This is a genomic window from Brevibacterium paucivorans (genome assembly GCF_016907735.1).
GTDB classification, from domain to species: domain Bacteria; phylum Actinomycetota; class Actinomycetes; order Actinomycetales; family Brevibacteriaceae; genus Brevibacterium; species Brevibacterium paucivorans.
Map to the genome: position 1 here is coordinate 1 of NZ_JAFBCP010000001.1, position 57,671 is coordinate 57,671.

At 58.0% G+C, this 57,671-nt stretch carries 50 protein-coding genes, 3 tRNA genes and 1 other RNA gene (1 of these 54 running past the window's edge); 27 read left to right on the top strand and 27 right to left on the bottom strand.

The genetic code is table 11. The features are described 5' to 3' along the window. From JOE56_RS00005 to metX, 3 genes are all read left to right on the top strand, one after another. The coding region (locus tag JOE56_RS00005; RefSeq protein WP_239530293.1) for a helix-hairpin-helix domain-containing protein at nucleotides 1–1,634 on the top strand (1,634 nt) is incomplete at its 5' end. Between the two features lie 105 nt (nucleotides 1,635–1,739). After that, nucleotides 1,740–3,044 (top strand): O-acetylhomoserine aminocarboxypropyltransferase/cysteine synthase family protein, encoded by a 1,305-nt coding sequence (locus JOE56_RS00010; protein WP_204514286.1) that lies wholly within the window; start codon nucleotides 1,740–1,742, stop codon nucleotides 3,042–3,044. Next, nucleotides 3,025–4,092, top strand: coding sequence for a homoserine O-acetyltransferase MetX (gene metX / locus JOE56_RS00015; RefSeq protein ID WP_204514287.1), 1,068 nt, complete (start codon nucleotides 3,025–3,027; stop codon nucleotides 4,090–4,092). The genes JOE56_RS00010 and metX overlap by 20 nt, the downstream gene beginning before the upstream one ends. Before the next feature lie 22 nt (nucleotides 4,093–4,114). On the opposite strand, the gene JOE56_RS00020 is transcribed toward metX, so the two are convergent. Both JOE56_RS00020 and JOE56_RS00025 read right to left on the bottom strand, forming a co-directional pair. Next, entirely contained in the window at nucleotides 4,115–6,151 is a 2,037-nt protein-coding gene (locus JOE56_RS00020) for an acyl-CoA dehydrogenase family protein (RefSeq protein ID WP_204514288.1), read from the bottom strand. After that, entirely contained in the window at nucleotides 6,148–6,747 is a 600-nt protein-coding gene (locus tag JOE56_RS00025; RefSeq protein ID WP_239530295.1) for a TetR/AcrR family transcriptional regulator, read from the bottom strand. The genes JOE56_RS00020 and JOE56_RS00025 overlap by 4 nt, the downstream gene beginning before the upstream one ends. Nucleotides 6,748–6,807: 60 nt before the next feature. On the opposite strand from JOE56_RS00025, the gene JOE56_RS00030 reads away from it, so the two are divergent. The 7 genes from JOE56_RS00030 (at nucleotide 6,808) to JOE56_RS00060 (ending at nucleotide 13,814) form a co-directional block, all read left to right on the top strand. Further along, nucleotides 6,808–8,088: an acetyl-CoA C-acetyltransferase gene (locus JOE56_RS00030; RefSeq protein WP_204514289.1), complete on the top strand. Its 1,281-nt coding sequence runs from the start codon at nucleotides 6,808–6,810 to the stop codon at nucleotides 8,086–8,088. A 9-nt stretch (nucleotides 8,089–8,097) separates the two neighbouring features. Further along, nucleotides 8,098–9,450 carry a 3-oxoacyl-ACP reductase gene (locus tag JOE56_RS00035; RefSeq protein WP_204514290.1) on the top strand — a complete coding sequence of 451 codons (1,353 nt, stop codon included), beginning with the start codon at nucleotides 8,098–8,100 and terminating at the stop codon, nucleotides 9,448–9,450. Further along, entirely contained in the window at nucleotides 9,450–10,277 is an 828-nt protein-coding gene (locus JOE56_RS00040; RefSeq protein WP_204514291.1) for a MaoC family dehydratase, read from the top strand. The genes JOE56_RS00035 and JOE56_RS00040 overlap by 1 nt, the downstream gene beginning before the upstream one ends. 88 nt (nucleotides 10,278–10,365) lie before the next feature. Beyond that, nucleotides 10,366–10,453, top strand: a tRNA-Leu gene (locus JOE56_RS00045). A 185-nt stretch (nucleotides 10,454–10,638) separates the two neighbouring features. Continuing rightward, complete coding sequence (ahpC, locus tag JOE56_RS00050; RefSeq protein WP_102237990.1) at nucleotides 10,639–11,202, top strand: alkyl hydroperoxide reductase subunit C; 564 nt, start codon at nucleotides 10,639–10,641, stop codon at nucleotides 11,200–11,202. Nucleotides 11,203–11,258: 56 nt separating this feature from the next. After that, nucleotides 11,259–12,833, top strand: a complete 1,575-nt coding sequence (gene ahpF / locus JOE56_RS00055; RefSeq protein ID WP_204514292.1) for an alkyl hydroperoxide reductase subunit F — start codon at nucleotides 11,259–11,261, stop codon at nucleotides 12,831–12,833. 72 nt (nucleotides 12,834–12,905) lie between these two features. Further along, entirely contained in the window at nucleotides 12,906–13,814 is a 909-nt protein-coding gene (locus tag JOE56_RS00060; protein WP_204514293.1) for a LysR substrate-binding domain-containing protein, read from the top strand. A 6-nt stretch (nucleotides 13,815–13,820) separates the two neighbouring features. Here the strand turns inward: JOE56_RS00060 and JOE56_RS00065 are convergent, their stop codons facing one another. From JOE56_RS00065 to aceE, 8 genes are all read right to left on the bottom strand, one after another. Next, on the bottom strand, nucleotides 13,821–14,291 hold the full coding sequence (locus JOE56_RS00065) for a hypothetical protein (protein WP_204514294.1): 471 nt from the start codon (nucleotides 14,289–14,291) through the stop codon (nucleotides 13,821–13,823). A 319-nt stretch (nucleotides 14,292–14,610) separates the two neighbouring features. Further along, nucleotides 14,611–15,225 carry a hypothetical protein gene (locus JOE56_RS00070; RefSeq protein ID WP_204514295.1) on the bottom strand — a complete coding sequence of 205 codons (615 nt, stop codon included), beginning with the start codon at nucleotides 15,223–15,225 and terminating at the stop codon, nucleotides 14,611–14,613. A gap of 256 nt (nucleotides 15,226–15,481) precedes the next feature. Beyond that, nucleotides 15,482–16,723 carry a beta-ketoacyl-[acyl-carrier-protein] synthase family protein gene (locus JOE56_RS00075; protein ID WP_204514296.1) on the bottom strand — a complete coding sequence of 414 codons (1,242 nt, stop codon included), beginning with the start codon at nucleotides 16,721–16,723 and terminating at the stop codon, nucleotides 15,482–15,484. Between the two features lie 70 nt (nucleotides 16,724–16,793). Beyond that, on the bottom strand, nucleotides 16,794–17,045 hold the full coding sequence (locus JOE56_RS00080) for an acyl carrier protein (protein WP_005884889.1): 252 nt from the start codon (nucleotides 17,043–17,045) through the stop codon (nucleotides 16,794–16,796). Between the two features lie 162 nt (nucleotides 17,046–17,207). After that, entirely contained in the window at nucleotides 17,208–18,209 is a 1,002-nt protein-coding gene (locus JOE56_RS00085) for a beta-ketoacyl-ACP synthase III (RefSeq protein ID WP_102237984.1), read from the bottom strand. A 20-nt stretch (nucleotides 18,210–18,229) separates the two neighbouring features. Then, nucleotides 18,230–19,144 (bottom strand): ACP S-malonyltransferase, encoded by a 915-nt coding sequence (locus tag JOE56_RS00090; RefSeq protein ID WP_204514297.1) that lies wholly within the window; start codon nucleotides 19,142–19,144, stop codon nucleotides 18,230–18,232. Between the two features lie 101 nt (nucleotides 19,145–19,245). Further along, nucleotides 19,246–20,439 (bottom strand): PucR family transcriptional regulator, encoded by a 1,194-nt coding sequence (locus JOE56_RS00095; RefSeq protein ID WP_204514298.1) that lies wholly within the window; start codon nucleotides 20,437–20,439, stop codon nucleotides 19,246–19,248. Nucleotides 20,440–20,572: 133 nt separating this feature from the next. Next, entirely contained in the window at nucleotides 20,573–23,332 is a 2,760-nt protein-coding gene (aceE, locus tag JOE56_RS00100) for a pyruvate dehydrogenase (acetyl-transferring), homodimeric type (protein ID WP_204514299.1), read from the bottom strand. A gap of 245 nt (nucleotides 23,333–23,577) precedes the next feature. On the opposite strand from aceE, the gene JOE56_RS00105 reads away from it, so the two are divergent. The 4 genes from JOE56_RS00105 to JOE56_RS00120 all read left to right on the top strand — a co-directional run bounded on the left by JOE56_RS00105 (nucleotide 23,578) and on the right by JOE56_RS00120 (nucleotide 25,098). Continuing rightward, nucleotides 23,578–24,006, top strand: coding sequence for a DUF3052 domain-containing protein (locus JOE56_RS00105; RefSeq protein ID WP_102237980.1), 429 nt, complete (start codon nucleotides 23,578–23,580; stop codon nucleotides 24,004–24,006). Next, a complete protein-coding gene (locus JOE56_RS00110) occupies nucleotides 24,006–24,497 on the top strand; it encodes a redoxin domain-containing protein (RefSeq protein ID WP_204514300.1) in 492 nt (163 codons plus the stop codon). Before JOE56_RS00105 ends, JOE56_RS00110 begins: the two co-directional genes overlap by 1 nt. A 71-nt stretch (nucleotides 24,498–24,568) precedes the next feature. Next, nucleotides 24,569–24,958, top strand: coding sequence for an HIT family protein (locus tag JOE56_RS00115; RefSeq protein ID WP_204514301.1), 390 nt, complete (start codon nucleotides 24,569–24,571; stop codon nucleotides 24,956–24,958). Between the two features lie 66 nt (nucleotides 24,959–25,024). Then, nucleotides 25,025–25,098, top strand: a tRNA-Val gene (locus JOE56_RS00120). A 110-nt stretch (nucleotides 25,099–25,208) separates the two neighbouring features. On the opposite strand, the gene JOE56_RS00125 is transcribed toward JOE56_RS00120, so the two are convergent. After that, nucleotides 25,209–25,415 carry a hypothetical protein gene (locus tag JOE56_RS00125; RefSeq protein ID WP_204514302.1) on the bottom strand — a complete coding sequence of 69 codons (207 nt, stop codon included), beginning with the start codon at nucleotides 25,413–25,415 and terminating at the stop codon, nucleotides 25,209–25,211. 437 nt (nucleotides 25,416–25,852) lie between these two features. Between JOE56_RS00125 and JOE56_RS00130 the strand changes: the two genes are divergently transcribed. Next, a complete protein-coding gene (locus tag JOE56_RS00130) occupies nucleotides 25,853–26,413 on the top strand; it encodes a hypothetical protein (protein WP_204514303.1) in 561 nt (186 codons plus the stop codon). Nucleotides 26,414–26,880: 467 nt separating this feature from the next. Here JOE56_RS00130 and JOE56_RS00135 read toward each other — a convergent pair whose 3' ends face one another. The 7 genes from JOE56_RS00135 to JOE56_RS00165 form a co-directional block, all read right to left on the bottom strand. Further along, on the bottom strand, nucleotides 26,881–27,039 hold the full coding sequence (locus JOE56_RS00135; RefSeq protein WP_204514304.1) for a hypothetical protein: 159 nt from the start codon (nucleotides 27,037–27,039) through the stop codon (nucleotides 26,881–26,883). A 189-nt stretch (nucleotides 27,040–27,228) separates the two neighbouring features. Further along, the gene (locus JOE56_RS00140; protein ID WP_204514305.1) at nucleotides 27,229–27,885 is read right to left on the bottom strand and encodes a biliverdin-producing heme oxygenase; all 657 of its coding nucleotides are present in this window, start codon (nucleotides 27,883–27,885) and stop codon (nucleotides 27,229–27,231) included. 57 nt (nucleotides 27,886–27,942) lie between these two features. Continuing rightward, nucleotides 27,943–30,129: an HtaA domain-containing protein gene (locus JOE56_RS00145; protein WP_204514306.1), complete on the bottom strand. Its 2,187-nt coding sequence runs from the start codon at nucleotides 30,127–30,129 to the stop codon at nucleotides 27,943–27,945. Next, the gene (locus tag JOE56_RS00150; RefSeq protein WP_204514307.1) at nucleotides 30,126–31,490 is read right to left on the bottom strand and encodes a hypothetical protein; all 1,365 of its coding nucleotides are present in this window, start codon (nucleotides 31,488–31,490) and stop codon (nucleotides 30,126–30,128) included. Before JOE56_RS00150 ends, JOE56_RS00145 begins: the two co-directional genes overlap by 4 nt. Next, the gene (locus JOE56_RS00155; protein WP_204514308.1) at nucleotides 31,487–32,338 is read right to left on the bottom strand and encodes a heme ABC transporter ATP-binding protein; all 852 of its coding nucleotides are present in this window, start codon (nucleotides 32,336–32,338) and stop codon (nucleotides 31,487–31,489) included. Before JOE56_RS00155 ends, JOE56_RS00150 begins: the two co-directional genes overlap by 4 nt. Continuing rightward, nucleotides 32,335–33,336: a FecCD family ABC transporter permease gene (locus tag JOE56_RS00160; RefSeq protein ID WP_204514309.1), complete on the bottom strand. Its 1,002-nt coding sequence runs from the start codon at nucleotides 33,334–33,336 to the stop codon at nucleotides 32,335–32,337. The genes JOE56_RS00155 and JOE56_RS00160 overlap by 4 nt, the downstream gene beginning before the upstream one ends. Nucleotides 33,337–33,548: 212 nt before the next feature. Next, nucleotides 33,549–34,718: a heme/hemin ABC transporter substrate-binding protein gene (locus JOE56_RS00165; protein ID WP_293877282.1), complete on the bottom strand. Its 1,170-nt coding sequence runs from the start codon at nucleotides 34,716–34,718 to the stop codon at nucleotides 33,549–33,551. A gap of 279 nt (nucleotides 34,719–34,997) precedes the next feature. On the opposite strand from JOE56_RS00165, the gene JOE56_RS00170 reads away from it, so the two are divergent. Together JOE56_RS00170 and JOE56_RS00175 are read left to right on the top strand one after the other, a co-directional pair. After that, entirely contained in the window at nucleotides 34,998–37,025 is a 2,028-nt protein-coding gene (locus tag JOE56_RS00170) for an HtaA domain-containing protein (RefSeq protein ID WP_204514311.1), read from the top strand. Nucleotides 37,026–37,283: 258 nt separating this feature from the next. After that, nucleotides 37,284–38,792, top strand: a complete 1,509-nt coding sequence (locus tag JOE56_RS00175) for an OFA family MFS transporter (protein WP_204514312.1) — start codon at nucleotides 37,284–37,286, stop codon at nucleotides 38,790–38,792. A 42-nt stretch (nucleotides 38,793–38,834) separates the two neighbouring features. On the opposite strand, the gene JOE56_RS00180 is transcribed toward JOE56_RS00175, so the two are convergent. Then, nucleotides 38,835–39,335, bottom strand: a complete 501-nt coding sequence (locus JOE56_RS00180) for a TetR family transcriptional regulator (RefSeq protein ID WP_204514313.1) — start codon at nucleotides 39,333–39,335, stop codon at nucleotides 38,835–38,837. Nucleotides 39,336–39,405: 70 nt separating this feature from the next. Here JOE56_RS00180 and JOE56_RS00185 point away from each other — a divergent pair, with 70 nt between their 5' ends. The 3 genes from JOE56_RS00185 to JOE56_RS00195 all read left to right on the top strand — a co-directional run bounded on the left by JOE56_RS00185 (nucleotide 39,406) and on the right by JOE56_RS00195 (nucleotide 42,135). Further along, entirely contained in the window at nucleotides 39,406–41,262 is a 1,857-nt protein-coding gene (locus JOE56_RS00185; RefSeq protein WP_204514314.1) for a heavy metal translocating P-type ATPase, read from the top strand. 48 nt (nucleotides 41,263–41,310) lie between these two features. Further along, a tRNA-Pro gene (locus tag JOE56_RS00190) sits at nucleotides 41,311–41,387 on the top strand. 67 nt (nucleotides 41,388–41,454) lie between these two features. Further along, nucleotides 41,455–42,135, top strand: coding sequence for an MOSC domain-containing protein (locus JOE56_RS00195; RefSeq protein ID WP_338028585.1), 681 nt, complete (start codon nucleotides 41,455–41,457; stop codon nucleotides 42,133–42,135). A gap of 38 nt (nucleotides 42,136–42,173) precedes the next feature. Here JOE56_RS00195 and JOE56_RS00200 read toward each other — a convergent pair whose 3' ends face one another. Beyond that, nucleotides 42,174–43,688, bottom strand: coding sequence for a fatty acyl-CoA synthetase (locus JOE56_RS00200; protein WP_204514315.1), 1,515 nt, complete (start codon nucleotides 43,686–43,688; stop codon nucleotides 42,174–42,176). A 122-nt stretch (nucleotides 43,689–43,810) separates the two neighbouring features. On the opposite strand from JOE56_RS00200, the gene JOE56_RS00205 reads away from it, so the two are divergent. Together JOE56_RS00205 and JOE56_RS00210 are read left to right on the top strand one after the other, a co-directional pair. After that, nucleotides 43,811–44,695 carry a Nif3-like dinuclear metal center hexameric protein gene (locus tag JOE56_RS00205; RefSeq protein WP_204514316.1) on the top strand — a complete coding sequence of 295 codons (885 nt, stop codon included), beginning with the start codon at nucleotides 43,811–43,813 and terminating at the stop codon, nucleotides 44,693–44,695. Then, nucleotides 44,679–45,401 (top strand): zinc ribbon domain-containing protein, encoded by a 723-nt coding sequence (locus JOE56_RS00210; protein ID WP_204514317.1) that lies wholly within the window; start codon nucleotides 44,679–44,681, stop codon nucleotides 45,399–45,401. Before JOE56_RS00205 ends, JOE56_RS00210 begins: the two co-directional genes overlap by 17 nt. Nucleotides 45,402–45,405: 4 nt before the next feature. Here JOE56_RS00210 and JOE56_RS00215 read toward each other — a convergent pair whose 3' ends face one another. Beyond that, nucleotides 45,406–46,113 (bottom strand): peroxide stress protein YaaA, encoded by a 708-nt coding sequence (locus JOE56_RS00215; protein ID WP_204514318.1) that lies wholly within the window; start codon nucleotides 46,111–46,113, stop codon nucleotides 45,406–45,408. 31 nt (nucleotides 46,114–46,144) lie between these two features. Here JOE56_RS00215 and rnpB point away from each other — a divergent pair. Beyond that, nucleotides 46,145–46,495: RNase P RNA component class A (gene rnpB / locus JOE56_RS00220), an RNA gene on the top strand. A gap of 15 nt (nucleotides 46,496–46,510) precedes the next feature. On the opposite strand, the gene ppgK is transcribed toward rnpB, so the two are convergent. The 3 genes from ppgK to ald form a co-directional block, all read right to left on the bottom strand. After that, nucleotides 46,511–47,293 (bottom strand): polyphosphate--glucose phosphotransferase, encoded by a 783-nt coding sequence (gene ppgK / locus JOE56_RS00225; RefSeq protein WP_204514319.1) that lies wholly within the window; start codon nucleotides 47,291–47,293, stop codon nucleotides 46,511–46,513. Nucleotides 47,294–47,308: 15 nt separating this feature from the next. After that, the gene (gene map / locus JOE56_RS00230; protein ID WP_204514320.1) at nucleotides 47,309–48,178 is read right to left on the bottom strand and encodes a type I methionyl aminopeptidase; all 870 of its coding nucleotides are present in this window, start codon (nucleotides 48,176–48,178) and stop codon (nucleotides 47,309–47,311) included. 64 nt (nucleotides 48,179–48,242) lie between these two features. Further along, a complete protein-coding gene (ald, locus tag JOE56_RS00235; RefSeq protein ID WP_204514321.1) occupies nucleotides 48,243–49,358 on the bottom strand; it encodes an alanine dehydrogenase in 1,116 nt (371 codons plus the stop codon). A gap of 173 nt (nucleotides 49,359–49,531) precedes the next feature. On the opposite strand from ald, the gene JOE56_RS00240 reads away from it, so the two are divergent. Genes JOE56_RS00240 through JOE56_RS00250 form a run of 3 tightly spaced genes read left to right on the top strand, consistent with a single transcriptional unit; the run spans nucleotide 49,532 to nucleotide 54,050 of the window. After that, nucleotides 49,532–49,726, top strand: a complete 195-nt coding sequence (locus tag JOE56_RS00240) for a hypothetical protein (protein ID WP_204514322.1) — start codon at nucleotides 49,532–49,534, stop codon at nucleotides 49,724–49,726. Next, entirely contained in the window at nucleotides 49,723–51,060 is a 1,338-nt protein-coding gene (gene glnA, locus JOE56_RS00245) for a type I glutamate--ammonia ligase (RefSeq protein ID WP_204514323.1), read from the top strand. The genes JOE56_RS00240 and glnA (JOE56_RS00245) overlap by 4 nt, the downstream gene beginning before the upstream one ends. Beyond that, complete coding sequence (locus JOE56_RS00250; RefSeq protein WP_204514324.1) at nucleotides 51,060–54,050, top strand: bifunctional [glutamine synthetase] adenylyltransferase/[glutamine synthetase]-adenylyl-L-tyrosine phosphorylase; 2,991 nt, start codon at nucleotides 51,060–51,062, stop codon at nucleotides 54,048–54,050. The genes glnA (JOE56_RS00245) and JOE56_RS00250 overlap by 1 nt, the downstream gene beginning before the upstream one ends. Here JOE56_RS00250 and JOE56_RS00255 read toward each other — a convergent pair. Then, complete coding sequence (locus JOE56_RS00255) at nucleotides 54,047–55,480, bottom strand: mycothione reductase (RefSeq protein WP_204514325.1); 1,434 nt, start codon at nucleotides 55,478–55,480, stop codon at nucleotides 54,047–54,049. The genes JOE56_RS00250 and JOE56_RS00255 overlap by 4 nt on opposite strands. Before the next feature lie 60 nt (nucleotides 55,481–55,540). After that, entirely contained in the window at nucleotides 55,541–56,965 is a 1,425-nt protein-coding gene (glnA, locus tag JOE56_RS00260) for a type I glutamate--ammonia ligase (RefSeq protein WP_102237959.1), read from the bottom strand. 139 nt (nucleotides 56,966–57,104) lie between these two features. Here glnA (JOE56_RS00260) and JOE56_RS11530 point away from each other — a divergent pair, with 139 nt between their 5' ends. Further along, complete coding sequence (locus tag JOE56_RS11530; RefSeq protein ID WP_204514326.1) at nucleotides 57,105–57,515, top strand: RDD family protein; 411 nt, start codon at nucleotides 57,105–57,107, stop codon at nucleotides 57,513–57,515. Nucleotides 57,516–57,536: 21 nt separating this feature from the next. On the opposite strand, the gene JOE56_RS00270 is transcribed toward JOE56_RS11530, so the two are convergent. After that, a protein-coding gene (locus JOE56_RS00270) for a DUF4191 domain-containing protein (RefSeq protein ID WP_102237957.1) crosses the window boundary here: on the bottom strand, nucleotides 57,537–57,671 show its final stretch. 600 nt of this gene lie beyond the right edge of the window; the window shows 135 of its 735 coding nt (coding positions 601–735); its start codon lies beyond the right edge, outside the window — the gene reads right to left on this strand; the stop codon is at nucleotides 57,537–57,539.

Below are 57,671 nucleotides of genomic sequence, written 5' to 3' on the forward strand. Positions count from 1 at the left end.
GGGGCATGATCCTTGCCGACCGACCCATCTACGACCTCGTGCCCATTGAGCCAGCCGCCATGGAAGGTCGCACCGTCATCCAGTGGGACAAAGACGACTCAGCTGCCATGAACCTGGTGAAGTTCGACCTTCTGGGGCTGGGCATGCTGGAAGCGCTCCGCCACATGAACGAACTGGTCGAAAAGCACACCGGGCACGCGGTCGACCGCGGGAACATCCCTCAAGAGGACGGCGTGTACGACATGCTGTGCCGAGCCGACGCCGTGGGCGTGTTCCAAGTCGAATCACGTGCCCAGCTGTCGACCTTGCCACGCATGCGACCACGCAACTTCTACGACCTCGTAGTCGAAATCGCCCTGATCCGCCCCGGGCCCATCCAAGGAGAATCTGTCCACCCGTACCTGCGACGCCGGCAAGGCGTCGAACCGGTCACCTACGCCCACCCGGCGTTGGAGAACTCCTTAGGCAAAACCCTGGGCGTGCCACTGTTTCAAGAACAGCTCATGCAGATCGCGATCGACGTCGCAGGGTTCTCCGGCGCAGACGCTGACGAACTCAGGCGTGCCATGGGTGCGCGCCGGTCTGCCCGCACCATGGCAGCACTTGAGGATCGCTTCCACCGAGGGTGTGCCGCCCGCGGAGTCGAACCCGCTGTGGCACGTGAAATTTTTGGCAAGATCGCCGCCTTCGCCGACTACGGATTCCCCGAGTCCCACGCCCTGAGCTTTGCGAACCTGGTGTACGAGTCCGCGTGGTTCAAATACCGGCACCACGCGGCGTTCACCGCGGCACTTCTGCGCAGCCAACCCATGGGGTTCTACTCGCCCCAATCGCTCATCACCGATGCGCGACGGCACGGCGTGAACATCCGCGGCGTCGACATCAACCTTTCCCACGCAGACGCGGACCTCGAACCCGACCCCCAGTCCGTGGGTGGGTTCGCCATCCGGTTGGGGCTCACCTCGGTCAAGGGGATCAGCGCCGAGGTGGCAACCCAGGTGGTTACGCACCGCACCCGTCCGTATGCCTCGATTGAAGAACTCGCATGCCGGACGGGAATTCCCTCCGACGCCCTGGAGTCCCTCGCCACGGCAGGTGCATATGAAAGTTTCGGCGTTGACCGCAGGCAAGCGCTCTGGATAGCCGGCTCGCTGGCAGGTGCCGGGCCAGACACACTGCCGGGCACCTCGGCGGTCATGGAAGCCCCCGCGCTTCCCCTCATGACCGAATTCGACACCACACTTGCCGAACTCTTTTCCACCGGAATCACCGTAGACGGGTACCCAACCGAACACTTGCGCGCGGCCCTGAACGCGCGTGGTCTAGCTTCGACGCGAGACGTCATGAACGCGCAGTCCGGAGCCCGGATCACGGTCGCCGGGATCGTGACGCACCGGCAACGCCCCAAAACCACAACCGGTGTGACGTTTTTTAACATCGAAGACGAATTCGGAATGCTCAACGTCGTGTGCTCACCGGGACTCATGAAACGTTTCGCACCCGTGTCCTACACCCGCTCCACCGTTACCGTGACAGGAACCGTGCAACGGGCAGGTGAAGTCGTGAGCCTCTACGCCCAAAAAATCACCGCACTCGACGTACAAATCCCAACGTCAGCGCGCAATTTCCGGTGATATGACCAAATAAGACACCACGTGACACGTCTTTGACACGCACAGGCGGAACAACCTCGGCGCCCGTTTAGCGTTGCATGCAACCAACAACGTTAGGAGCCAATCATGACCGCCTTTGAAACCCTCCAGATCCACGAAGGGCAGACTCCAGACAGCGACACCGGTTCACGTGCACTACCTATCTACCAGACCACGTCCTTCGTATTCGACGACGCCCAGCTGGCAGCCGACCGTTTCGCGCTCAAAGACCTAGGGCCCGTCTACACGCGTCTCGCCAACCCCACAGTGCAAGCAGTTGAAGAACGCATTGCGGCCCTTGAAGGGGGAGTGGGCGCTGTTTTGACCTCATCGGGGCAAGCAGCTGCGTTCCTCGCAATCGTCAACATCGCAGGTGCTGGCGACCACATCGTCGCAAGCCCTTCACTGTACGGAGGAACCTACAACCTCCTCGACATAACCCTGCGCAAACTGGGCGTCGAAACCACCTTTGTGGAAAACCCAGGCAACATCGACGAGTGGAAAGCCGCCGTGCAGCCCAACACCAAAGCGTTCTTTGGTGAAACCCTGACGAACCCACAGTCCTCCGTCCTCAACCTTCCTGAGCTCAGCAAAGCCGCCCACGACGCGGGCGTTCCGCTTATCGTCGACAACACGCTGGCAACGCCATACCTGCTGCGTCCCATCGAACACGGCGCGGACGTAGTCCTGCACTCAGCAACCAAGTTCCTGGGCGGCCACGGCACCTCGATCGCAGGTGTCATCGTCGACTCGGGAAACTTTGACTACAGCACAGACCCTGAGAAGTTCCCTGGCTTCAACGAACCAGACGCGTCCTATAACGGACTGGTCTACGCTCGCGACCTGGGACCAGACAGCGACTTCGGTGCCAACGTGTCCTACGGAATTAAGATCCGCGTGCAACTTCTTCGCGACTTGGGACCATCGGCATCGCCGTTCAATGCGTTTCTGATCGCACAGGGACTGGAAACCTTGAGCCTGCGAGTCGAACGCCACGTTGAAAACGCGCAGAAGGTAGCGACGTTCCTGGAAAACCACGACCAGGTTACACACGTCAACTACGCAGGACTGGAATCCAGCCCGTACAACGCACTGGTTAAGCAGCTTCTGCCCAAGGGAGCCGGAGCCGTGCTGTCTTTCGACATCGCAGGCGGTTACGACGCCGCTGTGAAATTTGTCGATGCACTGGAACTGCACTCGCACGTCGCAAACATTGGTGACGCCCGTTCCTTGGTCATCCACCCAGCATCCACCACGCACTCTCAGCTGAGTAAAGAAGCACAAGCGAAGTCGGGTGTGAACCCAGCACTGGTCCGCTTGAGTGTAGGACTTGAAGGTGTGGACGACATCATTGCGGACTTGGAGAAGGGCTTTGCGGCCGCACGCGGTTAAGAGCCCGCTCACACACGGGGTCGACGGTACCGTGCGGACGTGTCGCATCGGGGATTTCGAAACTGAAAACGGTGACGTGATCCCCGATGCCCACATCGCGTTCGAAACGTTCGGCACGCTCAACGCTGAAGCCACCAACGCGATCCTCATCGAGCATGCGCTCACCGGTGACTCACACGTCACCTCCGGGGCATCTGGCGTTCCTGGTTGGTGGGATGACGTTGTGGGACCGGGCAAGGCGATCGACACGCGAGAGTTCTTTGCCGTGTGTACCAATGTGCTCGGTGGATGCAATGGATCCACCGGGCCCAGCACATCTGTCGACGACAAGGAATTAGGCGCTTCGTTCCCGCAAGTGAGTATCCGCGACATGGTGCGAGCCGAAGCTCTGGTTGCCGATGCGTTGGGTATCGAACAGTTCAACGCAGTGGTGGGCGGATCCTTGGGAGGCGCCCGAGCCACCGAGTTCGCAGCCACCCAGCCCCATCGAGTCCAACAGACGGTGGTGTTGGCCGCCCCGGCGTATTCGTCTGCTGACAACATCGCGTGGGCACACACGCAGTTGCAGGCGATCCAACTGGATCCCGACTATCACGGTGGCAACTACGCCCACCACAGCGTGAAGCCACTGTACGGTCTGGGTTTGGCTCGCCAGATCGCACATCTGACATACCGTAGCGGCGATGAGCTCGACGGCCGGTTCGGGCGCGAACACCAACCCGCCATGCCCGGCTACTACCAGGTGCAAAGCTACTTGGATTACCAGGCCGGAAAGTTGGTTGGCAGGTTCGACGCCCAGTCGTACTGCGTGCTCACCCGCGCGTTAAGGGACCATGATGTGCGCCGAGGTCGTTCCCAGCTGAACGTGCCCGGTCTCCATGTGGTGTCACTGTCCTCTGACCGGCTCTATCCGCCCGCCCAGGTCAAAGAGCTCGCAGAGCTTGCCGGGGCGCGCTCGTACACAGAAGTTGAAACGGACGCCGGCCACGACGGATTCCTCACGGAATCCGCGAAGGTGAGCCAGATCCTCCGAACGGTTCTGCAATAGCGGGCGCGGCTCTATGACTGCTCTATGACCGCTTTGCCCGAATGATTTTTTCGTCAATCGGGTAATCGGTGCGGGAACGTGCTTGACGCACATACGCCCGGGCCTCATTCTGGCGGGCTTCTTCCTGCCCTTCAGAAATCTGGGTACGACGGTGTTCACCGGTGAAGCCGAACATCTCTGCCAGGTCAGGTGCATTCAGGGCTAGCTTGCGACACAGTCGCCCAATGGTGGGCTCAACCAGACGAGCGCGAGCCATGGGCAAGCGTCCATACATAACGTGCCAGCCAATGTGTTCGTGAATGATGGTGAGACCGTAGAGGTCACGAATGCGACGCAGCAGTTTCGCTTCGTCCGGGTGCGCCGAGATGTCGATGTCGCGCAGTCGAGCCGTGAGCGCCTGCCACTTGAGAAGATGAATATACGCTTCTGCCGTCTCGATAAGCTGATGCTGGTGGGTGTTGAAAAGATCCGCAGCAGCCTGGCGATCCATCTTGGTTGCAGGGCGTAGCTTCTGAGCAAGATCAGACAGCATCGAGTCGACTCGGCTGGAAAGCAACGCTTCCTGAAGGTGCCCGGACCTGATGCGTTTTGAAGTAAGGGCAGGCGTGAACAGGTCGCCAATCGTGCGCCCCACACTTGCAAGACCCGTTCTGTAGAGCGAGTGCTCAGCAGCTTGGTGAGACAGGTACCGGGCTGCGCCACCAAAGTCGATGTCTTTGAGTTCGCGCGAGTAGTCCTGCAACAGCCGCTTACCCACAAGCTGGAGAAGCACCGTGTTGTCACCCTCAAAGGTGACGTACACGTCTAAGTCGTGGCGCAGTCCCACTAGGCGGTTGTCCCACATGAAACCGGCCCCACCGCAGGCTTCCCGGCACTCCTGAATCGTGTCCAACGCGTCCCACGTGGACACGGCCTTGAAGCCCGCTGCCTGACTTTCTAGCAATTGCCGGGTGGCTTCCGGAGGATTTTCACTACGGAACACCTCGTCAAAAGTGTCCAGCAGACTTTCGTGAGCGACGGAGTTGGCCCATGCTTTTGCAACCAGAGGTATGAGCCGGCGCTGGTGTTCACCGTAGTCAATAAGGCGCACGCTTTGGCCGGGAACCCCGCCTTCGAACTGTGTGCGTTCCACCGCGTATCGCAAAGCGATGTCGAGGGCCAGTTTGGATGCCACTGTGGATGCCCCGTCAAGTGACACACGCCCCATGACGAGCGTTCCCAGCATGGTGAAAAAGCGCTTGCCGGGGGAGTGGATCGGCGAAGAATATTCGCCATCTTCGGCCACGTGACCGTAGCGGTCTAGCAGGTGGTCGAGGGGGATCCTCACGTGGTCGAAGCCGAACCGCCCGTTGTCGACACCTAAGAGCCCACCCTTGTGCCCATCGTCCTCAATCGTGACACCCGGCAGGGGCCGTCCCTCCTCAGAGCGCACGGGAACAAAGAACGCGTGAACCCCGTAGTCAATTCCACACGTGATGAGCCGGGCGAAAACAACAGCTGCCTGCGCGTGCGTGGCTGCATTCCCGATGTACTCTTTCACCGCCTGCCGGTGCGGCGTGTGAATGACGAACTCTTGTTGTTTGGGGTCGTAGGTGGCGGTCGTGTCCACGTTCGCAACGTCGGAACCGTGACCAATTTCGGTCATCGCAAAGCTGCCCAACAGTTTGCCTTCAAGGGCGTCTTTGAGCCACCGTTCGTGTTGGTCTTTGTTGCCGAGGTGGTGAATAGCTCCGCTGAAAAGCCCGTATTGCACGCCAGCCTTAATTTGTATGCTGGGTTCTGCCAGCACAAGCTCTTCGAACCCAGCGACGTATGCGGCGTAGTCCTCCGGTCCGCCCATGTGCTCCGGCATTGCCAACTTGGTGAAGCCGGCGTTAGCAAGCGCGACAGTACCTTCAAGCGTCGCCTGGCGTTTGCGTTCGAGATTCCATTCGGGTTTGAGCCGCAAGGCCGGGTGGGCGGCGAACTCGCGGCCCTTTTCGCGCACAGAGGCGCGATCGCCTTCGAGGAATCGGCGCAGAAACTCAACGTCGACGGTCAGTGGAGCTTTCGTGTTCATGAGTTTTTTCCTTCAACGTTGTCGGTGGCTGGGGCGCTTTCCCACAGCCACGTACTCAGGTGAGTTGCAAAGGTGTGAGGGTCGGTAGGTTTGGTGAGCCATTCGTCAGTACACGCGCGCACAAAGCCCAGCGCACCTCGTGCCCACATGTACTGCTCTGGCTGAGTGAAGTTCATTCGTGCGCACAGCAGTTGAGCGATTGCATCAAAAAACGTTTGTTGCCCCGTTTGGTGGGTGACTCCACGGTCGCAGAAGCGGTAGACATGGGGCCTGCTTGAAGCGAGATCAACAAATGCCGCGATCATGTGCGTGAGAGCTTCACGCGGACTCATGTCGGGCGTTGCGGCTCGGTCGAGCTGTTGAGTGATGACCTTCATGGCCCACTGTCCCATGTCGTCGACGAGACCAGCGCGGTCACCAAAGTACCTGTACAAGACGGTTTTTGACGTGCCCGTGGCTTCGCAGATCTGGTCCATCGAGGCGTCCGGTCCCAGATCGGCAACCGAGTGGCGAACCATACGAAGCAACTCACGGCGACGCTCTTTACGGTGTGCATCCCACCGCAGAGCACGTCCGTCTTGTGTGACTGATTTCATGTAACTGACAGTATCAAGTACTGTCAGTTACAGATAATTTAAGCGCTTCTAGGAGGTAACGTGAACCGTCGCGCAGCGATCCTCGGTGGAAACCGAATTCCCTTTGCCCGTTCCAACAAACAGTACGCTCACGCTTCGAATCAAGACATGCTCACCAGCGCTCTCGACGGGCTGGTCGCACGCTTCGGACTCGCAGGTAAACGCCTCGGTGAAGTCGCCGGCGGTGCGGTTTTGAAACACTCAAAAGACATCAACCTCACACGTGAATCTGTTTTGGGCTCGGCACTGAGCCCCACGACTCCGGCATTTGATTTAGGTCAAGCCTGTGCGACCGGTCTGGAAGCCTGCGTGAGCATTTCGCAGAAGATCCGCTTGGGACAGATCGAGTCGGGGATCGCAGGGGGAGCCGACACCACCTCGGACGCGCCCATTGTTGTCAGCGACGGACTGCGCGAAAACCTCCTTGCGCTGTCGCGCGCACGCACGATCCCGCAGAAGCTCCAGGCGATCGCCCGGATCCGGCCACAGGACCTGGCTCCAGTAGCCCCAAGCACGGCTGAAGCACGCACGGGCTTAAGCATGGGTGAACACCAAGCGCGCACAACAGCACACTGGGGGATTACACGCCAGGCACAAGACGAGTTGGCGCTGGCATCGCACACCAACATGGCTGCCGCGTGGGACCGCGGATTCTTCGACGACCTCGTGACCCCATACCTGGGCGTCACGCGCGACACCAACCTGCGCGCGGACTCCACCATGGAAAGCCTGGCAAAGCTCAACCCAGTGTTCGGTCGCAACCTGGAAGCCGAAGCCACGATGACCGCGGGAAACTCCACGCCACTCACCGACGGTGCGTCGACCGTGCTGTTGGGAAGCGAAGAGTTCGCGGCGGAACTGGGTATTGAGCCACTTGCGTACCTCGTGGATGCCGAGGCGGCGGCCGTGGACTTCGTTGAAGGCGAAGAAGGACTGCTCATGGCTCCGGCATACGCGGTGCCACGCCTGCTTGCACGCAACGGGCTGACGTTTGACGACATTGATGTGTTTGAAATTCACGAAGCTTTCGCCTCCACCGTGTTGTGCCACCTGGCGGCATGGGAAAGCGAGGAGTTCTGTACGCAGAAACTGGGGCTGGATGCACCTCTTGGTGCTGTTGACCGCGCCAAGCTCAACCCTAACGGTTCCTCTCTGGCAGCCGGTCACCCATTCGCCGCAACCGGCGGGCGCATCGTTGCCCAAACGGCGAAGCACCTGAAAGAAACTGGCCAGAAGCGTGCCCTCATCTCCATCTGTGCTGCAGGTGGTCAGGGTGTTGCTGCAATCGTGGAAGCTGACTAGGAGTTGCACATGGCTAAAGACACGTACCTCAATCTTGCAAACGGCGCATTGGCGCCAGTGGTAAAGAAGCTGGGACTGCCACAGCCGGTTCCGTTGCGCCGGTTCAACGTGGCCGGTGGATCCGGGTTCACCAAGGACCCTGTTTTGGTGCTCGGTGACTCCGGTGCCGACGCGCTTGCGGAACTGCTGGTCGAAAACGGATTCGCGGTGCACCGTTCACCGGACCCCAGCTTTAAGTACCAGGGCATCATCGCAAGCTTCATCGACGCGCAGAGCCCGGACGACCTCGGCGAGACGGTTCTGCAGATTTCCCCGGCACTTAAACAGACTGCCCGCTGTGCGCGCGTTGTGATTGTGTCGCGAGCGCCTGAAGGGGAGAAACCGTCGATTGATGCCGCACGTAATGGTGTGACCGGAATCGTGCGTTCAGTAGCCCACGAAATGCGCTACGGCGGCACAGCGAACGGAATTGTGCTGGACGCCGGCGTGGACGTGAACGCGGCCTCGGTGACCGGTGCGCTGTGGTTCTTCCTGTCTGCCAAGTCGGCGTATGTGTCCGGTCAGTTGCTTACCGTGAGCGATGACCGGGGCCAGGCTGTGACGGCGAGTGAATTCGATGGCGTGCGCGACAACGGACCGCTCGCAGGCAAGATCGCGGTAGTCACCGGTGCTGCGCGGGGAATCGGTGCAGCCATTGCGCGGACACTGCACCGCGACGGTGCCTATGTCTACGGCGTTGATGTGCCTCAGGCTGGTCAAGCGCTTGCTGCAACCATGAACGCGGTTGCCGGGAAGGCGATTCACCTCGACATCACAGCTGAGGATGCGGCCACCAAAATTGCGCAGGCAGTTGGGAAGCCCATTGACATCCTCATTCACAACGCGGGAATTACACGGGACAAGCTGCTCGCCAACATGGACGCAGGCCGGTGGAACTCAGTGATCGCGGTGAACATTGAATCGCAACTGCGGATGAACGAAAAACTTACTGAACTTGGGGCGTGGGGAAGCCAGCCGCACGTCGTTTCCCTGGCGTCCACCTCGGGCATTGCTGGAAACCGCGGACAGACCAACTACGCGGCGTCGAAAGCCGGCGTGATCGGAATGGTCGCGGCCTCCCAAGACAACTTTGCCAAGCTGGGCGGCTCGATTAACGCCGTGGCACCCGGGTTCATCGAGACCGACATGACCGCCAAGATGCCGGCCCTGACTCGGCAGGTAGCGCGCCGACTCTCCAGTCTGCAGCAAGGCGGTCTGCCGGAGGACGTCGCCGAGGCGATCGCGTTCTTGTCCTCACCTGCCGCAACCGGCGTGAACGGGCAGACGCTTCGCGTGTGTGGACAGAACATGGTGGGTGCGTAATGGGATCGACACTCAACGTTTACGGTCGTGCTGTTCTAGGTGCGATCAAGAAACCTGCGCCGGGTCCGGTACCAACACGGACGCTGACGCGCACAGTGACCATCGACCCTGACGCCGTGGCGCAGTTCAACACCGTCACCGGGTTGCCGGTGAACAACAACGTGCCCGCGCCATACCTGCACACGTTGGGCTTTGGTCCCAGCCTGGAGCTCATGACCGCGCCAGATTTCCCAGTGCCGGTTCTGGGGATGGTGCACGTGTACAACCGGTTCACGCAACACGCCAAAGTGCCCATGGGTGCCGAGGTGACGCTGCAGATTTCGGTGAGCCGACCTCGGGCGCGGGACGCCGGAAGCGAACTGGACGTGATCGTTCACGGGACAGTCGACGGTGAGACGGTGTTTGAGGACGTGTCTACGTACTTTGCGAAGAAGACCAAGCTTCCCGAGGCGGATGAACCTGCGCCTGCCCGTCGCCTGGATCTGCCTGACGGCAGCGCGGTCGCCACATGGAAGTTCCCAGCGGGGCTGGGGGAGCGGTACGCGCGCGTGTCAGGTGACTACAACGTTATTCACCTCAACAGCCTGGCGGCCCGGGCATTTGGGTTCCCCCGGGCGATTGCGCACGGCATGTACACGGCCAGTAGGGCGTTTGCGCAGTCGAGCGTGGTTGCCGAGGCGTTTGTGTGGGATGTGCAGTTCGCTAAACCGATTTTGCTGCCCGGCCGAGCAGAAATTCTGGTCGACCGAACCGATGGCGTCCGGGTGGGCGTCGTCAGGCCAAAGGATGGTGCTCCCCACCTGGTGAGCCTGGTTCGCGAGGTCTGATACGGGTGTGTGGCGCACTTCATTGATGACGTGTTGGCGTCGAGTTGTATAACAGCGCGTGAACCGTGTACAGTATCTTTCGTTGCCCGCGCGGGTGGCGGAATAGGTAGACGCGCTAGCTTGAGGTGCTAGTGCCCAATTTATCGGGCGTGGGGGTTCAAGTCCCCCTCCGCGCACAAAATTTTTTCGGGGTCCCACTGAGGTGGGGCCCCGAATTTTTGTATTCACGAGGGGGTGTGGTTGCTAGCGGCTATATAGTCAGAAACTATCGACACATAACTTGATAATTGATGGTGGCTATTCTATGGTTGAGGTAACGCCGGAGCTCCGGCGACATCTCATACAGCCAAAGGAGAATAGTATGTCCGTTCTTAACACTCAGATTCTTCCGTTCCAGGCAACCGCATTCCACAACGGTGACTTCGTCGACCTCAGCGAGAAGGACCTCGAAGGCAAGTGGTCGATCTTCTTCTTCTACCCAGCCGACTTCACGTTCGTGTGCCCAACTGAACTGGGTGACATGGCTGACAACTACGACGAGTTCCAGAAGCTCGGTGTCGACATCTACTCCGTCTCCACTGACACCCACTTCGTCCACAAGGCATGGCACGAATCGTCCGAAACGATCGGCAAGATTCAGTACGCAATGATCGGTGACCCATCAGGTCAAATCACCCGTAACTTCGAAAACATGCGCGAAGGACAGGGCCTTGCTGACCGCGGAACCTTCCTCATCGACCCAGACGGCATCATCCAGTACCTGGAGATCACTCCTGAAGGTGTGGGACGTAACGCAACCGAACTGCTCCGCAAGGTGAAGGCTGCCCAGTACGTGCGCAACCACCCAGGCGAAGTGTGCCCAGCTAAGTGGGAAGAAGAGCAGGAAACTCTGGTTCCTGGCATTGACCTCGTTGGCAAGATCTAATCTGCCCACATCAACGACACATACATTTTCAGGTTTAGTGAAAGAGGGAGCCAGCCGTGCTTGACGCCAATTTGAAAGACCAGCTTCAAACGATCCTGACCCAGAAGGTCACGGAGGACGTTGTTCTTGCGTCGTCGCTTGACGACAGTAAGAAGTCGGCCGAGATGGCTGAACTGCTCGACGAGATCGCAGAACTGTCGGATCGCGTAACGCACGAACGACGCGACGACTATGACGAACGTCGCCCGTCGTTTGCGATCGAACGCCCAGGTGCAGACATCTCAATCCGCTTTGCGGGTCTGCCACTGGGACACGAGTTCAGTTCACTGGTTTTGGCGTTGGCACAGGTTGGCGGTAACCCCGTCAAAGAATCTGACGAAACCATTGCAGCAGTTAAGGGCTTGGACAAAGACCTGAAGTTTGTCACGTACATGTCCTTGACATGCCAAAACTGCCCTACTGTTGTGCAGGCGCTCAACACGATGGCCGTTCTCAACCCGCGTATTCAGCACGTCGCCGTTGAAGGCTCGACCTTCCAAGACGAAGTCAGCGAAAAGAACATTCAGGCTGTGCCCACCATCTACCTCAACGGTGAAGAGTGGGGATCGGGTCGCATGGACATTGCAGACTTCGTAGACCGCCTGGATGACTCGGCTGCTGAACGTCTTGCTGAATCGGTCAAGGACAAGGACCCATTTGACGTTCTGGTTGTCGGTGGTGGATCAGCTGCTGTTGCAGCGTCCATCTATGCGGCACGTAAGGGTCTGCGCACTGGAATGGTCGCCGACCGGATCGGCGGTCAGATCCTGGACACCGTCGGTATTGAGAACTTCATCTCCTACCCGTACACGGAAGGTCCAAAGCTGGCAGCACAGTTTGCTGAGCACATGGACCAGTACGACATCGACGTGATCCGCCCAATCCAGGCTGAAAAGCTCGTCCCGGCTGAGACGGAAGGGGATCTACACACGGCTGTTCTCACCGGTGGTAGCGAACTGAAGTCGAAGACGGTGGTTGTGGCTACGGGTGCGCGTTGGCGTGAGCTGGGTGTGCCTGGCGACCACGAGTACCGCAACAAGGGTGTCACGTTCTGTCCACACTGCGACGGACCGTTCTTCAAGGGCAAGAACATTGCCGTTGTCGGTGGCGGTAACTCAGGTATTGAGGCTGCGATCGACCTGGCTGGAATCGTCGGTCACGTGACGGTCATGGAGTTTATGGACGAACTCAAGGCCGACGAGGTGCTGCAGCGCAAGCTCAAGTCTATGGACAACGTAGACATCATCTTGTCTGCTGCGTCGAAGGAAGTCCTGGGTGACGGGAAGAACGTCACCGGCCTGCAGTACGAGGACCGCAAGACGGGTGAACTGCACGAGCTGGACGTCAACGGAATCTTCGTGCAGATCGGTCTGCTGCCCAACACCGAATGGGTCAAGGGTGCCGTCGACATGAACGGTCGTGGCGAGATCGAAATCCAAGCCAACGGTGCCACCTCGGTACCGGGTATCTTCGCCGCAGGTGACGCGACCACAGCGCCTTATAAGCAGATCGTGACGTCGCTTGGCGCGGGAGCGACCGCTGCGCTGGCAGCGTTCGACTACCTCATCAGGCAGTCAGCTCCCCAGGAGTAAGACGGAATGAGTAGCGCGGGGTTCAGTTTGGCGGACGTCAGATTGGACCCCGTCTAACGTTTGGGGTGTTGTATGAATCTGCGTGATTTTGAGTACTTGATAGCGCTGGACGAGTTTCGCCATTTCGGGCAGGCAGCTCAGTCGTGTGAGGTGAGCCAGCCCACGTTGTCGACCCAGCTGAAGAAGCTTGAAGATGAGTTGGGCACTCCGCTGATTGAGCGCAGTGGTCGCAACGTACAGCTGACGCGCGTTGGGAACGAAGTTGTCGCCCGTGCGCGTAAGATCGTTGAGCAGGTTGCCGAGATGCGGAGCATCGCCCGACACGCGTCCGACCCGCGTGCAGGCGAGATTCGTGTGGGCTGTTTCCCAACGTTGAACCCGTACCTACTTCCGCACGCGATGCCAGCCTTGAAGAGTGCTCTTCCGTCATTGAGCGTGCTCGTCGTCGAGGAAAAGACCCAGACCCTGGAACACATGCTGGATGCGGGGGAGCTTGACGCGATCATCGTGGGAACGCCGGTCGTGCGTTCGGGGATTGATGTGCTACCGCTCTTCCGTGAAGACTTCCTGTTTGCTGGCCCAGCCCACGATCCGCACATGTCGAATGACGGCCCCTTGTCGGTGAGTGACCTGGAAGGCGAAGAGCTTCTGTTGCTGTCCGAGGGGCACTGTCTACGCGATCAGGCTCTGCAGGTGTGCAAGACCAGCAAGGCTTCCGAACAGGTGAACTACCGTGCGACGAGCCTTGAGACGTTTCGGCACATGGTGATCTCTGGGGCAGGGTGCACGTTGATGCCTCGCCTGGCGGTGACGCCGCCGGTGACACCTAATCCCGGGTTGACGTTGAAGGAGTTTTCGGATCCGGCGCCTCACCGTGACGTGGTGTTAGCGTGGCGTTCCGGAAGCGTATATAGGGAGGTTTTCCCCCAGCTCGCCGAGGTCGTTCGTAGCTCAGTTGCTGACATCGTCACGCTGTTGTAAATGGATTCATTGTGTGCAATCCGGACCGGTGGGGTCTTCCTTGCACGATTTGTTGACGAGATATTTGTGGAACCGATAGATGCGTAGATCGGCGTCCTGCGATGGAATGTCGGTGCTACCGGGGATGGTCATCCACGCGCTGTTTCCGATTTTGTACATGCCCGTGTACGTGGTTGACAGTTTCACCGTGACATTCCCGGGTTCTGTGTACACGTTGTAAATGCGTGCCTTGTTAATGTCCGACGGTTTGTTACCCGGATGAGACGTGTGCAGGGTGTTGCCGTCGCCAAAGTCCCAATGGTACTTGCGTGGGATGGCTTTCACAGTGATCGAGTAACCCAAGATCGTGTCGTTAATGTACTTGGTCGACGAATCAGCCCAGAACGCTGTTTTACGTTGCGCGATACCCCACGAATCACCGGGTAAGGAATTAATCACCGACGGCGGGATCGAATACTTCTTGAACTGCGTTTCCATAAATGACGGCGACGGTGGAGGCGGCGGCAGTTCCTCACGGCCTTTGTTCGGAAGATGTAACTCCACACATTGAATTGCCTCATTTGTATTAAAGCATTGCTTTTCAGGACCTGGGTTTGACCTTGAACGATCGTTGGTCGGTGTAGTGTTTCCTTTTCTAGAACGATTGTCCTGCCGAGGCGTCTTGGAAAATGTGCAGCCAATCAACTTTCCATTGATCCACCTACATTTGTCTGTGTTTGCGACTGCTGTAACTGATGGGGCCGAAAGTAGCTGGACTATGACAAAAATTGTTAGAAGAAGGCTAGTGCGCATGACATCAGCAGTGATCGTAGTTCAGGTTTTGGCTTGAGACTTTCCAAACATTTCCGTCGAGGCTCAATTCCCAAATCCATTCAATTTCATTTGTGTAACCCGACGAACCTGATTCCTCTGAAGAGTTTTCTATGCCCCATGAGTCACCAGGTAGACAAGCACTTATTGAAGAAGTAGGCGCTTGGTTGTTATCAGTGTTGAGCTCATACAGGTAGAAGTTTTTTGCGACAATATTCCCGGTAAATTCGTAGTCGCCTGATTTGAACTCGTTCGCTGTTTCTTCAAGTCCTTCCTTGGCCTCGCCCACCGAAACACTGTCGATGTGCAGCGTGTCTTCGCCTCCGGACTTCATGACCTGCTCTGACACGAAGATGTACCGCTGCAGACCAATCAGCGCTTCTTCTGCTGCGAGCATTTCTTCTGCGGTGAGGTCCAGGTCTGTTGTGTATTCGGGGACCTCGAACTTGGGGATAGGTTCCGAGGTGGGTGCGGGGGACTGCTCATGTTCACTGGGCCGTGGCGCTGCCTCTGTTTGCGGTAACTCATGCGAACACCCGGTCAGGACCAACGCGCCCACAGCGCAGAGGGCCAGCAATCGTCGGTGAACATATGCGGTCATGGTGTGCACTCCTTTGTGCGACCGGTTCCAAGATTGCCTTCCAGTCTATTGCGGCCAGCACCAAACCGGAAGAGTCCCAGCCAAAACTGTGGATAACTCGGCGAACCACCCACCCGCTTGCACGCCCACACCAACGCTCACTTCTGGCATGCAACTAGGGGCTCCCGTCACCTAAGCAACGGAAGCCCCTAAGCCACACAGCAAAGCCAAAACCACAAAGGGTCAGCTACAGCAACGTGTCATCACACGGTGAAAATCACACCGTCTTAAATGCGACAACCGCGTTGTGCCCACCAAACCCAAACGAGTTCGACAACGCCACAAAGTCATCCTGAGGAAGGTCAGCGGGTGTGTCACGCACAATGTTCAAGCTGATCTCCGGGTCAACTTCTTCAATGTTGATGGTTGGAGGTGCCACGCGATGGTGTACTGCCAAAGTCGCAAAGATCGACTCAACGGCTCCCGCTCCTCCAAGCAGGTGCCCAGTCATCGACTTCGTCGCGGACACCAGCGCGTCAGACGCGTGCTCTCCCAGAAGCTTGTTAATCGCAACCGACTCAGGCACGTCACCAACCGGCGTCGAAGTCGCGTGAGCGTTGATGTGCTTCACCTGGTCCGGGGTGGCACCTGCGCTTTCCAGAGCTGCATGCATGGCACGGATCGATCCCGCGCCCTCGGGTTCACCAGCGGTGATGTGGTAGGCGTCGTTCGACAGACCCCAGCCTGCCACCTCGGCGTAAATCCGCGCACCGCGCGCTTCCGCACGTTCCCGGCTTTCAAGCACCAACGCGCCAGAACCTTCACCCATGACAAAGCCATCGCGGTTCACATCGTACGGACGTGAAGCAGTTTCGGGGGAGTCGTTGCGCTTCGACAGCGCACGCATGGACGAAAACGCCGACAACGTAATTGGGTGTACCGCAGATTCAGCACCACCCGCAATGATCACATCTGCATGACCATCACGAATCAAATCAACTGCGTGACCCAACGATTCAGTCGACGATGCGCACGCCGACACCAAGGTCTGTACGCCGGCACGCGCCTTAAATTCCATACCCAGCGCAGCAGCTGGGCCATTGGGCATCAACATGGGAACGGTCAGCGGCATGACACGGCGTGAACCTTCTTCACGCAACGTGTCCCACGCGTTGAGCAGCGTCCACACGCCACCAATTCCCGTGGCCCATGACACGGCAAGACGTTCAGGGTCCACCTCGGGGTCCTGGGCGTCAGCCCACGCCTCACGGGCGGCAATCAAGGCAAGCTGGCTGGCAGGATCAAGGCGCTTGGCTTCGACGCGAGACAGTTTCTCGGCAACCACGTCAGAATTGACGGTGGCCGCGAAGTTGACCGGAATGCCGTATTGTTCGGCCCAGTCGTTGTCAAGGGTCTTTGCGCCCGATGTCCCTGCCAAGGCTGCGTCCCAGGTTTCCTGGGCGGTCGCGCCTAGGGGAGTGACGGCACCAATTCCGGTGACGACAACAGAGTTAGTCATGAAGAGTCCTCGTCGATAAATGATGAAAAGCGGGGTAGCGCCGTCGTAGCCGGGCTACCCCGCATAAGCATTAGGCCTGCTGAGCCTTCACAATGTAGTCAACAGCGTTCTGAACGGTAACGAGTTCTTTAACGTCATCGTCCGGAATCTTCACGCCGAACTTCTTTTCAGCGTTCACAACGATCGTCATCATGGAGATCGAGTCGATGTCGAGGTCGTCGGTGAAGGACTTGCTTGGTTCTACCGCGTCGGGAGCCAAACCAGTTTCTTCGTTAATGATCTCAGCGAGTCCAGCGAGGACTTCCTGTTCCGAGTTAGCCATTTCTTATTCCTATCTTTCTCATCTACGCTCATAAGTCTTGAGCGCTGTATTCGATTAACCGCAACGTTCGTTGCGAATGGAACGAGTATCGACGAGTGTCCCGTAGTGAATCCTATGCCACAGCAACACTGTCATGGTTGCAATTCCGTTCCCCGTGTCGAATCACGGAAGCACAATCACCTGCGCGCCAAACACCAGTCCGGCTCCAAAACCGATCTGAAGTGCCAGCTTGCCGGACAGTTCCGGGTGTTCGCGCAACAGACGTTCGGTGGCAAGGGGAATGGATGCCGAGGAGGTGTTTCCGTTGTCGGCAATGTCCCGTCCGATCTTGACGTGCTCCGGGAGTTTCAGCTGCTTAGCGAGTTCGTCAATGATGCGCATGTTGGCCTGGTGGGGGACAAACGCGCCCAAATCTGAAGCCTCGATACCGGCGCGGTCGAGCGCTTCTTGAGCGACCTCGGCCATATCCCACACTGCCCAGCGGAACACGCTGGGGCCATCCTGACGCAACGTGGGCCACGGAGTCGACGAATCCTTCTTCATGTCCAAGAAGGACGACGTCATACGGATCGTGTCCCAATTCTCACCCTTGGAACCCCACACCGACTCCGAAATACCCGGAGTGTCTGAGGCACTGACCACGACCGCTCCAGCACCGTCACCCAAAATGAACGAAATGGATCGGTCGGTGGGGTCAATGATGTCTGAGAGCTTTTCAGCGCCGATCACCAGGACGTTGTCAGCCGTGCCCGCGCGTACAAATGCGTCAGCCTGAGCAATTCCGTAGCAGTACCCTGCGCACGCCGCCGAAATGTCCCATGCCGGCACCGGTCCGGTTCCCAAACGGCGGGTAAGTTCAGCCGCTGCGGACGGGGTAGCGACCGTGAACGTCACGGTTGAGACGACAATCGCGCCGATATCGGCCGGCTTGAGGCCTGCATTTGCGATCGCTTCGATCGCAGCGTGTTCAGCCATGTCGACGACGCTGACATCTTCGCTTGCATAGTGGCGTGTCTTGATACCTGTGCGTTGCTGAATCCACTCGTCAGAAGAGTTGATGGGGCCTACGATCTCGTCGTTCGTGACCGTGCGTTCCGACCTGTACCCGCCCAAACCAGAAATGCGCGAAAAGCGCTGCGGCTGTGGAGTTTTTAGTGTGACCATCGCGTGTCCTTTCGTATGGGTTACGCGTGTGTCCGCACGAATTCGCGGGCACCTTCAAGATCTTCAGCAGATTTAATCGCCAGAGTTTCGACACCCTTCATGGAGCGCTTAGCGAGCCCGGTCAACGTGCCACCGGGAGCTAGCTCAATCAGGCCCGTCACCCCAGCCTCAACCAGCGTAGCCTGGCACAGATCCCAGCGCACAGGACTGGTCACCTGGGATACCAAAGCGTCAACGTATTCGCGACCGGACTGGACGGTTTGACCGTCACGGTTCGACAGAATCGAAATACGTGGGTCCTGTACCTCAAGACCAGTCGCCATATCAGCCAGCGGTGCCTGTGCTGACTTCATGTAATCCGTGTGGAACGCGCCGGCCACCTTCAGAGGAATGACTCGGGCGCGCTCAGGTGGGTTCGCGACGAACTTCTCAATCGCTTCCAGGCTTCCAGCGGCAACAATCTGACCGCCACCGTTGACGTTCGCTGGGGCTAGTCCAGCCTCCTCGATCGCGCTGATGACATCTTCTGCGACACCACCCACGACAGCGGCCATGCCGGTTGGCTGGGCGTTCGACGCTTCAGCCATGCCCTGGGCGCGCACGTTGACAAACTTCATGCCGTCCTCAGCGCTGAGAATTCCAGCGACTACAGCGGCGCCGATCTCACCTACCGAGTGACCGGCGACAAACTGGGGGAGTGAGTCGTCTGCGAACAACTCATTAAACGTCGCAATTGCAGAAGCGACCAGAAGTGGCTGTGCAACGGCGGTGTCCTTAATTGTTTCTTCATCGGACTGCGTGCCGTGTTCCACCAAATCAATTCCACATGCGTGGCCAGCGGCTTCGATTGTCTCCCGGAAACTAGGCGACTCGAGGAACGAGTTTAGAAAGCCGGGCTTCTGTGCCCCTTGGCCTGGACATGCAACGACGAGCATTATTCTCCCATTCGAGACAGCGTCTCATGTGCGGACAAAGTACCGTGTGACAGCTTAACGAGTTATCGCTTCACCACTGTGATTTTGTGAGCAATCAACAATTACATGCCCTCTGTCAGTCTGCCAAACACCAAAGCAATTCGCAGAACAAAACCGGCGCGCGCCTGGGTTGCATCGAGACCAATCAGTTCCTGAATCTTGCGAAGGCGGTACCGGACTGTATTTGGGTGAACCTCTAACGCCTTCGCGGTCGCCTCAAGTGAACCGCCAAAGTCTACGTAGTTCTCCGCCGTAGTGAGCAATTGGCCGCTCCCCATCGACAGTGGCTCATAGAACGTCCTCACCAGTTCATTCACGGCAGTCTGATCGCCTGCCATGGCACGTTCTGGCAACAGATCCGACGCGAAAACCGGACGCGGAGAGTTAGGACGCGCGTACGCCGTCCGCAGCGCCCAGGACGCCGCAGCGGCACTGGCTCCCGCCTCGGCCAACGACGCTACCCGCGGCCCGATCACCACTTCTTGTGGCCCAAAGTACTGCAACAACTGACCCACTGCACGGTCAATATCAGTGGCACCACCCAGGACAATCAGCAAACGATTGTCGTGAATCCCCACCAGCGCGTCTTCACCCGCGCGCTGGGCAGCAGACCGCACCTCGCTGAGGCCACCCTTGAACGTGCGAGCGGACGCGCGACCAATGATTACATGCACGGCAGCCTTCGACCGCCACCCATACGCTGCCGTTCGGCTCGCCAACTCGTCGACCGAGTCACCCCGCATGAGCGCGTCAATCACCATGGCCTCGAGGCGAACATCCCAACTTCCGCGCGCCTCGGCGGCACGGGCATATACATCGGCGGCCGCAAAGGCGATTTCGCGCGAGAAAACCAGAACACCTTCTCGCAGGCTCTCCACATCAGTAGAGTTACCCAACTGGGCTACGTGCTCCTCCACGACCTCAACTACGACGCGCAACAACTGCAGGGTCTGCTGCAGTGAGATGGTGCGCATGAGTTCGCGTGGCGCGTTGTGGAAGATCTCCGAAACAATCCCAACCGGCGCATCGGGGTTGCGATACCACTCAATGAACGACGTAATACCCGCATGCGACAAATGAACAACCCATTTGCGTTCAGAGGGTGAAAGCCTACGGAACCACGGTAGTTGGGCTTCGATCCGGCCTGCGGTCAACCGAGTGAGGGCGTCTTTACCCTTCTGGAGTCGCAAAATTGTGTCGTCGCGTCCGGAACGATCAGCGCTGAGGTTTCCGGACTTGGGAGAAGTCGAGAGCATGAGCTCATGCTACATGCTTTTGCACAAAACGTTTGTAGGTCAGGGACAAGAAAACGCCGAGGTCGCAGCGACTGTCGCTGCGACCTCGGCGGGGGTGCCACGCTGGGTGGCACCCGGGTGGGGTGGGAGACTGTTAGGCGTCGCCTCCGGCCTCGCCGGTCGATCCGGCGCGAGGATCGTCGAGCTTGTACTTCTTGGACGCTTCCGCAGCCACCGATGGGTCGATTTCGCCCAGGTCAGCCAAGCTGATGAGCGCCTGGACAACCACGGATTCGGCGTCGATGAGGAAGTGACGGCGAGCAGCTGCGCGGGTGTCAGAGATCGCGTAGTCGTCAGCTCCTAAGCTGGTGAAGTGGCCCGGCACGTACTGGCGGATCATGTCCGGCACCGTACGTGTGTAGTCCGAGGTCGCAATGACGGGACCCGGTGCGTCGGCGAGTTTCTGAGTCACGAATGGCACGCGACGTTCAGCACTTGGGTCGAGCAGGCGCTCGTCATCGCAGGCGAGACCGTCACGGCGTAGCTCCTGCCACGACGTCACCGACCACACGTCAGCCGATACGTTCCAATCTTCTGCCAGTAGTTGCTGCGCCTCGATGATCCATGGGACTGCAACACCGGATGCCAGAAGCTGAACCTTCGGGCCGTCGAGTTCGGGGCCGTCGGACAGCTTGTAGATTCCCTTAAGCAGACCTTCAACGTCAAGGTCCTCAGGCTCTGCAGGCTGAACCATAGGTTCGTTGTACATAGTGATGTAGTACGAAACGTTTGGGTCCTGACGCTCGTCCTCAGGGTCGTACATGCGCTTGAGACCATCGCGAACGATGTGACCAATTTCGTACACATACGCTGGGTCATACGACACGATCGACGGGAACGTCGACGACAACACGTGCGAGTGGCCATCTCCGTGCTGGAGACCTTCAGCTGTCAGCGTGGTACGCCCAGCCGTTGCACCCAGGATGAATCCGCGTGCCAACTGGTCGCCTGCTGCCCAGAAAGCGTCGCCGGAACGCTGGAACCCGAACATGGAGTAGAAGATGTAGAACGGGATCATAGGCTCGCCGTGCGTGGCGTAGCTGGTACCGACTGCGTTGTATGCGGCGACCGAACCATCTTCGTTAATTCCCATGTGCAGGATCTGGCCGTCGGTCGCTTCTTTGTATGCGAGGAACAGGTCACGGTCAACCGACACGTAGTTCTGTCCGTGCGGGTTGTAGATCTTCGCAGTTGGGAAGAACGAGTCCATTCCAAAAGTGCGTGCTTCGTCAGGAATGATCGGAACAACGCGCTTCCCGAATTCCTTGTCACGCATAATGTCTTTCAGAATGCGCACAAAGCCCATGGTCGAGGCAATCGCCTGCGTGCCAGAGCCCTTCTTGGCCATGGCGTATGCCTTGTCGCCAGGCAACGCAATCTGCGTGTACTTGGAGCGACGCTCAGGCGAGAAACCACCCAGTTCGCGTCGACGTTCCAGCATGTACTGGATTTCAGGCGCGTCCTCACCGGGGTGATAGTACGGAGGAAGCTTGGGGTTCTTCTCGAGTTCTTCGTCAGAGATCGGAATTGAGAAGTGATCGCGGGCCAGCTTGAGGTCCTCAACGGTCATCTTCTTCATCTGGTGCGTAGCGTTACGCGCTTCGAACGTAGGTCCAAGCGAGTAACCCTTGACCGTCATCACAAGGATCGCTGTGGGCTGACCGGTGTGTTCGACCGCCGCCTTGTAGGCTGCGTACACCTTGCGGTAGTCGTGGCCACCGCGCTTGAGGTTCCAGATTTCTTCGTCGGTCATGTCGGCGACCATGGCCTTGGTGCGTGGGTCGCGACCAAAGAAGTTGTCGCGCACGAAGCCACCGGACTCACCCTTGTAGGTCTGGTAGTCGCCGTCCGGCGTTGCGTTCATGAGGTTCACGAGCGCACCGTCGCGGTCCTTTGCCAGCAGAGCGTCCCATTCACGACCCCAGATGACCTTAATGACGTTCCAGCCGGCACCTCGGAAGAACGCTTCGAGCTCCTGAACGATCTTTCCGTTACCACGTACCGGCCCGTCGAGGCGCTGCAGGTTGCAGTTGATGATGAAGTTCAGGTTGTCGAGCTCTTCGAACGCTGCGTACTGCAACATTCCGCGACTTTCTGGTTCGTCGAGTTCACCGTCACCCAGGAAGGCGAACACACGCTGCTGGGAGGTGTCCTTAATTCCACGGTTGAGCAGGTACTTGTCGAACATTGCCTGCGTAATCGCGTTCATGGGCCCCAGTCCCATGGACACGGTTGGGAATTCCCAGAAGTCCTGCATGTGACGTGGGTGCGGGTATGAAGGAAGCCCGAATGGCTTACCGTCCACGTAGTGCGACTTCATCTGGCGGAACCCGTCGAGCTGGTCGGCGCTCAAGCGACCTTCCAGGAATGCGCGAGCGTACATACCGGGGGAGGCGTGACCTTGGTAGAACACGTGGTCGCCACCGCCTGGGTGGTCTTTGCCGCGGAAGAAGTGGTTAAGCCCCACTTCGTAGAGAGTCGCGGCGGAGGCATACGTGGAGATGTGTCCGCCCACTTCGATGCCCGGGCGCTGCGCGCGGTGAACCATGACGGCTGCGTTCCAGCGGAGCCAGCGACGGTACCGGCGTTCAACCTCTTCGTCTCCCGGGAACCACGGTTCGTCTTCAGGTCCGATCGTGTTAATAAAGTCTGTTGCTGTCAGGCTGGGCACGCCGATGCGCTTCTGACGCGCACGGTTAAGCAGGCTGAGCATGACATAGCGGGCACGAGACTGCCCGGCTTCATCGATGACGGCGTCAAGGGACTCAAGCCATTCCTGAGTTTCTTGAGGATCTGTGTCGGGCACTTGGCTGGGGAGACCGTTAAGAATTGGTCCATGCCTCTTACTGTCCACTTAGTTTTCCTCCTGAACGATAGTGGTCCACCCGGTGACACACTCACCGCAGTAACCGATCCGTTGGCTGTTTTCTAGCCTAAACCGATTACGCGTCTAGTTGCGCTGTTCATACAGACAAAACGGCCTAGTGTGGTGCTAGTAACACAGTATGAGGTCAGCTATTTGGTCGATTGCGCGACGCGGAGGTTTCAAAATGTTCATTAGGTTTGCCCAAGAGCGAACTTACGGGAAGAATAGGAGACATGAGTAACACCCCGTCAGGAAGGACGCTCGACTGTACTCGCACTAACCCTCTGGGATTAGAAAAGGGTACATACATTCAGGAAATCGGCTATGACGACGATGTTGACTTCGCCTTGCGCGAGGCAATCGAGAAGGTCACAGGCGAAGAGATGGCCGATGAGGATGTCGACGACGTCTTTGACGCGATCGTCATGTGGTGGCGATCAGATGATCCCGACCTCACCGACGCAATCGTAGACGCGCAGACCACACTGACCGATGGTGGCGTCGTATGGCTTCTCACTCCCAAGGCTGGACGCGAAGGTCACATCGCTCCCGTTGATATCAACGCGGCTGCTCCAACCGCTGGCATGCACGTGACTAAAACTGTCAGTGTGTGTGACGACTGGTCCGCTGTGCGTCTGGTTGGCAAAAAGTCGTACGGGTAATGACCCTCGCTGACGCGCACCCTGGTTGGACGCGTGAGTGTCACACCCACCTTGGGCCGGCTGTGTCCCTGTCGACGGTGGGTGATCTTGCCGTCCCTGAGGTTGACCAACATGGCGTGTTGGCCGTGTTTGTCCCGTTTGCGTTTACGCCCACGTGTCACGCCGAGGTGGGAGAACTTTCCGCGTCCCGCGAAGTTTTGGAGGGCGCCGGTATCGCCTGCACGATCATTTCGTGCGATTCGAAGTTCACCCAAGCCGCATGGGTGGAGACGGCGGGTTCTGCGTGGCCGCTCATGTCTGACTTCTGGCCGCATGGCGCTTTGAGTCGCGACTTTGGTGTGTTCGATGAGCAGTCGGGGATGGCTGTGCGCGGCACCTTTGCGCTGAATATGAACGGGCAGATCGTTGACTCCGAGGTCCTACAGCCTGGCCAGAAACGCGATTTTACCGAGCGTGGTCTGGCTCGATGGATTGACGCCCTCACTACATAGCGGTCACCTCTCGCATTATTAAGTCGCTTCCACCATGATGGTGATAGACACCTCACGAGGAAGGACTTCTGATGGCCACTCTGTTTACCAAAATCATCGACGGCGAAATCCCTGCAACGTTTGTCTACGAAGACGATCGTTGTGTCGCGTTCATGGACATCCAGCCTTTGACTGACGGTCACCTTCTGGTTGTGCCACGTGAAGAAGTAGACCACTGGCTTGATCTTGACGATGACCTGGTATCCCACCTCTTCACGGTGGCAAAGAAGCTCGGAAACGCACAGAAGAAAGCGTTTGGTTGCGAACGCGTAGGGCTTATTGTGCAAGGGTTCGAGGTTCCCCACGTTCACATTCACGTGTTCCCAACGAATCAAATTTCTGACTTTGACTTGGCGAACAAACACGACACAACAGCGGAAGCTCGTGAAGAAGCTGCGTCGAAGATCAAAGTGGCGCTGTAAACGAGTTTTGCGTTCTGAAAGATGTATGCCATAATCTTTCAGTGGTCAGCGAAAGATCCTGACCAGGGGCCTATAGCTCAGTTGGCTAGAGCATCTCGTTTACACCGAGAGGGTCGGGGGTTCGAGTCCCTCTGGGCCCACATTTGAAAATTCCCGAGGCATGTTGATCATGCCTCGGGAATTTTGTTTATGCGATCTCATCGGCGACATTGCGGGTTATTGGCCAAAAAGTGTGTATGGGTCGGGCGTGTCAGGGGTGTTTTCCGGCCCATCCTTGTCGGAGTTTGATGCCGTCTTCGTAGGTGAAGCCGGTGTCGTATTCTGCGGGTCCGATGGGTTCGTCGGGTTGGTCGTGGCGTGTTTTTTGTGGCGTAGGTGCGTTGTTTGAGGAATGTGTTCCAGGTGGCTTCCCAGTGAAGGAATCCTGCTGTCCAGGAGGCGAGTTTTTCGCGGTCACACCATTGCCAGTCAATGACATGGGTGCCGGTTGCCACAGCCACCTTCATGAGCTCGGTTGAGCAGGTCTCAGTCGCATCGGCGTCGGCCGCCAACACCGCAGTCAGGCAAATCAGCACGGCCTTGGGAATCGCCGTGTTCGGCGCGGTTTCAACCCGAGCGTTCCAGGCGAGAGTCCAAGACAGCGGCTTGTTCGAGGCTTGGTCTCTGCCTCAAGGCGCCGACGCATTGGTGACCACAGTAATCGGTAGCCTGCGTGCTCTTGTCCCGGCAGCCGAAGCTGGGGTGAGAACTGCCTTAGACTATTCAACGAATCGTTCGTAGCGGACTTCAGCGTGGGAACTGCCATCGCAGCCTTCGGACTTTTGGCCACGCTTCTCATGCCACGCTCATCAACAGCACCCATCCAATCTTCTCAGGAATCCAGGAGCAGGTGAAATGAGATCCATCTTTGATTGGTTCACAACGACTAACGCAGGCCCTGAAGATATCGCGCTGACAACCCCCGCGGATCGGTTGATCCCTGACCCGAAAGCCCGGTGGGTCCGATGCGCGGACATTGCTGCTGACCCGGAGATCGTTTATCGCTGGCTGTGCCAGCTGACGGTGGCGCCCTACAGCTTCGATTTCATCGACATGCCGGGCAGGCGAAGCCCAGAGAGGTTGATCCCAGGTGCTGAGGACCTACGCCTCGGCCAGCCATTCATGATCTTCTCGCTGACGGACTTCGTCGAAGGGAGCTACATCGCCGGTGTATCACGTCCCGAGTTCAAAGGCGTGTACGGAACGATCGCCGTGTCCTATGAGGCAACCCCCAGCGGAACCGGATGCCGTCTGCGGGCCACCGCATGCGTCGGTGCCGATCTGTCCGGTTGGCGACGAGGACTGCTTGCCGTTGGCGATTGGGTTATGGCAGGGCAACAACTCAGGCGCCTGAAAACCCTCTCGGAACGCACAGCGAGCGGGCCAGCGATCGCCCCTGAACGGTCAGAGCAATGACTTCACGCAGTTTTGAATTCTCGGGGCCGGAGCTGGACACACTCCAGCAAATGCTGCTCCGTCCGAACAACACATCGCTCAAGGCGCCACTACTTTACGACGTCACCGGATTGGACTCCGATCGTGTAGCTTCCGCTGTCACCGGAGTCCTGGCGCGTCACACGTCGCTCCGATCGGCTCTGACGAAGACCCCGCAGGGTGAGACCAAGTTAATCGAGCGCGACCCAGTCTCTTGTGCTGTTCGGCATTACGGCATCATCGACGCTCACACCGCCAGATCGCTCTTACGCGCTCTAGCCGACGTTCCATTCACAATGAATGGCGGTCCCTTGGTGTGTCTCATCTTCGTGAGACGTCAGTCCGAGTGAAGCGTTCCGATGCGTTAAGCCAAGTCCAGATGGCGCCAAACGAGCAAGACTACGCGTTATATTGCGTAGTTTCGCTCACTTGGGGGTGCGGACATTTTGTTAGACAGTTTCGGCTGCGGCCACATACGCTTCGGAACCCAAGGTGACCGTGCCTGTTCGTGTCACGCTGCTGGCCGTGGTGGTGGGTGCGGTTGCGTCATCAGTTCGGAAGAGACGCTCACGGTAAAGGCGCTGGCTGTCAAGTATGTGCCGACTCATGTGTCAACTGTCATTCACGTGGTGGTGTCAACGATGTGTCGACTCATGTGTCAACGATCATCAGGCTGTTCCAAACGCACATGGTGTCAACTATGTCCTGAAACCAGACACCTCTGGGCCCACATTGTGAAGTTCTCGGGACATCGTTCACTCGATGTCCCGAGAACTTTGTGTTTTGGTGCCTTTCCGTTACTCCACGTGCAACATCTCTCCGAGCTGACGGAAAATCGCCTTGTTTAAGCGGAAGCCCAGGTCTGCCTCAGCGATGACCGCTTCCTGTTGCTCCCTGCTCAGCGTTACCGCATCGAGCTTGGCCCTATAGTCGTCCTTGAACAGTTTCGGCTTGTTGATACCCGGGAAGCGCCACATGTTAAGTGCTTCATCTTCGATTCTGTAGTGCCTCTTGACCAGCTTTCCGATCGCCAGACCGCCTGAGAGGTCGCCTAGGTAGCGCAGGTAGTGATGCGCTAGTAACTGCTCTGGACTCACCTCAGACTGGAAGTGTTCAGCCAAGAAGCGTGTTGCTTCCAGAGCTACTGGAGGCTGGCGGTCCTCCCCAAGTAGGTAGTCGAGGTCATTATTGATCGCCTGAGTGCGAGCGAGTCCTGGGTGGTCGAAGAACGCAACAGTAGAGTCAGAGGGTGCAGCTTGCACAGCGGTTTCCAGCGCAGGGTAGAGGACCGCGTACTGTTCTAGCAACGCAATGTAGGCATGGCGATCGAGTCTTCCCGCCATGAGATCAACAATGAACTTTTCGGATTCGGCTTCACTGTGTTCCCGCTGCGTTTCCTTCCGCAGTCGCTGTGAGAACGACAGGGTTTCTGCGGCTGGGGTTGTGATAGTCATGTCTCCTCCACGAGGTGTTGTCCCGGTTATGGGATTTCTTACTTTTTTGTTTGGGGTTTAGGTCCAAGTACTGGGATCGAGTCCGATGTTTCTTCGTAGCAACCAGCCGATTCCGACGGTTGCTGCGATGCCTGTGGCCGCGGTTGCTCCTCCAAGCCACCAGGTTTTTGCATTGATGGTGCCCATTCCTTCGGAGCGGCGAGCCTCATATGCGGTTGCAGCGAACGCTGTTGTGTCTTCAACGTCTGCCGGCTGGGCGCTGGAGCTCTGCGGCCCGCCGCCGGGCCCTACAGCGCCTGGGACACCAACTCCTGGTTCGCCAACAGTGTTTCCGCCGGTCACAGTTGAACCTGGTCCGCCTGCCCCAGCTACGCTTTCACCGGGTTTTGCTGGTTCTGTAGCTGGCACCTGGAAGCTGTTGTCAAAGGCAATCGTCAGCGGCAGTGCGGGTTTGCGGGCGTCCGCAATTCCACCGGAGGAATACCAGTAGGAGCTCTGCCCGGTTTTGACGTTGAAGTCGACCCAGCTCTTAGGGAATGAACCCCATTCGGCTTCGGTTCGGTCCTGCGGTGTGTTGCCATCGCCGGCCCTGTAATCAACACCAAGGTAGTCGGGGGTGACGGTGAATCCTCCATCCTTCACGGCCTTGTTCACATCGAGCCCGGAGAAGGTCGCAAGCGTGATGGTTTCGGATTTCAGCTTCTCCCATTTTGACAGGTCTTCCATGTCTGCTCCGTAACCGGACGCGGTTCCCGTCAGTTCGCCCCTTCCGTCTTTTGTGACGGTGAGCTTCGGGTCGGATACGGACCAGTACGTCATCCCGGAGTAGAAGACGATTGTGAAACCGCCATCCCAGCTGGCAGTTATTTCACCGTCGTCGATGTTGATGCTTCCACCAGCAATGTTCAGCCGCGATTCGTGGTGCGAGTCCTTGTCGGCTGCCACGACTCGACCGCCATAGCGGTCATCGCACTTGTTCTGCCATGTTGCGGTGTGGAACTCTCCGGATACGTCTGGCTTTTCGATCTTTACGTTGCCGTCGGTAGGTTTGTACAGTTTTCCAGGTGCGTCCCAGACAACAGCACCCCCGTTGTCTGGGGACACGCCTGCGGACAGGAAGTTGCAAGTGCCGGGAGCAAACCCGCCGGCGCTGGTTTCCTTGTTGATCGCCCAGAACAAGGTTGCGTTTGATCCCGTCGGTGTTTCGGGCGGATTCTTCTCCTCTGTCGAGGTGCCGTCCGGTTTTTCCGTGTTGTCGTCCCCAGCATCGGGTTTCGGACTGGGTGCCGGTGGCTGCGGAGTAGCCGACGGCTGTTCGGGCATGACCGGAGTGCCTGTGAACGATACGCTCAGCGGACTGGGCTTTTTGCGCGCATCCGCGGCCCCGCCGGACGTGTACCAGTACTGGGTCTGGCCAGTCAGCACATTGAAGTCCACCCAACTCTTGGGGAACGAGCCCCAGCCTTCTTTTTCTTTGTTTTGGTCGGGCTGTCCACTGTCTACACCCTCGTAGTCAGGGGTGACGGTGAAGCCGTTTTCATCAAGTTCAACCGTGTTGTTCTTGAAGTCGGCGATGGTGCCTTCAACGGGCTTGAGCTTCTCCCACTTGGAAAGGTCGGCCATGTCGGCTCCGTAGCCGGAGAAGGTGCCGGTGAGCTTGCCCTTGCCGTTCTTCACTTCAAGCTTTGGGTTGCTCACCGACCAGTAGGTGTACCCGGAGTAGTACACCACGGTGAACGACCCTTCCCACTGGATGTTTCCAGTGTTAGTTGCGGTGTCTACTTCTCCCGTGCCACCGGAAAACTGGACGTAGTTTCCAGAGCTCACACCCGCGGTATTGACTCGTTTGCTGTCTGGGGTCTGGCATTTGTTGTCCCACGTGATCGGCTGCGTGCCGCCATCAGCGGTGGGGCGCAGAATCTTGACGTTGCCATCCTGGGCTTTGAACAGTCCGCGCTTTTCGGCGTCATTCGGCCACAGCGAGGATCCACCGTTGTCAGCCGCTACACCTGCGGAAAGGAAGTTGCATGAACCGGGTAGATAGGCTCCTGCTCCGGACTCTGCATTGATTCCCCACGTGAGCCCGGCGTCTGCGACTTTTAATTTCGACGAATCAGCTTCGGAAGTCCCAGACTCGCTGTTCGGTGATGCCAAGGCTGCTGTACCTATGAGTAGTCCTGTAGCGAACACCAGGATCAAGAATATTGTTCCAGCTGCCACCCATGTGACTATTAATCGCTTCATCGTGTTTCCTCCTGTGACTCTGCCCTACCGTCAACGATGCGCTCCATAACAAGTGTTGGAGCGTTTCCACTGCCTGCGTCGGCTGTTGCACCCTGGGAATGCATGTGCTTCCCTCTTGCTACTGGCTGCCGTGGCTGATCGCCGGAGGAGCTTTCTTTGTCTTCGATAAGTTCAAAGAATCGCATGGGTCCTCTTGATGTCTGATTTTGTGTGCTCGGTTGCTGTGTGTACGAGTATTGTTTGCTGATTACCGGGTGACGCATTCCGGAATCATGCATGTCAGCTCGTGCAATCTTGGTATCAACAGTTCTCTCGTATTTGCGCGTGCGAGCTTCTTGTTTCTCACGGAACTTCTGCAGTTTGCGTTCGCGCTTGTGCTCTGCCGCAATAGCGCGCTTAGCCCTGCGCGTGCGCACACGCTCCAGTGCTTCGGGGCTGACACCCAGAAGCAGCGATTTCACTGCCATGTAGGAACCGACTCCCACGGCCAGGGCAATCGCACAGATGGCGAGAACCACTCCGATCATCAGCAGAAACACCATGCGGTTGGCGTTCGTGTTGATCGCATCAACCTGATCGGGCTCCAGCAGGGGCCCTGAAGCCGGCTGCTGTCCACCCGCTGCTCCCGGTGCCGGTGTGGCGGTGGCGTCTGCGTTCTTCTGGTCTTTGTCGTCCTTCGAAGCATTGTCATTCGGTGCGGCTGCCTCACCGGTAGCACCGTTGTTTTGTGCCTGTTCGCCACCCGACTGACCAGCCGCTGCGGCAGCCGGGAACTCAATCGGCGTGAAGGTTTCGTTCTTGGCGTTCGACACACCGTGTGCGCCGATCGTGATGATGCCGCAGCGTTCACGCGTGCAATCAACATCAACCGGATTGCGGTCACGGTCATAGGACGTGAAGCGAGCTCCGGGAAGGATGATCTCGCCTGACCACGTGCCGTCGGCATTCAGCGTGCCGCCGTTGGCAGCGTGAGCTGTCGACGATCCTGGGAACGTGACGAACAGCTGATAGCCCACCGGATTCGATTCATCGTCATAGGCATAGCGCAGGTTCGTGCCCGTTTTGCCGCCCTTGCTTGGCTGCCACGTGCCTTCGGCAACACCGAACAGGACATAGATGCCGCCGAAGCCGTTCTGCACCGACTGGAAACCACTGCCGGAGAGTTTCAGGGTCGAGGTACCGTCAACAGAAGGCGTACCCGACACGGAAACCCGGGCGGCCGCCTCGGCAGGTTCGGGACTGACGGTGGCACCCGCAAACGCGCCCATGCCGCCGATGAGCACAGCGGCAACCGTGGCTACAAACCGCCGCAGACCAAGCCGCTTCTTCCGACTGCCCGCGGCGTGTCCAGGCTGATTCATGACATGTCCTTTCTGGGAGGGCGGACCGGCACCACGAGCGGTGAACCTGATACCGGATCGGTAAAAACAGTGACGGGATGGCCGTAAGCTTCACTGATCTTCTCGGCAGTCAGCACCTCTGCCGGTGTTCCTTCGGCTACTATGTGACCGCCGTTGAGCAGGGCAATTCGGTCCGCGTAGGCGCCAGCCAAGTCCAGGCTGTGCAGCACTACAACAACAGCAGAGCCGGTGGCCGCGTATTCACGCGCAATCGTCAGCACGAGTTCTTGGTGGCGGATGTCCATGGCCGCTGTGGGTTCGTCCAACAGAAGAATCGGGGCGGCCTGCGCAAGCACCCGGCCCAGAGCGGCTCGCGAACGTTCGCCACCTGACAGCGAGGTGAAAGTGCGGGAAGCAAAGCGGCCCGTGTCCGTGCGTTCCAGCACTGCGGACACGATTCGGTCGTCATCGGCTGCCGCCTGCGTCCGTTGCCACGGTGCGCGGCCCATTTCAACGACCTCGAGAACCGTGAAGGGGAACGAAACATCAACCTGTTGCAGCAGAACAGCCCTGCGCATAGCCAGTTCGCGGGTATTCCACGCATAGTGCGGATGGTCATAGATGGTCACGGCCCCAGAAGCTTCCTCGACATCGCCGGTAATGACACCCAACAGGGTGGATTTCCCGGCACCGTTGGGGCCGACAAGAGCCAGAACCTCGCCCGCCCGAACATTCAGGCAGGCCCCCTCGAGCACTTTCCTTTCACCGTCGTAGGACACAGTTACCTGATCTACCGACAACACGGTTGTTCCCGGGGTAGGGACTTCTGGCAGACGGTTCTCGCGACCGTAACGCAGCTTTTCGATCATGCCCAGCCGCCTGCCTCACGACGGCTGCGACGCAACAAGTAGAAGAAGTACGGGCCACCGATGAGCGCAGTGAGCATGCCGATCGGTAAGTCAGCAAATTCAATGAGCGTACGTGCAGCCAGATCAGCAAAGGTCAGCAGTGCCGCACCGCCGAAAACCGAGGCCGGTAGCAGTAGACGGTGGCCTGGCCCCAACAACATGCGCATCAGGTGCGGAACAACCAAGCCCACAAAGGCGATGATGCCGACGAACGCAACGGCCGCACTGACCAACAGAGCCGACAGGATCATCGCGTACAAGCGCAGACGCTCAACATCGACACCCAGGTGGCGGGCCGCCTTTTCTCCCAGCGACACCAAGTCCAGGCCCCGCGCCAAGAACGTAGTGAGACCAATTCCCACAACCACCAGCGGAACGACAATCGCAACCTGTTCCCACCGGCTGCCATTGAAGCTTCCCATCTGCCAAAACACGATCTGCTCACGAGCTTGCGTAGGAGCTTTGAACACGATGAAGGAAATGAGGGCACCGGAAATCGCATTGACCGCAACACCTGTGAGGATCAGGGTGACGACTTCCGTCCGGCCGTTCGACCGCGCCAACAGGTACACCACGATCGTCGTCACCAGACCACACACAAAAGCCAAGAACGGAACCGTGAACCCGCCCAAGAAGCTCAGGCCGTGCAAAAATGCAAACGACGCGCCCACCGCAGCACCCGAAGAGACGCCGATCGTGCCGGGCTCGGCCAGCGGATTTCCGAAGATTCCCTGCATAACCGCACCCGCTATAGCCAGGGCAGCGCCCACAAAAACGGTCAGAACGATCCGCGGGAAGCGCACTTCCCACAGAGCTTCAGCACCGAATTCGTGCGACGGGCCGGGCAACCAGCTAATGCCCACCGACTGCAGGACAGCGCCCACGACCTCCTTCGGCGGAATGTACAGCTGACCCAACATTGCCGACAGCAGTGTTCCGCCAAGTAGTAACACCGCCAAAGTCGTAAAGACGGTCGTTACCCGGCCAGCCGAAACCCTCCCGTAACTCTTCTCACTGTGCCTGCCCCCTGGAACCGGGGCGACAGGTGTCGAAGAAGTAGAACGAAAGCGGCGCCTCGTGCGTTGTTCCTCCAAAGGCGAACCGGCAAAAGGTGCAGGAGCATTGAATCGCTCGGCAGATCTGGAATGAGTAGTGCTCAAGAGTTCTCTCCTTAGGCGTCCGCTTCAGCGGACTCTTCCTGTGGGACGTAGGCGTATTCGGGGGCGTGGACCGCAGTGCCCAAGGCAGCGATGACCTCCGCAGTGCGGGGGCCGAAGCTCATCACCTCGTAGTCGCTCATGTCGACAATCCGACGGTTTTTGCCGGCGGGTGTCTGCGCAATGCCCGGCAGCTTGAGGGCTCCATCGATACTGCCGACGCTCTCCAGGCCCTTCGTCATGACCAAAATGACGTCTGGGGCCGCTTTCACAAGCGCCTCAGCGTTGGTTGGCGACATGCCGGAAAAGCCGACTTCGGTCGCAACATCGCGGGCGCCAATGGCCTGAATGAGGGAATCTGCGCCGGAGCCCTTGCCGAACCAGTAATAGATGTCGCCACGCAGATACAGGAACACCGTGCGTGGACGGTCGGCAGGGTTGTCCGGGGCAAGCGCATGGATTCTCTTTTCGGTTTCAGTAATTTCTTCATCCACGCGCTTAGCCAGTTGCTCACCCGCATCCTGCAGGCCAAGCGCCTTAGCAACCGCAACGATCTGCGGGCTAACACCCTGCACACCGTCCTCCGTCGCAGAAGGAATGAACACCACCGGAATGCCGGCATTGCGCAGCTGCAGTTGGACGTCGTAGGGGCCGATGGTCGAATCCGTTAGCACCAAGGTGGGTGCCAGATTGAGGATCGCCTCCGCGTTGAGTTCGTGCCCGTTCTGAGTGACCAGCGGAATCTCTTTTTGTCCCGGCATGAGTGATGACATCTGCGTAGAAACATCACGACCGATCAAATTGCAACCCAGGCCCAGGCCGACAACCGCGGCGGCCAAACCGCCGTTCTGGTTGACCGCCAGAATTCTCGAGGTGTCACGTACCGTCTGTTCGGGACCATCGTCCGAGGTGACGGTCACTGGGAGGGTTTGTTGCTGATTTGCGAAATCTGTAATCGGCCGGATTTCGGAGGCCCGGGTGTAGGCGGTAGTCGGGCCGTGGATCTTGCTGGCCGGTAGCTTCTTTGAGCTGGGAACATCCGGGATGTCCGGAAGTTGCGCCGCAGGGGTTGCCGGTGGGGGAACACACTCGTGGGAGTGAGCAGCATTGAGCGTGCCGATGTTGTGGAAACCGTTGTTCCACAGGAAAAGCCCAACTGCGAGCACCGCTGCGGTCACTGTCACACGGCGTTTGGTCCGGCGAGGTACACGCCACCTCGTGCGGTTGTACCAGGCTTTAACGTCGGGCTCTGTGTCCCGACGTTGAGCTCGAGATGTGATTTTCATTACATGTTTCTCCGTGCCAGTGCGTTGGACGCTTTAAGCGAACTATCACTGATCTGTGAATTGACTAACAGGTTACGTTCAACTAATGATAGCCTTACCTAAGTTAATTAGGTCAAATAACTATGTCGTAAAAGATTGCGAGCTGTATAGCGCCGCATCACGTTCAAAAGGAGAACCATGAAGTCATCATCAAGCGCGCCTTCGCGCTTTAGCTGGCGCGCCGGCGTGGCCGGAAGCGTGGCATTCGCGTTGGGAGGAGCCGGTCTGCTGTCCGCCCACCCCGCGCAGGCAGCAGAAGTCAATGTTTCCGACGCTGTCTTCAGCTGGGGTATCAACGCCGAATCCGGTGCGGGTGCTTATTACCCCGGCTCATGCAACTTCCTGTCCGCCGGTGTGTCTGGCGATGCGGGGAAGGCTGACGTATGGTCAAAGGAAGACGCGGAAGCTAAGAAGCTGTTCAGCCCGGAAGAGGGCAACGTCAAGATCCTGCGCCCCACCGCTGATGGCGGCACGCAGCCGATCACGTGGGACAACAAGTGCCAAACGCCTGAGGGCGAACGCGTCAACACGTATAACGGCGAGACGGCTAAGCGGTCGGGCAACTTCGTTGAGATCTCCGGTGGCAAGGGCACAATCGACGCTGAAACGAAGTCCGGCACCATCGAGTGGGAAGGTTCGTTCACGGTCGTGTACTATTCCGGGTTCACCTACTGGTCGGTCAGTAACCCGAAGCTCGAGGTGAAGAACGGCAAGGGCAAGATCACCGGAACTTTCTCCGGCTACGGAGCCGACATGGCAGACCTTTCCAAGTGGGAGAAGCTCAAGCCCGTTGAAGGCACGATCGCCGACTTCGGAAACAACAAGGTCGAGCTCGATGAAAATGGCTTCACCGTCACCCCTGACTACGAAGGTGTTGACAGCGGACAGCCCGACCAAAACAAAGAGAAAGACGGCTGGGGTTCATTCCCCAAGAGCTGGGTCGACTACAACGTACAGACCGGCCAGGCCCAGTACTGGTACTCCTCCGGCGGAGCTGCGGACCCACGCAAGAAACCCACTGCACTCACCGTAAAGTACAAGGCAGAAGAGCCTGAAGCGCAGGTCGATGAGGAGACGATTAAGAACACGACTAAAAGCACGCACTCTGTTTCTGACGAGGGCCTGGCGGTCAATGTGACCGGCAAAGGCTACAGCGTGTTACCCAAAGCCAGCACCGGCAAGGACGCCAACGGTGTCTACGTCGCAGTTGTCGACCGCAAGGTCAAGAACAGCGAAATCGAACTGTCGCGTCCGTCCGCTAAGGCAGCTTCTGCAGCAGAAAAGTCGTCCAAGGAACCTGTCACTGTTGAGTACATCCCCGGCAGCGCCATCAAGGACGGCAAGCTCAACGCTAAGGTGACCACAGTAGCAGACAAGCTGAACAAGGACACCGACTACGACACCGTCGTGTGGGTTGCTCACGGCAACCCGAACGACGAAACGGTTCTCCACCGCTCCAACATCAACCTCACCGACGAACAGAAGAACACGCTGTTCCCAGCCGAAGAGCCCCAGGACCCGGAACCGCAGGATCCGAAGGAACCGGAGGCTCCTGACACCCCGGACGACGGCGGCGACAAGCCAACGGAAACCGACACCACGGAACCCAAAGCACCCGGCACCCCGGACGACGGCGACAAGCCCAAGGAACCCGAAGCACCCGGCACCCCGGACGACGGCGGCGACAAGCCAACGGAAACCGACACCACGGAACCCGAAGCACCCGGCACCCCGGACGACGGCGACAAGCCCAAGGAACCCGAGGCTAAGGACCCTGAAGCCAAGGACCCAACGGAACCCGGCACCCCGGACGACGGCGACAAGCCCAAGGAACCCGAGGCTAAGGACCCTGAAGCCAAGGACCCCGAAGGGAACGAACCGGACGCTAAGGACCCCGAAGAGGCTCCTGAAGCAGGCGAAAACGACAAGGGCAAGCCGGAAGCCAAGGACCCTGAAGACCAGAAGCCCGATGCGGAAGCTCCTGGAGCTGACAAGCCCGGCACCTCGGGAACTTCAGGTTCTCACGAGAGCAACGCTAAGCCGAGCCCTACCGCTTCTAACTCACTGCCACGTACCGGTGGCACTAATCTGGCGATAGGAATAGCAGGAATCACATTGCTTGCTGTTGGTGCTGTCGCCATGACTATTTCCAGGCGTCGACCCTAAGTGGAAAGCTGACGATACTGGCGTGACTCTTCCCGGCCGGTCGGGCTTTAGCCCGGCCGGCCTTCCGCTTTTCATAAACAACGTGCGTTGCGGAATACTCTCATCACTCCAAGCAGAAATACCGGGCTCAATTCCGTGTGATACAACTCACTTTGAGATAACTTGTATAAATGCTGAGTAAGCATAGATAGGTTCCGAGAGCGTCACGTTCTCAACGTTGCCAGCGTGACGATTACGTTCCCGAGTTTTGGAGTTCACATGTCAGTTCTCACGCGGTCCGGTATTACCGCGCCCACAACCTATAACCGCTGGCTTATCCCGCCAGCAGCACTCGCCATCCACTTGTGCATCGGTCAGGTGTACGCGTTCTCCGTGTTCAAGATGCCACTCGTTGAGCACTTCAACACGGGTGAAGTGGCGGTTGGGTGGATCTTCTCCGTGGCAATCGCCATGCTCGGTATCTCATCGGCAATCGGTGGCACCTGGGTAGAGAAAGTGGGACCTCGCCTTTCCATGCTGGTCTCGGGCGCCTTCTGGGTCATCGGATTCCTTGTTGCATCCGACGGAATCACCACGGGTCAACTGTGGCTTGTGTACTTTGGTTACGGCTTTCTGGGCGGTATTGGCCTAGGAATCGGGTATATCGCTCCCGTTTCCACACTGATCAAGTGGTTCCCGGACCGTCCCGGCCTGGCAACCGGACTAGCCATCATGGGCTTCGGGGGTGGAGCGCTCATCGCTTCACCCATGTCTAACCAGCTCATGGTCGCATTTGGTGGGGGAGACGCGACTGAAAACTTGGTAGCCGGTGTGTTCCCGACCTTCCTCGTTCTCGCAGTCGTGTACGCCGTTGTGATTGCACTGGGCGCGTATGTGGTTCGTGTTCCACACCCCGACTGGAAACCACAGGGATGGGACCCAGCGTCCGTCAAAGCGAAATCGATGCAGACCACACGGCACGTCAGCGCACGCACAGCCATCACGACCCCTCAGTTCTGGCTGTTGTGGATCGTGCTCTTCACTAACGTGACCGCAGGTATCGGAATCCTGGAAAGCGCTTCACCAATGATCCAGGACTACTTCTCGCAGATCACGCCGGCTTCTGCAGCCGGGTACGTGGGGTTGCTGTCCTTGGCTAACATGGGTGGCCGATTCCTGTGGTCATCGGTATCCGACATCACCGGACGCAAATTCATCTACATTGTCTACTTGGGAGTGGGCGTTGGCCTCTACCTCTTAGTCGCGCTCATTGGTCACGGTTCCCTGATTCTGTTCATCTTGGCAACACTCGTGATCCTGTCCTTCTACGGAGGAGGATTCGCGACAATGCCCGCCTACCTGAAAGACATTTTTGGCACTATGCAAGTGGGTGCGATCCACGGCCGTCTACTCACCGCGTGGTCAGCCGCAGGAGTCGCCGGACCACTCATTGTGAACACGGTGCTCGAATCGCGTCGTAGCACGGGGGCTGAAGGCCCGGCTCTTTACCAGTTGAGCCTGCTCATCATGGTGGGAGTTTTGGTCGTCGGATTCATCGCGAACGCGCTCATGCGTCCCGTTGCCGAGAAGCACTACGCCAGTGACGAAGAGGTTGAGCGTCAGAATGCAAGTCACAACCTTAAGACAGGTAAAGACGGCGGTATTGCTGTCAACGTTGGTAACGCGCTACACACTGTAGCGGCGTGGGTCCTCACAGCGATCGTCACCGTGGGGCTCGGTTACGGTCTGGTCCAGATCGTGTTGAAATCACTCAAGCTGTTTATCTGACCCACGCACAAGCACAACGACACAGATACGGCGGTGCAACTCCTAATCGACGAGGCGTTGCACCGCCTTTTCGAAGTCCTCATCGCTGGAGGCACCCGCCGTACCGTACAGTTCGCGGTTTTGCTCAATCGCGACGAACCCAACCACAAACGAAACCAGACGCTCAAGGACAGCTGGGTACACCTCGGGAAAGGTGGCGCGCACCGCGCCCTGAAGAACCTGAGGCGTCACATCCTCACCTTTGAGCGCGAACGCCAACAAGAAAATCTCAGCGCCATCGCGGTATGACGCAAGGACGCGCCGCAAATGAACAGCCACCTGCGTGAACGTGTGCGGGGGAGCACCACACGCCTCATCTACCTGCTGTGACATCCTGCGCGCAACCAGAATAAAAACCTCCTGCTTATTGGCCACATGCCAATACAGGGCGGACGGTTGCACATCGAGTTCGCGAGCTAGACGACGCATTGACAAGTCGCCCAGCCCGAACTCGGACGCGATCTTCAACGCCGCGTCAGTAATGATGTCGGTGCTCAGAGCCATATCACTTAGCCTACGTTTGGGTTGCCTTCCCTTCCTGGTAGAAAAGGCATGAATATTCAAGAATATCCACATGGAAACACTACTTCGCCGATACATGAGGGTCGTCCTCACGTGCATCATCGCTTTGCTGTATGGTGTTTTGACTCTGTCAGGCCAAAAACCTCTGGGCATCTGGAGTGGCGGACTGTACGTAGCGTTTTTTATCGTAGTGACCCTTGTGGGAATGATCCGCGATATGGTCCGCGGAAACTGGGGGCTGGACATTCTTGCCGTTGTCGCAATGGTGTCCACCCTTGCTGTTGGCGAAGTACTCGCATCGATCATCGTTGTCCTCATGCTTTCTGGGGGAGAAGCTCTTGAGGACTACGCTCAACACCGGGCCTCACGCGACCTTGAAAACCTCCTCAAGCACTCACCGGCCATCGCGCACGTTCTCAAAGACGGTTCACCGCAGGACGTCGACGTAGAAAACGTCGAGCCCGGTGACCGGTTGCTCATCAAGCCCAACGAGATCGTTCCGGTTGACTCGACTCTCATCAGCGACGAGGCCAGCTTCGACGAATCCTCACTGACGGGTGAAAGCCTGCCCGTGACCAAGAGTGCAGGCGACGAGATCCTTTCCGGCGTGGTCAACGGCACCACTGCCGTGACTGTGACGGCAATCAAGCGCGCTCACGAATCACAGTTCCAACAGATCGTCGCGCTTATGAGTGAAGCGGAAGAAAACCGGGCACCCATTGTGCGTCTCGCAGACAGGTACGCGATCCCGTTTACCGTGCTGTCCCTTGTCATCGGTGGGATAGCGTGGTTTGTGAGTGGCTCAGCCACCCGCTTTGCCGAAGTGATGGTGCTCGCCACTCCATGCCCGCTGCTCATCGCGGCACCCGTCGCGTTCATCGGTGGTCAGGCACAAGCTTCACGCAACGGGGTGATCGTGAAGTCCGGTGCGGTTCTCGAACAGCTGTCGCGCATCCAGTCAGCCCTTTTCGACAAGACGGGCACGCTCACCCGCGGAACCCCGGAAGTCACCCGCATTGTCCCGGCACACGGCTGGGGCGAAGACGAACTCTTACGGCTCACCGCCTCGGCGGAACAGTACTCAACCCACGCGCTGGCACGTGGCATTATCCAAGCCGCACAGGACCGTTCCTTGCGCCTCAGCGACACGGACACCGCTGATGAAGTCGCTACCAACGGCGTGTGGGCCGTCATCGACGGGCACGATCTGCGGGTCGGCAAGCGAAGCTTTATTGAAGAGTCGGTGGGTGACATCGACGTGCCTGCGCTGGAGCCTGGCGAAGGGGTGGCTTTCGTCGCCATCGACGGCGCCTACGCCGGGGCCGTCATGTTGGCGGACCAGATCCGCCCGGAGACCCCTCGGGTCATTTCATGGTTGCGCGACAACGGCGTCAAGCGCGTCTCCATGCTCACCGGCGACAACGCTCACACTGCCAAACACATTGCGCAACTGGCTGGCATTGACGATGTCAAGGCTGATCTTCTGCCACCTGACAAAGTTCGGCTTGCCGGCGAGACTAAACCCGGTCCCGTCCTCATGGTGGGTGACGGGATCAATGACGCTCCCGTTTTGGCGCGCGCTGACGTGGGCCTGGCTATTGGCGCGAAGAGTGCTACAGCCGCGTCCGAGGCGGCAGACGGTGTGATTTTGCGCAAAAGTTTGCGTTCTGTTCCGGAAGTGGTGGCTATTTCCAGGCACACGGTGTCTGTTGCCTTGACCGCTATTTGGTTGGGCATCGTACTCAGTGTGGGACTGATGTTGGTGGCCGCGACGGGTGCGATTCCCGCAGTGTTCGGAGCCCTCACGCAAGAAGTGGTCGACTTGGTGGCGATCCTGTACGCGCTTCTGGCACTGCGAAGCCCGCGAACGCTGAAGAAGCTGCGTGAAGAGGAGGAAGCTCATCGCTGATTAGGCCAAACGATGCGTCAGCGTTAAGATGGATGGGCAGTTTTGCACCGGGATATGGCGCAGTTTGGTAGCGCGCCTCGTTCGGGACGAGGAGGTCGCAGGTTCAAATCCTGTTATCCCGACCATTGTGTTCGCGCCGTTATGCGGGCTGTGCAAACAGCGTGTCAGTAGCACCCTGTAAAGTCGTTAACTGTGCAGTCAAAAATCAGCGGAACCGTCACTCATCTGTGGGTGGGCAAAGCCCAATGGCAGAACTATGGCGGGAGAGACATCTTCACGGGTGCGCACAAGAACCTTGTTGACGCTATCTCCGTCGACGTGAACGGCGCGTGCGGTGACGAACAAGGCAACCTTAAGGTACACGGTGGCCCAGACAAGGCACTCTTGCTCTACACGCGAGACGACTACGAGCAGTGGATTCGCGACGGGTATGATTTCGCGCCGGGAAACTTCTTCGAAAACAGCACCATCGACGGGCTGAGTACCAGCGACATTCACCTAGCTGACACGCTGCGTATTGGTGAGGTCACAGTGCAGGTTTCCCAGATCCGCCGGCCATGCACAACACTGGCACACCGGTGGAACATGAAAGAGCTACCCCGCCTAGTACAAAGCACGGGGCGCAGTGGATTCTATGTGCGAGTTCTTCAACCCGGCACTATACGAACCAATGACACGGTGACGTTGGTTCAACGAGAGCCGGGAAGCGTCGACTTGCCTGAAGTCAACCGTGTCATGAATATTGACCGCACGGACGCCCGTGGTATCCGCGCGCTCATCGACGCTCCCGGCATGCCACCGCGGTGGGTATCGCAACTGCAACGTCGCCTCTCTGGCTATGTCACAGACGAATCTGCTCGCCTAGGCGATTAGGTACGCCTAGGCGAGCAGATCTATCTAGACAAGGATTCTTATGATTCGCGCAGTTTGCGCTTGAGGATCTTACCCGCGGAGTTCTTGGGCAACGCATCCACAAAGTGAACAGCCTTTGGCGCCTTGAAAGCGGCCAAGCGTTCCTTGACGTGCTCGATCACGGTGGTTTCGTCAAGCTCTTGGCCTTCTTTGACAACAACGTAAGCCGTGATCGCTTCAATCCATTTCTCGTCCGGCTGGCCAACTACAGCGACCTCTTCAACGGCGTCGAGTTCGAAGATGCTGTCTTCAACCTGACGACCTGCGACCAAAACACCACCGGTATTGATGACGTCCTTCACGCGGTCAACGACCTTGATGTACCCCTGCTCGTCGGCCACTGCGAGGTCGCCGGAGTGGAACCAACCACCTGCAAACGCTTCTTCCGTGGCTTCTGGCTTGTCCCAGTACCCCAGGCACAGCTGAGGCGAGCGGTACAGGATCTCACCCTGCTCACCGGGCGCAACGTCGTTACCTTCAGGGTCTGCCAAACGGGTTTCCACAAACGGAACGGGGCGGCCGGCGAAGTCGGGGCGCTCGTCATGTTCTTCCGGGCGCAGCACGATCGCCAATGGTCCAAGTTCGGACTGTCCCATGCAGTTGTAGAACCCCAGGTTAGGCAGCGTTTCACGTAGCTGCTTCAAGATCGGGCCGGGCATGATTGACGCACCGTACATTGCGCGCTTCAAGCTCGACAGGTCGCGGGTCTGCAGGTCGGGGTGGTGCGCGATAGCGACCCACACCGTAGGTGCTGCGAAGAACGAGGTGATCTTTTCACGCTCAATGATCTCCAAGAGCTGACCTGTCACCGGTGCAGGCACGATGATGTTGAACGACCCCTTCATTAACGACGGGATCAGCAGAACGTGCATCTGTGCGGAGTGGTACAGCGGAAGCGCGTGTACCCAGCGGTCGGATTCTTCGTGGTCCAGGGTCAGCAATGCTGACTGGTATTCGGTCAGCAGGGCGCGGTGCGTCATGATCGCGCCCTTGGGCAGGGAAGTGGTTCCCGAGGTGTAAAGCAGCTGGGCAATGTCCGTGTCGACAACGTCGAACTCACCGGGCTCCGATGGTTCCACATCGGTTTGCTGTGCAACTTCTACGAGTTCGGCGAAAGGAACAACTTCAACGTTGTCAGCTTGCGCCGACTGCACGTGGCGGATGAACTCTTCGCCTACGTAAATGCGCTTGGCACCCGAGTTCTCCAACATGTATTCCAGCTCTTCACGAGTGAGCTGATAGTTGATTGGCACGTGGATGAGACCTGCGCGCGTACACGCCAAGAACAGGATCGCAAACAGGTCGCTGTTCTTATCGAAAGCAGCTACCCGGTCACCCTTTTCAAGCCCTTGGCTGACAAGGTGACGAGCAACAGACGTCACCGCCGATTCGAGCTCTGCGTACGTCCACGTACGGTCGTCGAAAACGATCGCCGTTTTGTCTGGAACCCGTGTAGCTGAGCGGCGGATAACGTCGGAGATCGTATTGCGATTAACAGATGTGATTGAAGTCATAAAAAGAATCCAACCATCTCGCGCCAGCGAATCATAAAAGATGACAAATATTTCAAAACTTGAGACGTGCAACGTGCGCATTTATACCTTCGAGACCACGCGACATATGAAAGAGTAGAGATATGACACACGCGACACTTGGCGACATCATCGCGCACATCGAAACCTTGTGGCCCACCGAGTACGCCGAACCGTGGGACACCAACGGCCTGTCCACGGGCGACATGAGCTCTCGCGTGTCGACAATCCTCATGGCGCTGGACCCCATGGACGCGGTGATCGACGAAGCAGTTGCTCTCAACGCCGACCTGCTCTTCACCCACCACCCGCTTCTTCTCCGTGGCGTCACCAGCGTCGCGTCTCACACACTGAAAGGCGGAGCGCTCACCCGTCTGATTTCGCATGGCATTGCCCAGTACAACGCACACACCAACGCAGATTCCGCACTCGGTGGAGTATCCGACGTCCTTGCAGACATGCTGGAGCTGACAGACCGGCAGCCAATCACCTCGGGCCCCAACCACCCAGACGGCGTTGGACTGGGGCGCGTTGGAAACCTTCCGCAACCGCGCACCGTCGCAGAACTTGCCCACACCCTGGCCCGCGCCACGCCAGCAACCCAAACCGGAATCCGGGTAGCCGGCGTTCCCAACGCAACCGTGACGCGCGTGGCTGTCCTTGCCGGTTCCGGTGACTCACTCTTCGACGAAGTCCGGGCACACGGTGCCGAGGTGTATGTCACCTCGGACCTTCGCCATCACCCGGCAACCGAAGCACGCGACACGGCGCACCGAGGCAACAACACGCCTCACCTCATCGACATTGCCCACTGGGCGGCCGAATCTCCGTGGATGAGCATTGCCGCCACACAGTTGGGGGAGCGGCTCAAAGAAGACGGGTTCGATGTCGATATTCACGTTTCCACCGCCCGCACCGACCCGTGGGACCTACGCATTCCGGCCCATGACGAAGCCCAAGGAGAGGACCGCCATGGAACTTACAGCTGAACAGCACACTGCGACTCTTGAGTGGATTCGAGTCTCGGCCCAGTGGCGCAAGAACCGCGCAGACGCTCAGCAAAAGACGCTGAAAGAAGAGCTCACGGCACTTGTCGCCCAGCACAAAGAGCAGGCGGGAAAGATCGCTAAACTCACTGCTCACCGCGACGCCATACAGAAACAAGTCCGCGCGTTGAACGCACAGAGCACCGATCTGGAAGCGGAGATCCGTGAGCGCGAGGACCGCATGAACGACGGCACAGGGCTCACGTCGAGCGACCTGGTCGCTATCGGAAAAGAAGTTGACGGGCTCAAGAACAAACTGCAGCGCACGGAAGACGAGCACCTCGCAGCCATGCAAGAAGAAGAGCGCGCAACTTCCGCGATCGATACCGCTACTCAAGAAGGCCACGCAATCGCTGCGCGGGGTAAAGAACTCCAAGAAAAACGCACCGACACAGCCGCCAAACTGGACGCAGAAGCCAAAGAACTGTCGTCCCAGCTCGCCGGCCTGGCATCGAACATGGGGGACTTTGGTACGCAGGTGACACAACGCGCCCAGGACGGACCCGGTGCCACCACGTTACGTTCCGGAGCTTGCGGTGGTTGTGGTGCTGCCTTGAGCGGAACGGCGCTGGACTCGCTCTCAAACTCGGGCCCCTACGGCGTGGCCGAATGCGAGGAGTGCGACAGCTACGTGGTGAAGGAAGGCTGAAGCCTCACACCACAATCGTGATCTGCGGATGGTCGTACTCCACGGTAAACGCTTCCTTCAGCGCGCTGACCACGTCTTCTGGAGTCGTCGGCATGTCACCGTCGCGGTTCAGCAGGTGTCGCGCCACCAAGCCGCGCGTATGTTTTGCATTGTGTGAAACTGTTTTGCGCACACCGTTCGTCTCAGTGACCACCTGCACGGGAAGCGTGTTGGTACCGGGCCACGCACGCCGGTACGCACCCGAACGGCAGTCGACAACGACCTCGGCGGCCCATACGTCATCCAAGACCGGCGACAGCCGCTTCTTCCACCACGTTGCCAACTTAGGGGTCATGGAATAGCGATACGCAGGAATGCGGTCACGCGCGTTTACCACGCCGAACAGGGCGCTACTGATGAACACCGTGTCCAACCAGTCCTCATGCGTAACCGTGGACGCGTCCAAAGCGGTGTACAGGACTCCCGTATACGTGTTGATGGCAGGCCCGGCCGAGGTGGTAAAAAGTTCCGTATTGCGTTCAACTTCCGGCACCAAGCGTTCACTCACACCTAACTCTTCCCACCCGCGTTCCCGCGACGAAATTTCCATGAGCGTGTCACACATGTGTGCGCGATCCTGGGTCAGCTCTGGAAAACACAGTTGGTCGAGCGACAGGGGGTCACCGTGGTCGTGGGGCGTCTTGGACTCGGACGGAGGCAACAGAATAATCACACGTCGATCCTAAGGTAAAATGTTCCGCTGGACAGGTCGCGGGACGACTACGTGAAAACGAGGAACGTCCGGGCTCCACAGAGCACGGTGGTGGGTAACGCCCACCCGGGGTAACTCGCGGGAAAGTGCCACAGAAAACAGACCGCCACGCACGTGGTAAGGGTGAAAAGGTGGTGTAAGAGACCACCAGTGTTCCAGGTGACTGGAATAGCTTGGTAAACCCCACCGGGAGCAAGATCAGACAGACAGCGCAGGCTGCTCGCTTAGCTGTCGGGTGGATCGCTTGAGCGCCGTGGCAACACGTCGCCTAGATAGATTGTCGTCGCGTGGACGCGGGTAACTGCCCCACGTACAAAACCCGGCGTATACGCGGCCTGTCCATTAAAAGCGTTTGAGGTTAGGCGTGCTCGTGCGCATACATCGCAGCACCCACAATGCCGGCGTCGTTATGAAGCTGAGCCGTGACAACGGGGACCGGCGAGTCGATGAGGTGGAGCCACGTGGCGTGTTGCGATGAAATCCATCCGCCCACAATGATGAGCTCCGGATTCGTCAGCAATATGATCTGGTCGAGGTACTTTTGAAGGCGCCCGGCCCATTCTTCGTAGGTGAGCCGTTCGCGGTCTTTTGTGGACACAGACGCGTATCGTTCGGCATTTTTACCGTCGACGGTAATGTGTCCGAATTCCGTGTATGGGTACAGCTGACCTTTTGTGAACAGCGCCGATCCGATCCCGGTTCCCAACGTGAGCATGAGGACCGACTTGTCGTGCGCTTGAGTTCCCGCGCCAAAACGGATTTCGGCGAGCCCGGCAGCGTCGGCGTCATTGAGGAACACGCACTCCGCACCGGCGACGGACGAGAATACGCTTGTCACGTCTTCGCCTACCCATGACTGGTCCAGATTCCCTAAGAACGTGACCTTGCCTCCGCGAATCGAACCGGGGAAGGCAAGCCCGATAGGTAGCGAACGGATGCCGTGCGGGATGGTGTGTCGTGAGCGTTCTTCCAGCTGGTCTAACGCCTGGCCCACGGCCTGCGCGACGTGTGTCGCCGTTGATGGTTCAGGTGTGGGAATGCGCAGTTGATCTTCCATGAGCTGACCTGTTGCAGAGTCGACGCACGCAACTTTAATTCCCGTTCCGCCAATATCAATTCCCACAGCCCACTGTTCTGACACGGCCACTCCTGAGTGTTAGTCCTGGTCGGGCAGGGTCAGGATCTCTGACCCGGTCTCGGTCACTACCAAAGTGTGTTCGAACTGGGCAGAACGCTTGCGGTCGGCTGTCACGATGGTCCACCCGTCGTCCCACGACTGGTGCTTTTCCGTGCCGAGGTTGAGCATGGGTTCGATCGTGAAGATCATTCCCGGCTCCATGACTTCGTTATGGGCAGGTGCCGCGTCGTAGTGGGGGACGATGAGCCCGGTGTGAAAGTCACGTCCGACTCCGTGTCCCGTGAAGTCGCGCACCACGCCATAGCCAAAGCGGTTGGCGTACTTTTCGATGACCCTACCGATCACGTTGATTTCACGTCCAGGCTTAACGGCCTTGATGCCCCGCATAGTTGCTTCGTACGTGCGTTCCACCAACAGTTTCGACTCTTCGTCCACGTCACCGACAAGGAACGTGTAATTGGTGTCACCGTGCATATCGCCGATGTACGCAGTGATGTCCAGGTTAATAATGTCACCGTCTTGAAGGACAGTGGAGTCTGGGATTCCGTGGCAGATCACTTCGTTGACCGAGGTGCAGATGGACTTGGGGAAACCTCGGTACCCCAGACAGGAGGGGTATGCCTTGTGGTCAAGGAGGTATTCGTGTGCGATCTTGTCAATCTGGTCAGTAGTGTTCCCGGGGATACACGCTTTTCCAGCTTCCACGATTGCGTTCGCGGCGATCCGTCCAGCTATCCGCACACGCTCGATTTCTTCGTCCGTGTACATGTTCCCACCCAAACCTTCAGTGGGTTCACGCTTACCCACGTATTCAGGACGTGGAATTGAAGACGGGACGGAAAGCTGAGGGGACACAGTGCCTTTTGTGAGGTTACCAATCGAAGTCATGATGCTTCCATGATAGTCATAGGGGCCCAGCTTATGGCTGGACCCCTATGTGACTCGTCATGAACTACTTGAGAATCTCGTCGACCGGTGTGAACTCCATGTCGAACGCTTCTGCAACTGCTTCGTTCGTGACATGACCCGCGTCGGTGTTGAGACCCTTTGCCAGTGCAGGATCCTTGCGCATGGCGTCCTTCCAGCCCATCGACGCGATCTTGGTTGCGTACTGCAAGGTGGCATTCGTCAAAGCACGTGTGGAGGTAGCAGCGACAGCACCCGGCATGTTTGCTACGCAGTAGTAAATCGAGTCGTGAACCTTGAACGTGGGGTCGTCGTGAGTTGTAGGACGCGAGTTTTCAAAGCATCCACCCTGGTCGATCGCAATATCAACCAGGACCGATCCCTTACGCATGTTCTTCACCATGTCGTCTGTAACCAACTTAGGCGCACGCTTACCAGGGATCAGAACAGAGCCGATTACCAGGTCGGAAGTCGACAGAGCCCTCTCGATCTCATAAGCGTTCGACACGGTAGTCTGCATGAGCGAGCCGAAAGTCTCGTCAATCTGGCGAAGACGCGCAATGTTGATGTCGATGATCTCAACGTGTGCGCCCAGACCTGCAGCGATACGGGCAGCGTTCGTACCAGCGACACCAGCACCAATCACGGTGACGTGGGCGCGTTCAACGCCCGGGGTACCTGAAAGAAGAACTCCGCGACCGCCTCGGGGTGAAAGAAGCTCAGCGGCACCTACCTGCGGGGCAAGGCGCCCAGCGATTTCCGACATGGGTGCGAGGAGTGGCAATCCACGGTTTTCCAGCTGAACAGTTTCGTACGCAATAGCGGTTGTGCCGGATTCCAGCAACGCCTTGGTGAGGTGTTCGTCAGCTGCCAAGTGCAGGTATGTGAACAGAGTGAGATCTTCGCGTAGGAAACCGTACTCAGATGCGATAGGTTCCTTGACCTTGAGCACCATTTCGCCGGCTTCCCAGGTTTCTTTAGCCGTGTCGGCGATCTGGGCACCAGCTTCGACGAACTGTTCATCGGTAATAGCTGAACCAACACCCGCGCCCTTCTGGACGGTTACCGTGTGACCAGCACGTACAAGCTCAGTGACACCAGCAGGCGTGACCGCAACGCGATTTTCGTTGTTCTTGACTTCGGTGGGGACTGAGATACGCATCCGTTCTCCTTTGTTCGTGACGCAAGTGTTTGTGGCCGTTACACAAACAGTTTGAACAATACTCACTCATGCACGGTTATCCAAAATGCGGACTACACGTTGTTGAACAGCGTCTTTTATGCAACGTACGCGATACGCTGAACATACAAACCACCAAGCGTAAGGGAGTTCTCATGGCAGACACCGGCGACGAAAAGTACTTCTTCAATCTGGAGACCGGCCAGGTAGAAAAAGGCAAGGTCAGCGCGTGGGATAAACGCATGGGGCCATACGACACCCAGGAAGAAGCTCAACAGGCACTGGAAACTGCGCAAGAGCGCACTCGCGAATGGGACAGCGACGATCAAGAGTGGGAGAACAATTCATGACCGACCACCGTCGCTATGTACTCCAGACCATCGAGGACAAAGACGTCCGGTTTATCCGTTTGTGGTTTAGCGATGTTCTGGGACGGCTGAAGTCGGTAGCGATCGTTCCGGCGGAACTTGAAAGCGCATTCGACGAAGGAATCGGTTTTGACGGGTCATCCGTCGAAGGATTTTCCCGGGTGTATGAATCCGACATGGTCCTTAAACCGGACCCATCCACGTTCGAGCTCCTTCCGTGGCGTGGCGAAACCGATTCGACCGGTCGGATTTTCTGCGACATCAACACGCCCGAAGGTGTTCCTGCGTCTGCGGATTCACGGCAAGTGCTCAAGCGCACCATGGAAAAGGCTGCCCAGATGGGCTTTACCTTTTACGTCCACCCGGAAATCGAGTTCTACTTGTTTAAGTCCGGCGAGCTAAATGGTCAGCCGCCTGTTCCCGTTGACACGGCCGGATACTTTGACCACGTCAATGGTGGGACAGCCAACGACTTCCGTCGCTCAGCAGTTCAGATGCTCGAAGAAATGGGCATTTCCGTTGAGTTTTCGCACCACGAAGGCGGGCCCGGACAAAACGAGATTGACCTGCGATACGCCGACGGCCTCACCATGGCCGATCACGTGCAGACGTTTAAAACCGTCATCAAAGAGGTCGCGATCGAACGTGGCGTGTACGCATCGTTTATGCCTAAGCCCTTGGCGGATGAACCTGGCAACGGCATGCATACCCATATGTCACTTTTCGAAGGCGATGACAATGCGTTCTATGAACCAGGGGCACGTTATCAACTGTCCAAGATTGGTCGTCAGTTCGTAGCCGGTATCCTCAAGCACGCTCCAGAATTCTGCGCTGTGACCAACCAATACGTGAACTCGTATAAGCGTTTGTGGACTGGGCACGAAGCTCCCAGCTTTATCTGCTGGGGCCACCGCAACCGTTCGGCGCTTGTGCGCGTTCCTCAGTACAAATCGGGCAAGTCGTCTTCAGCGCGTGTCGAGTACCGGGGTATGGATTCGTCTGCCAACCCGTACCTGGCTTACTCCGTTCTGTTGGCTGCAGGTCTCAAGGGGATCGAAGAAGAGTATGTGCTCCCGGTCGAGGCAGAGGACGACGTGTGGCAGCTGTCCAACAATGAACGGCGCGCTTTTGGGATTGAACCGCTCCCGTCGAGTTTGTCTCACGCGGTCCACAACATGGAGCAAAGCGAGCTCGTTGCCGAAACCCTGGGCGAGGAAGTGTTCGACTTCTTCTTAAAGAACAAGCGTGAAGAGTGGTCCTCGTACCGTGCGCAAGTCACACAGTTTGAGCTGGCTCACCACTTCAATTCGTTGTAATGCGCAAAAAAGACCCCGCCCGGCAACGGAGCCAAGCCCTTGAACGCACCAAGCGGTTTCTGGGTCAGTTCGATGACATGATGGGTACGCAGCTCTCATCTGACCCGGAAGGTGCGCTCGTCAACGCAGCTGACAGGGACCTGGCTGCGTTGGGGCTTGTGCGAATCGCAGAGGCGTGCCAGGAGAACGACATTGACCTGCACCAACTTCTCGACGAGTCTCCGGTCCTGCTCAACCGGCTGATTATCGTGTCAGGTGGCTCTGAAGCCACGGTCGACCACCTGGTTCGTTGGCCACAAGTGATTCGAAACTTGGCGCTCGAACCGGACTTCATTGGCTCACAGGCGTCATCGCCAGAAGAGTTAGAAGCAGCGTTCACGCAGGCCATTGCCCACGACGACACCGTGTTGACGGGGGAGAAAGGCGTTACCGCGCTCCGTCGCACGTACCGGGATTTAGTGACCCGTCTGGTGGTGCAGGATCTGGAGCATCCCCGCCCAGAAGAGATCGTGGAAGAGGTCACGCGGATTCTTGCTGATTTGGCAGCCGCGGTCTTTCAGGCCGCGTATAAGATCGCCGAGGTCGAACAGGGTGACCGTCTTCGTGCCCGGATCGCTGTTGTTGCGATGGGTAAGTGCGGTGCGCGGGAACTGAATTATGTCAGCGATGTCGACGTCATTTTCGCCTATGCGCCAAGGGAAGGCGAAGAACTCGATGACGAGGTCCGATCCCAAGCGACGGAACTGGCGACCCGCGTCACTGAGCTCATTTCCGGTGGCGCACATGAACCGGCTTTGTGGGAGATCGATACGGCTTTGCGCCCAGAAGGAAAGTCTGGGGCGTTGGTTCGCACGATCGACGAGTTCGTGAAGTATTACTCGAAGGTCGCGCACAACTGGGAGTTTCAGGCCCTATTGAAGGCGCGCCCGATTGCTGGGTGCCCAGAACTGTGCGAGCAGTTCGAAGACGAAGTCTCGCCGTTTGTGTGGACGGCTGGTGCTCGTTCCGGGTTCGTTTCTGAAGTGCGTTCGATGCGACGCCGCGTGGTATCGCTTATCCCTAAGAACGAAGTGGATCGCCACATCAAGCTGGGCCCCGGTGGTCTGCGCGATGTTGAGTTCACCCTGCAACTTCTGCAACTCGTCCACGGCCCCCACGACGAAGATCTCCGCGTCCGCTCAACTGGTGGCGCTCTCCGGATACTGAGTTCACATAACTACCTCGCGTCGCATGAGGCTCGCACACTTGCCGTGGCCTACAGGTTCATGCGCGTTGTGGAGCACCGTTTGCAGATTCCCCGCATGGCGCGTGAAGCGGTGCTTCCAGAACGCACCAGTAAGCTCCGGGCACTCGCTCGCAGCGTGTACCCAGTGGAACAGCGCAACGTCGACCGCCTGCAGAAAGAACTGACGGGCCACATGCGCTCTGTCCGCGCGCTCCACAAACAGATATTTTACCGCCCTATACTCGATGCGGCAACGGGCAGTGCGCACATGTCAACGGTGAGTGAATCCGCGGCACGCGACCGGCTGATCGCGTTTGGCTACCAAGACCCCGCGGCTGCTATGCGTCACATTCGCGCAATGTCTACCGGCCTAAACCGGGTGGCCTATGTGCAACGCCAGGTGTTGCCGGCGTTGCTTGATTGGTTTTCCCGAGGTGTCGACCCCGATGCAGGTTTGGTTGCCTTTCGTCGGTTGTCGGAGGGCCTTTCACACACCACGTGGTACTTGGCCATGTTGCGCGACTCGGGTGTGGCCGTGAAAAACATGGCTCGTGTACTGTCGCTTTCCCGCTTCGCCTCCGACCTCCTGATCTCCCACCCGCAGTCCGTGCAGTGGCTGGGAAGCAATGAACGGTTGAACCCGACTGAACCGGAAGCGTTAGCAACCCGCATGCGAGAACGTAGTCGCCGGCGAGATGATGGTGTGGCTGCAATTCGCAAGGTTTACGGTGAAGAAGTCTTGCGGACGGCTCTGGCTGACACATTAGGCATCTACGACATGGACGCGGTTCAGACTGCGTTGACAAATGCCATGGACATCACCATTCACCAGGCGCTTTCCCATGTGCGCATACGTCTAGATGCAATGTCCGGTATTGACGATTACCAGTTCAGCATTATTGCTATGGGGCGTTTAGGCGGAGCTGAAATCGGCTACTTCTCCGACGCCGACGTCATGTTTGTCTACGAACCCGGAGAGACTCTCACACCGGCTCAACGGGAGGCCCTCCCCGTGCACGTGAAACAGGTTGCGCTCACACTCACATCCGAACTCGCAGCGACGTCCGCGGAACCCATCGTCGACATCGACGCTGACCTACGACCCGAAGGTAAATCGGGCCCGTTGGTACGTACGCTCAAGTCATACGCTGCCTACTACTCCACATGGTCGGAACCGTGGGAAGCTCAAGCACTTCTCCGCGCCCGCCCCATTGCCGGTGACGACGAGCTGGGCGCGGCATTCACTGACCTCATCGACCCACTCCGGTACCCCCAAGAGGTCCCTGAGTCGTCCCTCATGCAGATGCGCAGGTTGAAGGCGCGCATGGAAAGTGAACGACTTCCCCGAGGTGGCGACAAGAAACGCCATCTCAAGCTGGGTACCGGTGGTCTGAGCGACGTTGAGTGGACAGTGCAAATGCTGCAACTTCAGCATGCCCACGCTTACCCGGAACTCCGCACAACGTCCACGCTTGACGCACTCCACGCGGCTACAAACAAGAAGCTAATCGACGAAGAATCCGCTCACAAACTCGAAGAAGCGTGGACAATCGCCTCACGTGTTCGCAGCGCCACTGTCCTGTATAAAGGCCGAGGCTCAGACGCACTGCCCACGGACGAAACCGAGCTCGAAGCAATCGCGCTTCTTCTTGGATACGAACCCGGCGGCAGCTACCAGCTCGTCGACGACTACTTGGGCGCCACCCGCCGAGCCCGCAAAGTCATGGAACACGAATTCTTCGGATTCGAACCAGAAGAAATCTAGCCATCACCAAACTCGAGGCCCAAGAGCGCGTTCTCAACGACCTCGGTCAGGGCAGGGTGGATCCACATTTGCCCACGCGCCATTTGATCAGCAGGAATGTCGAACGCCATCGCTTGTACGAAAAGCTGAACGAGCGACGCTGCCTGCGCCCCAACCACGTGCGCGCCCAGAATCCTCTTGGTTGTGCGGTGAGCCAATACTTTCGCAAAGCCCGGCTCATTTAGCGCCCACCCAAAGGCGACACCGCCGTATTCGCATGTGCTCGACACATAATCGACGCCCTCTGCGCGCAACTGTTCTTCCGTCGCACCCACGGTACCGATTTGCGGGTGACTAAACACGGCCGCTGGGATCACGCTGTGGTCGGTGCTCGCAGGCGTGGTTTCCACGCCCAGGTCCACCAGAATGTTGTGCTGCACGGTGCGAGCTTCAGCGTTGGCCACGTGCTTGAGCATGTGCTCAGAGCATACGTCGCCCAGCGCCCACACGCCGTCGAGCGGTTCTCCGTTCGACAAGACGCGCTGGTGTTCGTCAACAACCAATCTGTCACCGTCAGTTTGGGCGCCCAAGGCGCCCGCATTGAGTGCGTGAGTGGAGCGCGTGCGTCCCACGGCTACCAGCATGAGTTGGGCTTCCACCGCCGAGGTGTCAGCATCCTGTGCGCGACCCGTCTCCGTGAGCGTCAGTGAGACTCCATCAGCTACATCAACGGATTCCACTTCGACACCGAAACGGACATTCACGTTCTTAGTGAACTGGCGTGTGAAAGCATCGGACACGTCGCGGTCATGATTGCCCAGCAACCGGTTTCCGCGGGCCAGAACGGTGACGTCGACACCCAGTGACGCGAAGATGTGGGCAAATTCCACCGCAATGAAACCCGAACCTACGATCACCAGTGAGCGTGGCAGTTCAGGCATCCGCATGATCGAGTTCGAGGTTTTGACAGGGTAGTTTTCTGTGTCCACCCGGTCCCAGTCCAGACCGGATGCTTTCAGCGGAGTAGGGGAGGACCCGGTAGCAATGACCACGCGATCGAATGTGAGCGTGTCACCGGAAGCGGTCTGTGCGGAATTGCGGCCAGTGAAGTGTATGTGCTCAGGGAACACCGTGACGTTGTCGAGCCGGTTGGTTCGGTAGTCGCGGCCATCCTCTTCAATCGCGTCGATGCGGTCGAAGATCCGGTGAGAAAGCCCGTTCCAATCAACTCCGTCGAAACTCGTGGCCAGATTCAGGTGCGCCGAATCTGCCGAACTGTGCGCCACCTCGGCCGGATATACCAGCATTTTGGTGGGGATACAGCCCACATTCAGGCACGTCCCTCCAAACAACCACTTTTCAGCGATCGCGACTTTCAGGTGGCTGAACCGGTCGTCAACGATCGAGTTTCCAGAGCCAGTTCCAATGACAAGAAGATCAAAATGTGCCATAGAAAAAGCATATACACCGGCCAACATTGACCGGTGTATATGCTCAGAGACGCTGTGTTCCTACAGTGAGTAGTACAGTTCGAACTCCGTTGGCGTTGGGCGCAGACGCATCACGTCGATTTCGTGAGTGCGCTTGTAGTTGATCCACGTGTCGATGAGGTCTTCTGTGAACACGTCTCCCTGTGTGAGGAAGTCGCGGTCGTTGTCGAGCTCGTCGAGCGCTTCTTCCAGCGACGCGGGCACGTGCTTGATGTCCTGCAGTTCCTCTGGTGGGAGCTCGTACAGGTCCTTGTCGACTGGCTCCGGTGGCTCAATGCGGTTGCGGATTCCATCCAGACCAGCCATGAGCTGAGCAGAGAACGCCAGGTATGGGTTCGATGAAGGGTCCGGCGCACGGAACTCCAAGCGCTTGGCCTTGGGGGAGTCACCGGTGACTGGAATGCGGATCGCAGCAGAACGGTTACGTGCCGAGTAGACCAAGTTAATCGGTGCTTCGTAACCGGGTACCAGACGACGGTAGGAGTTGATGGTGGGGTTGGTGAACGCTAGGACAGCGCCTGCGTGTTCAATGAGGCCACCGATGTACCAGCGGGCCAGGTCGGACAGGCCAGCGTATCCGTTTTCGTCGTAGAACAGAGGCTTGCCGTCTTTCCACAGTGACTGGTGACAGTGCATGCCCGAACCACTGTCGTTCATCAGCGGGCGTGGCATAAACGTGACGGTCTTGCCCCACTGTTCAGCTACTGAGCGGACGATGTACTTGAAGTCAAGAAGCTGGTCGCCGGCCTTCTGTAGAGTGGCGAACTTGTAGTTGATTTCCTGTTGCCCAGCGGTTCCGCATTCGTGGTGCGCACGTTCCATCTCAAACCCGATCGACTCGAGGGTAAGAGACATTTCATCGCGAATGTCGGCATCCTTGTCCTGCGGGCCACTTGCGTAGTAGCCACCGTTCATGGGGGACTTGTAACCCAGGTTGCCACCGAGTTCTTCACGCCCGGTGTTCCACGCAGCTTCTTCCGAGTCGATTGAGTAGAAGCTGTGGCCTGGCGTCACTGAGTAGCGAATCTCGTCGAACATGTAGAACTCGGCTTCTGCACCGAAGTACACAGTGTCGGCGATTCCGGTAGATTTCAAGTACGCTTCGGCTTTTGCAGCGACCTGACGCGAGTCACGCGAGTAAGGCTCATCGGTAAACGGATCCACAATCGAGTGGTTAACAACGAGTGTTTTTGCATCTCGGAAAGGGTCAATGTACGCCGAGCTAACATCGGCGAGCAGTTTCATGTCTGATTCATTAATGGTTTGGAACCCGCGAACTGACGATCCGTCAAAGAGCAGACCGCCTTGAATTTCATCCTCCCCGTATGCACTAGCTGGAAGATTGAAATGTTGCACAACGCCTGGCAGGTCACAGAACCTGACGTCCACGAACTTCACGTCGTGGTCTGCGAGATAGGCAACTAGTTCACTTGGTGTCGAGAACACATTCACTCCTAATTTGGTTTTTCACCAGTACCTTGAGTTTAACGGCCAACCATGAAGGAACCATGTCCGGATTGTTTCCTGCGTGTTTCGACACGGCCGAGGTGGTGAGGGCTTATGTGGTGCCAGGTACACTGGGCGGGTGAATCGAAGAGCAGCATCGCAGTCGACAAGCGACTACCCAGGTAAGAAATATGGATTTCCCCAGTCGGAGAGAGGTTCTGTTGCACCCGTTATTCGTCGGTTAGTTGCACTCTTCATCGACTGGGGAGTTGCGTTTGGCCTGTCAGTCCTGTTTTTCAACAATAACGAGTGGGTCACGTTGGGACTGTACACACTTCAGGTCCTGGTGATGTTACCCCTGTTCGGATACACCCTGGGCTATCTGATCTGCGGAATTCTGCTTATGTCGACCAGCGGTAAAAAGGTCAACGTTGTTCGGGTTCTTGTGCGCCACGTTCTGTTTTGTCTGATTATCCCACCACTCATCTACGACCCCGACCGCCGAGGTCTTCATGACCTCGCGGCTGGTGCGGTCGTGGTGCGTAGATAAATTTGGTAAGCAGAATAGGGACTAGCGTCCACGCATTGCGCGACGGTCGGGTCGCGCACGGTTCGGGTCGATTCCCTTTGGAATAGGTGGACGACTGGTCATCGACCCTAGCGACGCCAGACGTTTACGCACTGCCAAAACTTCGTCCTTGTGCAG

Bases quoted from the DNA above. Each gene is read 5' to 3' on its own strand.
- ald (WP_204514321.1), bottom strand. From the start codon at position 49,358: ATGCGTATCTCAGTCCCCACCGAAGTCAAGAACAACGAAAATCGCGTT.
- JOE56_RS00155 (WP_204514308.1), bottom strand. From the start codon at position 32,338: ATGATCGAAAAGCTGCGTTACGGTCGCGAGAACCGTCTGCCAGAAGTC.
- JOE56_RS00240 (WP_204514322.1), top strand. From the start codon at position 49,532: ATGGCAGACACCGGCGACGAAAAGTACTTCTTCAATCTGGAGACCGGC.
- JOE56_RS00170 (WP_204514311.1), top strand. From the start codon at position 34,998: ATGAAGTCATCATCAAGCGCGCCTTCGCGCTTTAGCTGGCGCGCCGGC.
- JOE56_RS00115 (WP_204514301.1), top strand. From the start codon at position 24,569: ATGGCCACTCTGTTTACCAAAATCATCGACGGCGAAATCCCTGCAACG.
- JOE56_RS00090 (WP_204514297.1), bottom strand. From the start codon at position 19,144: ATGCTCGTCGTTGCATGTCCAGGCCAAGGGGCACAGAAGCCCGGCTTT.
- JOE56_RS00025 (WP_239530295.1), bottom strand. From the start codon at position 6,747: ATGAAATCAGTCACACAAGACGGACGTGCTCTGCGGTGGGATGCACAC.
- JOE56_RS00020 (WP_204514288.1), bottom strand. From the start codon at position 6,151: ATGAACACGAAAGCTCCACTGACCGTCGACGTTGAGTTTCTGCGCCGA.
- JOE56_RS00180 (WP_204514313.1), bottom strand. From the start codon at position 39,335: ATGGCTCTGAGCACCGACATCATTACTGACGCGGCGTTGAAGATCGCG.
- ahpC (WP_102237990.1), top strand. From the start codon at position 10,639: ATGTCCGTTCTTAACACTCAGATTCTTCCGTTCCAGGCAACCGCATTC.
- JOE56_RS00010 (WP_204514286.1), top strand. From the start codon at position 1,740: ATGACCGCCTTTGAAACCCTCCAGATCCACGAAGGGCAGACTCCAGAC.
- JOE56_RS00250 (WP_204514324.1), top strand. From the start codon at position 51,060: ATGCGCAAAAAAGACCCCGCCCGGCAACGGAGCCAAGCCCTTGAACGC.
- map (WP_204514320.1), bottom strand. From the start codon at position 48,178: ATGACTTCGATTGGTAACCTCACAAAAGGCACTGTGTCCCCTCAGCTT.
- JOE56_RS00205 (WP_204514316.1), top strand. From the start codon at position 43,811: ATGACACACGCGACACTTGGCGACATCATCGCGCACATCGAAACCTTG.
- JOE56_RS00255 (WP_204514325.1), bottom strand. From the start codon at position 55,480: ATGGCACATTTTGATCTTCTTGTCATTGGAACTGGCTCTGGAAACTCG.
- JOE56_RS00075 (WP_204514296.1), bottom strand. From the start codon at position 16,723: ATGACTAACTCTGTTGTCGTCACCGGAATTGGTGCCGTCACTCCCCTA.
- JOE56_RS00150 (WP_204514307.1), bottom strand. From the start codon at position 31,490: ATGAATCAGCCTGGACACGCCGCGGGCAGTCGGAAGAAGCGGCTTGGT.
- JOE56_RS00140 (WP_204514305.1), bottom strand. From the start codon at position 27,885: ATGACTATCACAACCCCAGCCGCAGAAACCCTGTCGTTCTCACAGCGA.
- JOE56_RS00210 (WP_204514317.1), top strand. From the start codon at position 44,679: ATGGAACTTACAGCTGAACAGCACACTGCGACTCTTGAGTGGATTCGA.
- JOE56_RS00185 (WP_204514314.1), top strand. From the start codon at position 39,406: ATGGAAACACTACTTCGCCGATACATGAGGGTCGTCCTCACGTGCATC.
- JOE56_RS00040 (WP_204514291.1), top strand. From the start codon at position 9,450: ATGGGATCGACACTCAACGTTTACGGTCGTGCTGTTCTAGGTGCGATC.
- JOE56_RS00130 (WP_204514303.1), top strand. From the start codon at position 25,853: ATGAGATCCATCTTTGATTGGTTCACAACGACTAACGCAGGCCCTGAA.
- JOE56_RS00060 (WP_204514293.1), top strand. From the start codon at position 12,906: ATGAATCTGCGTGATTTTGAGTACTTGATAGCGCTGGACGAGTTTCGC.
- JOE56_RS00065 (WP_204514294.1), bottom strand. From the start codon at position 14,291: ATGGAAACGCAGTTCAAGAAGTATTCGATCCCGCCGTCGGTGATTAAT.
- JOE56_RS00105 (WP_102237980.1), top strand. From the start codon at position 23,578: ATGAGTAACACCCCGTCAGGAAGGACGCTCGACTGTACTCGCACTAAC.
- JOE56_RS00110 (WP_204514300.1), top strand. From the start codon at position 24,006: ATGACCCTCGCTGACGCGCACCCTGGTTGGACGCGTGAGTGTCACACC.
- JOE56_RS00085 (WP_102237984.1), bottom strand. From the start codon at position 18,209: ATGGTCACACTAAAAACTCCACAGCCGCAGCGCTTTTCGCGCATTTCT.
- JOE56_RS00135 (WP_204514304.1), bottom strand. From the start codon at position 27,039: ATGAGTCGGCACATACTTGACAGCCAGCGCCTTTACCGTGAGCGTCTC.
- JOE56_RS00200 (WP_204514315.1), bottom strand. From the start codon at position 43,688: ATGACTTCAATCACATCTGTTAATCGCAATACGATCTCCGACGTTATC.
- JOE56_RS00095 (WP_204514298.1), bottom strand. From the start codon at position 20,439: ATGCTCTCGACTTCTCCCAAGTCCGGAAACCTCAGCGCTGATCGTTCC.
- JOE56_RS00145 (WP_204514306.1), bottom strand. From the start codon at position 30,129: ATGAAGCGATTAATAGTCACATGGGTGGCAGCTGGAACAATATTCTTG.
- JOE56_RS00070 (WP_204514295.1), bottom strand. From the start codon at position 15,225: ATGACCGCATATGTTCACCGACGATTGCTGGCCCTCTGCGCTGTGGGC.
- JOE56_RS00035 (WP_204514290.1), top strand. From the start codon at position 8,098: ATGGCTAAAGACACGTACCTCAATCTTGCAAACGGCGCATTGGCGCCA.
- JOE56_RS00175 (WP_204514312.1), top strand. From the start codon at position 37,284: ATGTCAGTTCTCACGCGGTCCGGTATTACCGCGCCCACAACCTATAAC.
- glnA (WP_204514323.1), top strand. From the start codon at position 49,723: ATGACCGACCACCGTCGCTATGTACTCCAGACCATCGAGGACAAAGAC.
- JOE56_RS00080 (WP_005884889.1), bottom strand. From the start codon at position 17,045: ATGGCTAACTCGGAACAGGAAGTCCTCGCTGGACTCGCTGAGATCATT.